Origin of the sequence: Actinosynnema pretiosum (genome assembly GCF_024171695.1) — a bacterium.
Taxonomy (GTDB): domain Bacteria; phylum Actinomycetota; class Actinomycetes; order Mycobacteriales; family Pseudonocardiaceae; genus Actinosynnema; species Actinosynnema pretiosum.
This window is the reverse complement of record NZ_JAMTCF010000030.1, coordinates 1-56653: the sequence shown is the minus strand read 5'-3', so window position 1 is coordinate 56653 and position 56653 is coordinate 1. Positions and strand designations below refer to the sequence as shown.

The following is a 56653-nucleotide window of genomic DNA, read 5'->3' as shown; positions in this document are numbered from 1 at the left end:
ACTGCTCGTACACGTCCTTGTCGTCGCCCCGGAACCCGGTGTCGAGCACCTTGTCCCCGAGCTGCCAGCGCACGACCAGCAGGCCGTCCGCCGTCATCACCTTGTTGGCCAGCCCCCGCGCGGTGCGCGCGCCGCGCACGTCGGCGGCCGGGATCCACAGCGGCGAGGCGCCGTCGCGCTCCACCAGCACGCCCTGGCCGGTCAGCCGCAGCACGGCCTCGGCGCGGTGGCCGATGTCGCCGACCGCGACCCGGTCCTGCCAGTCGTCGCCGATGGTGGTGCCCACGTACACGCCGGTGGTCTCCAGCACCGGCTCGCCCTGCTCGGCGGGCGGGGCCGGAAACCGCGCGAGCACCTGCTCCTGCGCGCGGGCGCGCCTGCGCCAGCCGTGCCACATGCCGTAGGCGATCAGCACGAAGACGGCGAGGCAGAGCAGGGCCAGGAGGGTGCGGGTCATGGCTGGATCCTTCCGCTGAGCGCGGTGACTCGCCCGCGCAGGACCGTCGCCACGACGGCGGCGGGGAGCTCCATCCCCTCGAACGGGGTGTTCGCCGCGATGCTGGCGAAGTCGGCCCCGCGCACGGTCCAGCGGGCGTCCGGGTCGACCAGCACCAGGTTCGCGGGCTCGCCGACCGCGATCGGGCGGCCCTGGTCGGCCAGCCCGCCGATCTCGGCCGGGCGCTCGGACATCACGCGGGCGACGCCGCGCCAGTCGAGCAGGCCGGTGGCGACCATCGCCTCGGCGACCACCGACAGCGCGGTCTGCAGGCCGAGCATCCCCGGCCGGGCGGCGGACCACTCGCTGTCCTTGTCCTGCACGGCGTGCGGGGCGTGGTCGGTGGCGACGCAGTCGATGGAGCCGTCCGCGAGCGCGGCGCGCAGGGCGAGCACGTCGGACTCGGCGCGCAGCGGCGGGTTGACCTTGTTGACCGGGTCGTAGGTGGCCAGCCTGCGGTCGTCGAGCAGCAGGTGGTGCGGGGTGACCTCGGCGGACACCCGCGTGCCCCGCGCCTTGGCCCAGCGCAGCACGTCGGCGGTGCCCGAGGTGGACACGTGGCACACGTGCAGCCGGGCCTCGGCGTGCAGCGCGAGCAGGCAGTCGCGCGCCACGATCGACTCCTCGGCCGAGGCGGGCCAGCCCTGGAGCCCGAGCCGGGCGGCGTTCTCGCCCTCGTGGGCCTGCGCGCCGACGGTGAGCCTCGGCTCCTCGGCGTGCTGCGCGATGACGGCGTCGAGCGCGCGGCTGTACTCCAGCGCGCGGCGCATCAGCAGCGGGTCGTGCACGCAGTGGCCGTCGTCGGAGAAGACGCGCACGCCGACCTTGGCCATGGTGCCGAGCTCGGCGAGCTTCTCGCCCTTGAGGCCGGCGGTGACCGCGCCGACCGGGTGCACGTCGACCAGGCCGACCTCGCGACCGCGCCGGGCCACGTGCTCCACGACGACGGCGTTGTCGGCCACCGGGTCGGTGTTGGCCATGGCGAACACGGCGGTGTAGCCGCCGAGCGCGGCGGCGGCGGACCCGGTCGCGATGGTCTCGGTGTCCTCGCGGCCGGGCTCGCGCAGGTGGGTGTGCAGGTCGACGAAGCCGGGCAGCAGGACGGCGCCGTCGCCGTCGACGACCTGGACGTCGTCGATCGTCGCGGCGTCGATCGTCGCGGCCAGCTCGGCGATCACGCCGTCGCGGACGAGCACGTCGACCGGCTCGCCATCGCCGTAGGGGCGCACGCCCCTGAGCAGCAGCGGGTTCACGGGGTTTCCTCTTCGTGTGCGAGCAGGTGGTAGAGCACCGCCATGCGCACGTGCACGCCGTTGCGCACCTGGTCGGTGATGGCCGCGCGCGGCGAGTCGGCGACCGCCGAGGCGATCTCCATGCCGCGCAGCATCGGGCCGGGGTGCAGCACGACCGCGTGGTCGGGCAGCAGGGCCTCGCGGCGCTCGCTCAGCCCGTAGGCGATCGAGTACTCGCGGGCGGACGGGAAGAAGCCGCCGTGCATCCGCTCGGCCTGCACGCGCAGCAGCATGACCGCGTCCTGGCTGGGCAGCTCGGCGTCCAGGTCGTGCGAGACGGCCACCGGCCAGTTCCGCACGCCCTGCGGCAGCAGCGTCGGCGGGGCCACCAGGGTGACCTCGGCGCCGAGCGCGGTGAGCAGGTGCACGTTGGACCGGGCGACCCGGCTGTGCAGCACGTCGCCGACGATCGCGATCCGGCGGCCGGCGAGGTCCTCGCCGAGGCGCTCGCGCAGGGTCGCCGCGTCGAGCAGGGCCTGGGTGGGGTGCTCGTGGGTGCCATCGCCCGCGTTGACCACGGACGTGCCCGCCGCCTCCAGCCAGCCCGCGAGCCGCTGGGCGGCGCCGGAGGCCGGGTGCCGGACGATCACGCAGTCGGCGCCCGCGGCGGCCAGGGTGAGCGCGGTGTCGCGCAGCGACTCGCCCTTGCCGACGCTGGAACCACCGGCTGAGACGTTCACCACGTCCGCGCTCATCCACTTGCCCGCGATCTCGAACGAGACGCGGGTGCGGGTGGAGTTCTCGTAGAACACCGTGATCACGGTTCGGCCGCGCAGGGTGGGCAGCTTGCGGACCTCGCGGCCCAGCAGGGTCCGCTTGAGGTTGGCCGCCGTGTCCAGGATCGCGATGGCCTGCGCCGGGTCGATGCCCTCGGTGCCGAGCAGGTGCCTCACCGCAGCACCACGCCGTCGCGGCCGTCCGCCTCGTCGAGCAGCACGGCGACGTCCTCGGTGCGCGCGGTGGGCACGTTCTTGCCCACGTAGTCGGCGCGGATCGGCAGCTCGCGGTGGCCCCGGTCGACCAGGACGGCCAGCTGCACGGCCCTGGGACGACCGTGGTCGCGCAGGGCGTCGAGCGCGGCGCGGACCGTGCGGCCGGAGAACAGCACGTCGTCGACCAGCACGACCAGGCGGTCGTCCACGCCGCCGGGCGGCAGCGAGGTCGCCTCCAGGGGGCGCGTGGGGCCCCTGCGCAGGTCGTCGCGGTAGAGCGTGATGTCGAGGATGCCCACGGGCACGTCCACGCCGCTGAACTCGCGGATGCGGGCGGCGAGCCTGCGCGCGAGCGGCGCGCCTCGGCTCGGGATCCCCATCAGGACTACTTCGGGTGCGCTGGGTGCATCCAGCGCGGTCTTCTCGATGATCTGATGGGCCATTCGGGCGACGGTGCGCGCGACGTCGCCGGCCGAGAGCAATTCGCGCTCTTTGGCCGGGTCCGTCGCACCACGTTGACGTGGCGCCACGGCTGGACCTCCTTCCCCGCCTCGCCGGACGGGTCCTTAAAGGACGTCGGACACCCGGTGCAGACCGGGCTGACCAGCACCGTATCAGGCCGCGGAGGTCAATCTTCCGGGTGGTCGGAGTGGTCTCGCCCACCTGTCCCAGTGAGATCAGCTTGACCTGGTGACCACGGAGAGCAATCATTACTCTGCGTATTGATCTAAGCCTCCCCTGGGCAGTCCCCTACCGGCTGACGGGGCGAATGAACGGAGAACCGCCACATGGGCGACTACGCCAAGGCGCTGGGGGCAAAGCTCCGCGCGATCCGCCAGCAGCAGGGCCTCTCGTTGCACGGCGTCGAGCAGAAGTCCGGCGGCCGGTGGAAGGCCGTGGTGGTGGGCTCGTACGAGCGCGGCGACCGTGCCGTGACCGTCCAGAAGCTCGCCGAGCTGGCCGACTTCTACGGCGTCCCGGTTGCCGAGCTGCTCCCGGAGGGCCGCGTGCCGTCGGGCGCGGAGCCCGCGACCAAGATCGTGATCAACCTGGAGCGGTTGCAGCAGCTGCCCGCCGAGAAGGTCGGGCCGCTGGCCCGGTACGCGGCCACCATCCAGAGCCAGCGCGGCGACTACAACGGCAAGGTGCTGTCGATCCGCACCGAGGACCTGCGCTCGCTCGCGATCATCTACGACATGACTCCCGGGGAGCTGACCGAGCAGCTCATCGACTGGGGTGTGCTGCCTCCCGAGGCCCGGCCGTCCAAGGAGGACTAGGGCTCCGGACCGGCACGGCGAGCCCGCCTCCGCGCGACGGGGGCGGGTCCGGTCGGCGCGCGGGTCCCGCCCGCGCCCCGGCTCGCGGGCAGCGCGGTCGCCCGACGTCCTGGGGGTCGTCGGCGGCGTGTCCGGCAGGCGCTGTAGGGAGCGCCCGCGACGGCGTTCGCCGAGGCGCGGGGTGGGTTCCGCAGGGCCCGCGCCCGTCCCCGAGCGCACCGCGCGGCAGCCGCGCCGCCCCGCGCGGGCGTCTCAGATCGTCCGGGAAGCACGAACAGGCGGTCGCCGCTGGGGCGACCGCCTGTCGGTGTTCGTTCGGCTAGAGAACGGCCCTGAGCTGGTCCGCGATGACCGCGATGCGGCCGAGCACGCCGTTCACGAACCGGGGCGAGTCGTCGGTGGACAGGCCCTTGGCCAGCTCCACCGCCTCGTCGATCGCCACGGCGTCGGGCACGTCGGCGGCCCACAGCAGCTCGTACAGGCCGACCCGCAGCACGGCGCGGTCCACGGCGGGCATCCGCTGCAGCGTCCAGCCCTCGGAGTGCTCCGAGATCAGGTCGTCGATGCGCGCGCGGTGCGCGGTGACGCCCTCGACCAGCGAGATCGTGTACTCGTTGATCGGCGGGACGTCCGCCGAGCCCACCCGGTCGGACAGCAGGGTGACGGCGTCCACACCGCGCTGGTCCGCTTCGTAGATGACGTCGACGGCGCGTTTGCGCGCCTTCGTGCGGGCTCCTACGTGGGCTCCCATGTCAGCTGTTCACGCGGCCCAGGTAGCGGCCGTCGCGGGTGTCGACCTTGATCTTCTCGCCGGTCGTCACGAACAGCGGGACCTGGATCTCGGCGCCGGTCTCCAGGGTGGCGGGCTTGGTGCCGCCGGTGGAGCGGTCGCCCTGCAGGCCGGGGTCGGTGTGCTGGATGACCAGCTCGACCGAGGTCGGCAGCTCCACGTAGAGCGCGATGCCCTCGTGGATGGCGACGACCGCCTCCTGGTTCTCCAGCATGTAGTTCGCGGCGTCCGCGACCGTCTCGCCGGGGACGTTGATCTGCTCGTAGGTGTCCCCGTCCATGAAGACGAAGTCCGAGCCGTCCTTGTACAGGTAGGTCATGCCCCGCTTGTCCACGGTGGCGGTCTCGACCTTCGTGCCAGCGTTGAAGGTCTTGTCAACGACCTTGCCGGTCAGCACGTGCTTCAGCGTGGTGCGCACGAAGGCGCCGCCCTTGCCCGGCTTGACGTGCTGGAACGCGGTGACGGTCCAGAGCTGGCCGTCGAGGTTCAGCACCAGGCCGTTCTTCAGGTCGTTGGTGGTGGCCACGGTGGTGGACTCTCCTGTTGGGTGTGGGGGCTTGACTGCCGGTGGGCTGGCGGCGTCAGACGACCACGAGGTCCTTCGTGGTCAGGGTGAGCAGCTCGGGGGCGCCTTCGCGCACCACGAGCGTGTCCTCGATGCGGACCCCACCCCGCCCGGCCAGGTACACGCCGGGTTCGACGGTGACCGCCATGCCGGGCAGAAGTGTACCTTCACTCGCCCTGGCGAACGCTGGAGCCTCGTGGATCTGGAGGCCGACGCCGTGGCCGAGGCCGTGCGTGAAGTGCTCGCCGTGCCCGGCGGCCTCGATCACCGAGCGCGACGCGCGGTCGACGTCGGCCAGCGGGGTGCCGGTGGACAGCGCGGCGCGGCCCGCCGCCTGCGAGGTCGCGACCAGGTCGTGCAGCTCGCGCTGCCAGTCGGCGGGCGGGCCGACGACGACGGTGCGGGTCATGTCGGAGTGGTAGCCGTCGACCAGCGCGCCGAAGTCGAGCTTCACCAGGTCGCCGGTCCTGACGACGGCGTCGGTGGGGCGGTGGTGCGGGATGGCGGAGTTGGCGCCCGCCGCGACGATCGACTCGAACGAGGGCCCCTGGGCGCCGTGGTCGAGCATCCGGCTCTCCAGCTCGCGGGCGATCTCCCGCTCGGTGCGGCCCGCGCGCAGGCCGCCGTGCTCCAGGAGGTCGGCGAGCGCCCGGTCGGCGGCGGCGCAGGCCATGCGCAGCGCCTCGATCTCGGTGTCGTCCTTGACCAGGCGGAACAGTTCGACCATGCCGGGGGCGCGGACCAGCTCGGTGGCGGGGCCGGTGGCGGGGCCCGCGGCGGACGCGGCGGCGGCGAGCGAGTCGAGGCCGTCGACGGTGACGTGGGCGCTCTCGAAGCCGACCTTCCGGAGCCCGGCCTTCGCGGCGCGGGCGGCCAGCGCCTCGCCGCAGGGGCGGTCGGTGAGGCGTTCGAGGTCGGGCACCTGGCGGGCGGACTGGGTGGTGTAGCGGCCGTCGGTGCAGAAGGTGGTGGCCTCGTCGGAGGCGGCCGACACGAGCAGCGCGGCGTTCGACCCGGTGAACCCGGTCAGGTAGCGGATGTTGAGCAGGTTCGTGACGAGCAGCGCGTCGAGACCCCGGTCCCGGAGCGTGGCCCGCAGCGCGGCGCGGCGCGAGGTGTGCGGCATGGCTCGGAGCCTAGGCGGAGCGGGACGGGTCGGCCGGGGGCGGTGGTGGGCGGGTGCGGGTGCGGACGGGCACAGGGCGGGTGTGGCGGTGGCCGGTCGATCGGTCGGTTCGACGGCGAATGCATCGTTGCAATTACCGGTCGCGGTTTCCCGAATTCGCGGGTTCGCCCGCGCCCCCGGTATCCGCTCCCCCGGTATTGCGCCCGTCCGCTCCCGAACCCGGATTTCGCGGCCCCGGATTTCACCGGCGGTGCTCGCCCGCCACGCTCCGGAGCCGCGAATTCCGATTCGGCTCAGCGGCGCAGGTTCCCGGCCTGCGCGTACTCCGCCCACGACTCGGCGGAGACCCAGGTGATCGGGGAGGAGTTCAGCTTGGCAGCGTCGTCGCCGCCGACCAGCCACAGCTTGCCGTCCACCAGCAGCCCGACCTGCCCGCCCGGTCCGCCGACCGCCTCGACGCCCGAGGGCAGCCTGCCGACCACCGGCATCGACTCGACGGCGGCGGGCCTGCGGCCCAGCACGCCCTTCGCCAGGCGCTCGGCGACCGAGCGGCGCTCGACCCTGACCAGCTCGCCCGCCACCACCAGGTCCAGGGTGTTCTCCGGCGAGGGCACGGCGAACCCGTCGAGCACGCCCGCCTCCTCCTCGGTCTCGCAGCCGGGCGCCCCCGCGAGGTCGACGCCGAAGCGGGTCAGGTCGGTGGGGGCGTTGGCCCAGCCGTCGACGGTGGCGCGCACGACGTCCAGCGGGATCCGGCCGCACGGGTCCTGCGGGGACACCGGGGCGTGGCCGTTCGGGGTGCGGACCAGGCCGGGGCCCTCGCGCCAGCGGCCGGGGATCAGCACCGGCTGGAACGGGTGCGCGGTGAAGTCGCGGTCCCAGAAGGTGACCGTGGTGCCCTGCTCGGTCTCGTGGGCGATCGCGAAGGCGCTCAGCGCGTCGATCCACATCAGGTCGGCGCTGAAGGCGTCCACGACGGAGCGGGTGCGCGGCTTGTTCGTGGCGTCCACGTCGGCGAAGCCCCGCTCGCCGAGCGCCTGCACGCCCCGGCGGAACGTCGGGTCCTGGGAGCGCAGCACGAACTGGCCCGCGCCGTTCCAGCCCGCAGCGGCGCCGGTGGTGTCGGTGAACATGAGGTAGAACCAGCCGCCGAGGAACACGGCGGCGGGCTGGCCGGAGCCGTAGGTGTTGTCGCGGACGGCGTCGTAGGCCGGGGTGACGATCGGGGCGCCGTTCGCCATGCGGGACCAGGAGATCCCGTCCTTGCTGCTGGCGACGCCGATGGCGTTGCCGTGCGCGTGGTCCCCGGCGGCCCCGGTGTAGTAGAGGTAGTAGGTGTCACCGGCCTTGACGACGGTGGGGTCGCAGGTGTGCATCCCGTCGAACCCGGTGGTCGTGCCGCTCAGCACGGGGACGGCCCTGCTGCCGTCCGGGGCGGTGAACGGGCCGTCCAGCGAGGTGGCGCGGGAGTAGAGCAGGTCGTCGCCGGGCGGGAGGGCGTAGCCGAGCTGGCTGCACCACCACATCCGCACCTGGCCGTTCTCGACCATGACGGTGGGCCCGTAGTTGTACGGCGAGTCCCCGCCGCCCGCCGCGACGACGCCGGGGCTCTGCCGCCCGCGGTCGGTGGTGAGCAGGACGTTCTCCGGCCGCTGGCGGGGCTGCGGGTCGGGGGACGCCGAGGTCTCGGCCACCGGGTGGTGGTCGGGGGACGGCGCGGCCTCGCTGGGCGCGCACGCCGCGAGGGTGACGAGGACGAGGACGCCTGCGAGCGCGGACGCCGCACGCCTGTGGTGTTTGGCCATGCCGGAACTGATCTCCTGCGTGGTCTGCGGGCACACGGCGACAGGAAAGTGACTACATTCCCGATAGGGGTCGATTATAGGGAACAAACCACCTGTTGGAGTGAAGCATTCGATGACGCGGGACCTCGCCGGGAAATCTGCGGCTGTTCTGCGGGCAGGCTTGGTAGCACTCGGTAACTCCGGTGCACGACCCTGCGTACGGACGCGGGGAAGCAAACCTGAGATCCAGTGGAACCCCCTTTTGAGGTACCCCGGTGGGGGATGATGCCCGCCGGGTGGCGGGGTCGGTGTGAAGTCGGGTGGCACCTGCTCCCGTCCACCCTTCGCCCCACACCTCTCGTCCACCCCGCGTTCAGCCCGCAGGCGCCCCAGGACGCGCGAACCGCCCCGGTCCAGGGGGCGGGCTCCTGGGCCGGGGCGGTTCGGGGTGTGCGCTGTCGTGCGTCCGCGCGGGGCGCGGGGGTCAGGCCGAGGTGGTGGCCTTGTCGACCAGGTAGCGCAGGGCGAGCGCGTAGCCCTGGACGCCCAGGCCGGCGATGACGCCCTCCGCCACCGGTGAGATGTAGCTGTGCGAGCGGAACTCCTCGCGCTTGTGCACGTTCGAGATGTGCACCTCGATCAGCGGCGCGGTGAGCTGGGCGCAGGCGTCGCGGACGGCCACCGAGTAGTGGGTCCAGGCGGCCGGGTTGAGGACGACCGGCCAGGACTCGTCGGCGGCCTCGTGCAGCCAGCCGAGCATCTCGCCCTCGTGGTCGGTCTGCCTGACCTCCACCTCGGCGCCCAGCTCGCGGCCGGTGGACTCGCAGAGCGCGACCAGGTCGGCGTGGGTGGTGCGGCCGTAGACGGCGGGCTCGCGGGTGCCGAGCCTGCCGAGGTTCGGGCCGTTGAGGACGAGCAGCTTCACAGCAGGATGCTCCCGCCGGTCCTCGGCTCGGCCGCGACCGCCGAGTAGGCAGCGGCGATCAGCGACGGGTCCGGGCCCTCCAGCCTGCCGGGCTTGGCCAGGCCGTCGAGCACCACGAAGCGGAGCACGCCGGAGCGGTTCTTCTTGTCCGAGCGCATCCCCTCCAGCAGCTGCGGGAGGGCGTCCGGGTCGTAGGCCACGGGAAGGCCCAGCGAGGTGAGCACGCTGCGGTGGCGGTCGGCGGTGGCGTCGTCCAGCCTGCCCGCCAGGCGGGCCAGCTCGGCGGCGAACACGAGGCCGACGCTGATCGCCGCGCCGTGCCGCCAGCGGTAGCGCTCGCGGCGCTCCAGGGCGTGGCCGAGGGTGTGGCCGTAGTTGAGGATCTCGCGCAGGTCGGACTCGCGCAGGTCGGTGGACACGACGTCGGCCTTGACCTGGATCTTGCGGCGGACCAGCTCGGCGAGCACGTCGCCGGAGGGGTCGAGCGCGGCGGCCGGGTCGGCCTCGATCAGGTCGAGGATCGCCGGGTCGGCGATGAACCCGCCCTTGACCACCTCGGCCATGCCCGCGACGAGCTCGTTGCGCGGCAGGCTCTCCAGGGTGGCGAGGTCGGCCAGGACGGCGGTCGGCTCGTAGAAGGTGCCGACGAGGTTCTTGCCCGCGTCGGTGTTGATGCCGGTCTTGCCGCCCACCGCGGCGTCCACCATGCCGAGCAGCGTGGTCGGCACGTTGACCAGCCGCACCCCGCGCATCCAGGTGGACGCGACGAACCCGGCGAGATCGGTGACCGCCCCGCCGCCGAGCCCGATGACGACGTCCTGCCGCCCGAGCCCGATCTGCCCGAACACGTCCCAGCAGTACCCGGCGACCCGCAGGTCCTTGCCGTCCTCGGCGTCGGGCACCTCGACCCGGTGCGCGTCGATCCCGGCCCCGCGCAACTCCTCGAGCACCGCGTCCGCCGTCTCGGCGAGCACGGCGGTGTGCACGATCGCCGCCTTCGAGGTGCCGCGCAGCAGTTCGACCAGGTCCCCGAGCAGCCCGCGCCCGACGATGACCTCGTACGGCCGCTCCGCGGCCACGCGGATGCGCACCGGCTCGCCCATCACCACTCCCTAGCTAGTCAGTCCGGCCCACATTCGACCACGCCGGGGTGTGGGGGCATTGGCCGCACGCCGGAAACGGGGTGGGTGGGGGTGGGAGGTGGGACGGGTGGGGGCGAGTGAGGCGGGCGGGCGGGGCGCGGCCCTACCGGACGGGACGGGCGAGGCGAGGCCCTGCCGGGCGAACGGGCCGGGCGAGGCAGACCATCCGAGGCCGGGCCGGGCTGGGGGGCCAGGTGGGGCTGAGCTGGGCCAGGTCGGGCTGGGTAGGGCCGGGCCGGGTCTGACCAGGTCAGACCAGGTCGGGTCGGACCGGGTCGGGCAAGGCAGGCCGGGCGAGGCAGGCCGGGCGAGGCAGGCCGGGCGAGGCCAGGCCAGGCCGGACGAGACCAGGCAAGGCCGGGCCAGATCGGGTCGGGCGAGCAAGGTCGGGTCGGGCAAGCCAGGCCGGGTCGGGTCGGGCAAGCCAGGCCGGACGAGGTGAGACGAGGCCGGGCCAGGCAGGCGAGATGGGCGAGGCCAGGCGAGGCGGGCGAGGCGAGGCGGGGGTGGGGTGCCCGATGGGCTTTGCGGGCAGCCGTAGGCGAGGGTGGGGCCCAGGGCGAGCAGGATGGCTGTGCGGTCGGCGAGGCCTGGTCGGTGGGCGAGGCCTGGTGCGGTCGGCGAGGCCTGGTGCGGTCGGCACGATGCGCCGCGCGGTCGGTGTGGTCGCGCGGCGCGGGCGGCAAGGCCGGTGCGGTACGGGCGGTGTGACCGGTGCGGTACGGGCGGTGTGGTCGCGCGGCGCGGGTGGCGAGGCCGAGGCCGTGCAACGTGGTTGGTGCGGGTGCTCTGGCGTGACCAACCCGACCCGGCTGGCCCGGTCGCGCGGCCCAGTGCGGTTGGCGCGGGGCGGCAGACGCGGGGCGGCTGGTCGGGGTTGGGGGCGTGGTGGGGCTGCGCAGGACGTGGTTCTGCGCAGCCGTGCGTGCCGTCGGGTCAGGAGGTCGGAGCAGCCTCGGGAGTGGCGAGGATGGTGGCCACCACTTCCTCCGGGGTCAGGGTGTCCGTGGCCACCTCGATCTTCGCCACCTCGCGGTACAGGGGGAGCCTGGCGTCCAGCAGGGCCTTGTACGTCGCGCGCGGGTTCACGCCTGCCAGCAGTGGGCGGGCGCTGGAGAGGCCCGTTCTGCGGACGCCCTCGGCCATGCCGACGTTCAGGAAGACCACGGTGTGGCCCGCCAGGCGGGTCCTGGTCAGGTCGGACAGGATCGCTCCGCCGCCCAGGGACAGGACGCCCTCGTACTCGGCGAGGGCCTTCGCGACTGCGGCTTCCTCCAGGGCGCGGAACGCCGGTTCGCCGTCGGTGGTGAAGATGTCCGAGATGGGCTTGCCGGTCGACTCGACGATGTCGTCGTCGGTGTCGCGGAAGCCGACGCCCAGGCGTTCGGCGAGCAGGACGCCGACCGTCGTCTTGCCGCCTCCCGGTGGGCCTAGGACGACGAACCTCGGGCTCACTTGCCCTCCCAGCGCGCTTCCAGCTCGCGCAGGTACGCGTCCGCGTTGCGGCGGGTCTCGGTCAGGGAGTCGCCGCCGAACTTCTCCAGGGCGGCCTCCGCGACGACCAGCGCCACGACGGATTCGAGGACGACGCCTGCGCGCGGGACCGCGCAGACGTCCGAGCGCTGGTGGATCGCCACTGCGGGCTCACCGGTGCGGACGTCGATGGTCGACAGGGCCCTCGGCACGGTCGAGATCGGCTTCATCGCCACGCGGACACGCAGCGGCTCGCCGTTGGTGATGCCGCCTTCCAGGCCACCGGCCCGGTTCGAGCGGCGGGTCACGCCCTTCGGGCCGTCGCCTCGGTCGATCTCGTCGTGGGCCTGGCTGCCCCACCTGGTGGCGCTGGTGAAGCCGTCGCCGACCTCGACGCCCTTCATCGCCTGGACGCCCATGAGGGCGCCCGCGAGCCTGGCGTCGAGCCTGCGGTCCCAGTGCACGTGCGAGCCCAGACCGGGCGGGAGGCCGTAGACGATGACCTCGATGACGCCGCCGACGGTGTCACCGGCTTCCTTCACGGCCTCGACCTCGGCGACCATCGCCGCCGTGCCGTCCGGGTGGAACGCGCGGACCGGGCTCTCGTCGATCGCGGCCAGGTCGCCCGGACCGGGGAGGGGGGCGTCGGCCGGGGTGCTCGCGCCGCCGATCGAGACGACGTGGCTGATCACGTCGACGTCGAGGAGTTGCTTGAGGAAGTGGCGGGCCACGGTGCCGAGCGCGGTGCGGGCGGCGGTCTCGCGGGCGCTGGCGCGTTCGAGGACGGGGCGAGCCTCGTCGAAGCCGAACTTCTGCATGCCGGGGAGATCGGCGTGACCGGGACGGGGGCGGGTGAGCGCCTCGTTGCGACCGGTGGGCTTGAGCTCGGACGGGTCCACCGGGTCCGGGGACATGACCTTCTGCCACTTGGGCCACTCGGTGTTGCCGATCCGGACGGCGATCGGACCGCCCTGGGTGAGGCCGTGGCGGACACCGCCCAGGACCTCGACCTCGTCGGCCTCGAACCCCATGCGGGGACTGCGGCCGAAACCGAGCCTGCGGCGCTCGAGTTGAGCGGTCAGGTCGGATGTCGTGACCTCGACCCCGGCGACCATGCCTTCCAGCACGGCGACGAGGGCCGGGCCGTGGGACTCCCCAGCGGTGATCCAGCGCAGCACGTTCGACATCCTCGCATAGGGGGAATGCGCTGGTAGTGGGGGGTGAGTGTCCCGAGGGGTGGACGTGGGACGGGTCACCGTGGGGGTGGGGGCGTGGCGGGTGGGGGTGGGCGTTCCTGGGGCTGAGGGCTCAAGGGGGAAGGACTAAGGGCAAGAGCGAAGATCAAGGGCGAAGAGCTGAAGAGCTCGCCTCGCCGGCGGGGCAGGCCGCCAAAAACGAGGGGGACGGGCTCTGCCGGCCGGTGGCCGTTTTGTTGGTGGTCCGGTTTACGGCGAAGGACTGCGGTGGTTGGGGTCCCTCGTCTCCGTTTGGCCTCCTTTCAGGCAAGCACAGGCGTCAAGACGCCGTTTGACCAGGCAGTCTGCCGCGCAGTGCGGCGGCATCTTGACACCTGCGCTCGGGCTTCGCCAGGCCAAACGGAGACGAGGGACGCGGGAGAGGTGCTCTGTGCGCACGCTGCGCGTGCGCACATCGCCCGCGCTTCGTTGCGGTGGGTGGCGGCTTCGTCTTTCCGCAGTGGTGTGCGGCCAGTTGCGGGCTGCGGCCCCGAGCCCGAGTGCGACTTCTGTCTTGGCGAACCCCCGTCCCAGGTTCAGCCTGGCCTGGCTTGGCCTGACACTGCCAAGCCCAGTCCAGCCACTCCCGACTCCCACTCAGCCCAACCATCCGCCAGTCCGGCCCAACCAGCCCAACAAGTCCGGCCAGCCCGCCCCAGCAAGCCAGCCAGTCCGGCCCAGCCCAGCCCGACCCGGCCCGGCCAGCCTGCCCCAGCCAGTTGGCCCAGCCAGGCTGGACAGTCCGCGCCGCCCCTCCCTTCAGCCGACCAACACCCGCCAGTCCAAGACTCCCCCTCGCCCTGCGGGCGTCGGTTCAGACCGTTCAGACCGCCACCACCGACAGGAGCCAGGTCGAGGCCAGTAGGCCTGGGCCGTGCGGGATTGACCATGGGGGGTGTTTGCGGGGCAGGAGGGCGGTGGTCAGGCTTGCCAGGGCTGTGGCCAGGGGTAGTGCGGACCAGGAGACACAGGCCAGGACTGCGCCCAGTGGGCCGGCGAGTTTCACGTCGCCGCCGCCCAGGGCGTTCGGGCGCAGCAGGTGGACCAGCAGGTGGAGGCCGCCGAACAAGGTGCAGCCCGCCAGTGCGCGCAGCGGGTCCGCGCCTGACAGGAACAGGAGCAGGAGCAGCACGGGGTAGGCGGGGAGGGTCAGGGCGTTCGGGAGTCTGCGGTGGCGCAGGTCGACCACCGTCAGGGCTACGCCCAGCCAGGCCAGGGTCAGTGGGATCGGGAGCCAATTCGGGGGGACGTTCAGGGCTCCCGTCAGGGACCACAGCAATGCTGTTGGCGGAGCGCACCACCACCAGGGAATGGTTGTTCCCCGTCGCAGGCGGCGCAGGGTCGGAGGAATTAGGAGGCCGGCCAGGAGACCCAGGTAGGTCAGGTGGAATGTCATGGGTCCACGGTGCGCCTGGGGTGGTGAGCTGCGCAAGGCGGGGGTTGAGTGAACGGACCGTTCATCCGGAGTTTTTGGGGTGAACGGTCCGTTCAGTCGGCGGAGAAGATGGATAATGTGTGGGGTTAATGCGATTGGGTGGCTATTTGGGAATCAGGGCGGGAGGGTCAGCGGGACCAGGTGAACAACGGGGTTCCCGCCTTCACGTGGTCGCCTAGGGGGGTTGCCGGTGACAGGGCGGACGCCTCCGCCTCCAGGGCCACCACGGGGCAGATCGGCGCGTAACCGGCCGCCTCCACCTCCGCGGGGTCCCAGGTCACCACGCGCTGACCGGCCTCGACCACGTCGCCCTTCGCCACGTGCACCGCGAAGCCCTCGCCCTTGCGCTTCACGGTGTCGATGCCCAGGTGCACCAGGACCGCGCCGCCGTCCGGAGCGGCCACGACGAACGCGTGCGGGTGCAGGGTCACGATCGTCCCGGCGATCGGGGACAGGACGTCGGCGGGGCCGGGGTCCGGTTCCACCGCGAAGCCCGGACCTACCATCGCCTGCGCGAACACCGGGTCCGGCACCCGGTCCAGGGGGACCGGGCGACCGCTCACGGGGGACTCGACGTGGAGCGTCACAGCAGGTCCTCGATGTCGCTGGCGATGGTGTCCGCCTCCGGGCCGACCACGACCTGGACGACCGAGCCCTGCCGCATCACGCCGTGCGCGCCCAGCGCCTTCAGCGCCTTCTCGTCGACCAGCGAACCGTCCTCCAGCTCGCAGCGCAGCCGGGTGATGCAGGGTTCGATCTCCACGATGTTGTCGGCCCCGCCGAGCGCCGCCAGGATTCCCGCAGCCTTCTCGTCAGCCATGTCCGAGTCCTCTCTCGACTTCACCGATGGTGAGCGCCCCCGCTTGGCCACGGTCGCGTAACGGCGGGTTGACACCCGATCAGCGGGCGGAGCATCCTCCCCGCACCAACTGGTCTAGACCGGAAAGTACCAATCCCGGCTGGCAGGCGCGACGACGGGAGGAGGTTGACCGTGCAGCACCGGATCGTCGACGGGCCCAAGCCCAAGCACGCTCAGTTGCGGGACATCCTCCGCGCGGTGGCCGACGAGGCCCCTCCTGGGTCCGCCATCCCGTCCGAGCGCGACCTCGCCACCCGGTACCGGGTCTCCCGCATCACGGTGCGGGCCGCGATCGGCCAGCTGGTCTCCGAGGGCCTGCTCACCAGGGCCAAGGGCAGGGGCACGTTCACCGCCAAGCGCCGGATGGACGTTCAGCTGTACCTGGAGTCCTTCACCGACGACATGCGCAAGCGCGGCTTCACGCCGTCGTCGGAGGTGCTGCGCTGCGCCGAGGAGCCCGCGCCGGTGTCGGCCGCGTCCGCGCTGGGCCTGGCGCCCGGCGAGGACGCCTGCGCCGTGGTCCGCCTGCGCAGGGCGGACGGCGTGCCGCTGACCGTGGAGCGCGGCTGGTACAGCCCGCGCGTCGTGCCGGGGCTGCCCGCGCACGACCTGACCGGCTCCCTGTACGCGATCGTCGCCGACGCCTACGGCGTCCAGCTCGACCACGCGGAGCAGACCGCGTGGGCCGAGGGCGCGGACCGGGCGACGGCCCGGCTGCTCGGCGTGCGCGAGGGCAGTCCGCTGCTGGTGTTCCGCAGGATCGCCAGCAGCGGCGGGAGGCCGGTCGAGGACATGACGTCCTGGTACCGGGGTGATCTCTACCAGGTGACCATGCAACTGGACCGGACCGTCCCGGACTCCGGCCCGCACTCCGCCAAGGGAGGTACCACATGAGCGCCAGCGCCCCACAGGCGACGGGCGGTCGTGAGATCAAGGGACTGGCCGGGTTGCAGAGGTTCGGCCGCAGCTTGATGCTGCCGATCGCCGCGCTCCCCGTCGCCGGCCTGCTGCTCCGGCTCGGCCAGCCCGACCTGCTCGGAGCCGAGGGTCTCGGCTGGATCCAGGTGGCCGCCGTCATCGGCGGCGCGGGCGACGCGCTGTTCACCAACCTGCCGCTGCTGTTCGCGGTGGGCGTGGCGATCGGCTTCGCCCGCCGTGGCGACGGGTCGACCGCGCTGGCCTCGGTGGTCGGCTACGTCGTCATCCAGGCGGTCTTCAAGGCCATGTCGCCGTTCGTGCTGGACCAGCCGAACCCCGACAAGCCAGTCCTGATCAACTACTCGGTGCTGGCGGGCGTGATCGTGGGTCTGATCACAGCCGTGCTGTGGCAGCGGTACCACCGCATCAAGCTCCCCCCGTACCTGGCGTTCTTCGGCGGCAGGCGGTTCGTGCCGATCCTGGTCGCGGGCGTCATGGTGGTCCTGGGCGTGCTGCTCGGCCTGGTCTACCCGCTGTTCAACGCGGGCCTGACCTGGCTCGGCGAGGCCGTGTCCAGCAGCACGATCCTCGGCGCGGGCATCTACGGCACGGTCAACCGGCTGCTGATCCCGCTGGGCCTGCACCACATCCCGAACACCTTCGTCTGGCAGGTCTTCGGGGAGTACGAGGGCAAGACCGGTGACATCCAGCGGTTCTTCGCGGGCGACCCGACGGCGGGCACGTTCCAGACCGGCTTCTTCCCGATCTTCATGTTCGCGCTCCCGGCCGCCGCGCTGGCGATCGTGCACACCGCCCGCCCGGCGCAGAGGAAGGTCGTCGCGGGCATCATGGGCTCGGCCGCGCTGACCGCGTTCATCACCGGCGTCACGGAGCCGCTGGAGTTCGCGTTCATGTTCGTCGCCTGGCCGCTGTACCTGATCCACGCGGTGCTCACCGGCACCTCGATGGCGATCAGCAACGCGCTCGGCATCCGCGACGGCTTCTCGTTCTCGGCGGGCGCGATCGACTACGCGCTGAACTTCAACATCGCCGAGAAGCCGCTGCTGATCATCGTGCTGGGCCTGGTCTACGCGGTGGTGTACTACTTCCTGTTCCGCTTCGTCATCACGAAGTGGAACCTGAGGACGCCGGGCCGGGACGAGGACGAGGACCCGGAGGCCGACCCCAGCGTCGTCGAGGGCGCGGCGCCCGGTGGCAGGACCGAGGAGGGGACCCGCGGGGCCAAGAACCGGCCCGAGCGGTCCTAGCGACGAGAGGTAGGGATCATGCCTGAACGACGGGTGACGGTGGCGAGCAAGGTCGGGCTGCACGCCCGCCCGGCGGCGCTGCTGGCCAAGGCGGCGGCGGAGCGCAAGCCGGTGAAGATCACCATCAGCAGGGGTGACGGGCAGCCGGTGGACGCGGCGAGCGTGCTGGGCCTGATGACCCTGGGCGCGATGCACGGCGACGAGGTCGTGCTGACCGCCGAGGGCGACGGGGCCGAGGAGGCGCTGGCCGCCATCGCGGAGATCATCGCCACCGACCTCGACGAGGGCTGATCCAGCACAGCGGAAAAGCACAGCAAAAGGGCCGCGCCCCCACCCCGGAAGCCGGGGGTGGGGGCGCGGTCTCGTTGGTGCGCGGGGGTTTTCGAGCGAGGTTTCACACCGGCAGCGGCAGCAGGTTCCCGGTCGCGGCGCGCAGGGCGGCGCGCATCGCCTCGCGCGGCGCGGGCAGCCCGGTGAACAGCTCGGCCTGCCCGAAGGCCTGGTGCAGCAGCATGTCCAGGCCCGTCGCCGGTTCCCGGCCGAGCCGCCGCACGGCCAGCGCCAGCGGCGTCGGCCACGGGTGGTAGATCACGTCCAGCACGGCGGGCGTGGACGCGAGCAGGTCGGCGACCGGCTCGGTCGCGTCCGGTGGCACGGTGCTGACCAGCACGTCCGCCTCCGCCGCCAGCGCGCCGAAGTCGGCCGAGTCCCAGGTCACCAGGTCCAGCTCGACCCCGGCCCGCTCGGCGCAGGCCACCGCCTCACCGGCCCGCGCGACGTCCCGCACGACCAGCGCGACGGACCGCACGCCCACCGACGCCAGCCCGACCAGCGCCGCCGTCGCGGTGCCGCCCGCGCCGAGGACCAGCCCGCGCTCGCCGGAGGTGAATCCGGCCGCCGCGCGCAGCGCCCCGGTGACGCCGACGACGTCGGTGCACTCGGCCCGCCAGCCGCCCTCGAACGGCACGAGCGTGTTCGCCGCGCCCACGAGCACGGCGGTGCGCGACGGCGCGGTGGCCACGGCCAGCGCGGCGCGCTTGTCCGGCATGGTCACCGACAACCCGGCCCACTCGGGGCCGAGGCCGCGCACCAGCTCCGCGACCCCGTCCTCCGGGCAGTCGATCCAGCCGTACTCCCAGCCGCGCAGCCCGAGCGCCTCGAAGCACGCGTTGTGCAGCACGGGTGACAGGGAGTGGGAGACGGGCGAGCCGATCACGGCCGCCCGCCTGCCCTCAGTTGCCGAAGACACCTTCCTCCATCGCCTTCTGCGCCAGCGCGTTGTGCTCGTCGATCGTCTTCGAGAAGCAGGACGTGCCGTCCTTCTGGCACTTCACGAAGTACTCCCACTCACCGTTCGCCGGGTTGATCGCCGCCTCGATCGCCTGCTTGCTCGGCGAGCCGATCGGGGTGGGCGGCAGGTTCGGGAACCGGTAGGTGTTGTACGGGCTGTTCGAGCTCCGCGCCTCGTCGGTGGTCTCCAGCACGGGCCGGTCCAGCTCGTAGTTGATCGTGGAGTCCAGGCCGAGCATGTGCGCGGTGGCCAACCGGTTCTGGATCACCCGCGACACCTTGGTGAAGTCCTTCTCCAGGCCTTCCTTCTCCACCAGCGACGCGATCACCAGCACCTCGTACGGCCGGAACCCGGTGTTCTTGGCCCCGCCGGGGATGCCGTAGCTCTGGATGCGCGTGGTCGAGCTGGCGATGACGTCGCGCAGCACCTCCACGGCGGACGCGTTCGGCTTCAGGTGGTACAGGCCGGGCACGATCAGGCCTTCGAGCCTGCGCACCTTGTTGACCTTGGTGAAGTCCGTCATGGCCCACTCGGGGATGCCCAGGGCCGCGGGGTCGGCGTTCTCCGCCGCGTCCCTGACCTCCTCGGGCGTCACGCACTTCTTCTGCCCGTCGATCTCGACGCAGGACGCCTCGGCGATGAGCGTGAAGATGCCCTTGGTCACGGAGTTGTCCGGCTGCGTGATGTCGTGCAGCACGAACCCGCCGCGCACCTCCAGCGGCACGATCTTCGCCTTCGGGTCGACCATCATGGTGACCGCGTTCGCGCCCGACATGTTGGTCTTGAGCAGGTAGAAGCCCGGCTGGATGCCCTCGGCGCGCGCGTCGTTCTTGCTCGCCTCGACGAAGGCGCGGGCGCTGGCGACGACGCCCTGCTCCTTGAGCGTGGTGGCGATGGAGCTGATCAGGTCGCCGTCCTTGACCTCGACGATCGCGTCGGTGTCCCCGGCCCCCGAGTAGTCCTCCCACGACCCGATGCCCGAGAGCGTCCGGTAGCCGTAGTAGGCGCCGACACCGCCGACGCCCAGGACCAGCGCGACCACGGTCCACATGACCACGGCGCGCTTCTGCTTGCCCTTCAAGCGCGCGGCGATCGCGGCCTTGGCGCCTCTGCCGCCGCGCTCTTCCTTCGCTTCAGGGTCGTTGAACAACCCGAGATCGTCGTTCACGAGCCGTCCTTCGCTCCAGGTGGCCGCTCGGCGGCGGCCCTCGCCACGTGTCGCGCTCGTGCGTCGAGCCAGGACTGCAAGATCTCGACAGCGGCAGCCTGGTCAACGACGGCGCGTTGCTTCTTGCCCCGCACCCCCCGCTGAGCCAGCACGCGGCTCGCCGTCACGGTGGTCAGGCGCTCGTCGGTGAGCCGCACCGGGACGGGTGCGACCCGCTCGGCGAGCACCGCCGCGTACGCCGTGGCGGCCTGAGCCGCCGGTCCGTGCTTGCCCGCGAGGGTCCGGGGCAGGCCGACCACGACTTCGACCACGTCGTGCTCGGCTGCCAACCCGGCCAGGTCGTCCAGGTCCCGGCCGTTCTTCTCGTCACGGGACAGGGTAACCAGCGGAGTCGCCAGAAAGGCACCCGGATCGCTCAGCGCGACCCCGACCCTGACCGCCCCGACGTCGACGCCCAGCCTCCGACCGAGGCCGGGATCGTCGACGCCGGGGGTGTCACCGCTGCTCAAGGGCGCGTTCCACCTCGGCGAGCACGGCGGCCACGGCCTGCGGCACGCCCGCCGGGTTGGTGCCACCGCCCTGGGCCAGGTCGGGCTTGCCGCCGCCACGACCGCCGACGGCGGGCGCGAAGGCGGGCACCAGCTTGCCCGCGGCGAGACCCAGGTCACGGGCGCCCGCCGTGGTGGCGACGACGAAGCTGACCTTGTCGCCGTCCGGGGCGAACAGCGCGACCACGCCGGGCCCCTCGGCCATCCGGCCGCGCACCTCGGTGGCGATGGCGCGCACGTCGCCGCCGGAGGTGCCCTCCGGAAGGGCCAGCGCGAGCACGGACACGCCGCGCACGTCCAGCGCCTGCGAGACCAGCGACCCGGCGGAGGCGACGAGCTGGGCGGAGCGGACCTTCTCCAGCTCCTTCTCGGCCACGCGCAGCCGCTCGACCAGCGCCTCGACGCGGGCAGGCACCTCGGCGTCGGGCACCTTCAGCATCGAGGCCACGTTCTGCACCAGCGCCCGCTCCTGGGCCAGGTACTTGAACGCCTCGATGCCGACGTAGGCCTCCAGCCGTCGCACCCCGGAGCCGACCGACGACTCGCCGATGACGGTGATGGGACCGATCTGCGAGGAGTGCTCGACGTGCGTGCCACCGCAGAGCTCGCGCGACCACTGGCCGCCGATCTCGACCACGCGCACGGTCTCGTCGTAGGTCTCGCCGAACAGCGCGACCGCGCCCATCTCCTGGGCGCCGCCCATGTCGGTGTAGACCACGCTCACGGGCAGGTCCTTGCGAACCGCCAGGTTCGAGACCTCCTCGATCTCGCTGCGCGTGGACTCGGACAGGCCGCCGGTCCAGGCGAAGTCGAGCCGCAGGTAGCCGGGCTTGTTGTACGAGCCGGACTGGAGCGCGGACGGGCCGAGCACCTGGCGCAGGGCGGCGTGCACGACGTGCGTGCCCGAGTGGCCCTGGCGGGCCCCGACGCGCCAGTCGGCGTCGACGCGGGCCTCGACCTTCTCGCCCTCGGCGATCTCGCCGGAGACCACGCGGACCTGGTGCACCCACAGCTTGCGGGCGACCTTCTGGACGTCCACGACCTCCAGCTCGGCGCCACCGGAGACGATCACGCCCGCGTCGCTCTCCTGGCCGCCGGACTCGGCGTACAGGGGGGTGCGGTCGAGCACGACCTCGACGATGTCGCCCTCGCGGGCCGACTTGACCCGCTTGCCGCCGGACACGATGCCGCGCAGCACGGCCTCGCTGGCCAGCTCGGTGTAGCCGGTGAACTCGGTGGCGCCCAGCTCCAGCAGCTCGCGGTACACCGTCTGGTCGCCGTGGCCGGTCTTCTTGCCCGCCGCGTCGGCCTTGGCGCGGGCGCGCTGCTCGGCCATCAGCTTGCGGAAGCCGTCCTCGTCCACCGTCAGACCGGCCTCGGAGGCCATCTCCAGGGTGAGGTCGATCGGGAAGCCGTAGGTGTCGTGCAGCTGGAAGGCCTTGTCACCGGGCAGGATCGCGCGGCCCTCGGACTTCACGGTCCCGGCGGCGGTCTCGAAGATCCGGGAGCCCGCGTCCAGCGTGCGCAGGAACGTGTCCTCCTCGGCCTTGAGGACCTGCTCGATGCGGGCGAACCCGCTGACCAGCTCCGGGTAGGAGGGGCCCATGGTGTCGCGCACGACGGCGGCGAACGTCTGGAGCACCGGCTCGGTCACGCCCAGCAGGCGCGAGGAGCGCACGATGCGGCGCAGCAGGCGGCGCAGCACGTAGCCGCGGGCCTCGTTGCCGGGGGTGACGCCGTCGCCGACGAGCAGCACGCCGGAGCGGGCGTGGTCGGCGATGACCCGGAAGCGGACGTCGTCGGTCGGGTTGTCGCCGTACTTGCGGCCGGACAGCTCCTCGGCCTTGGTGATGACGGCCCGCACCAGGTCGGTCTCGTAGACGTTGTCCACGCCCTGCAGCAGGAACGCCACCCGCTCGACGCCCATGCCGGTGTCGATGTTCTTGGACGGCAGCTCGCCCAGGATCGGGTAGTCGCGCTTGGCGCCGCCCGCCCCGCGCTCGTTCTGCATGAAGACCAGGTTCCAGATCTCCAGGTACCGGTCCTCGTCCACGACCGGGCCGCCCTCGGCGCCGAACTCGGGGCCTCGGTCGTAGTAGATCTCCGAGCACGGGCCGCACGGGCCGGGAACGCCCATGGACCAGTAGTTGTCCTCGACGTCCCGGCGCTGGATGCGCTCCGGCGGCAGACCGGCGATCTTCTGCCACAGGTCGGCGGCCTCGTCGTCGTCCAGGTAGACGGTGACCCACAGGCGCTCGGGGTCGAAGCCGTAGCCGCCGTCGTCCTGGGACTTGGTGACCAGGTCCCAGGCGAGCCGGATGGCGTCTTCCTTGAAGTAGTCGCCGAACGAGAAGTTGCCCGCCATCTGGAAGAACGTCAGGTGGCGGGTGGTCTTGCCGACCTCGTCGATGTCCGGCGTGCGCACGCACTTCTGCACGCTGGTGGCGCGCTTGTGCGGCGACGGGGCCTCACCGAGGAAGTAGGGCTTGAAGGGCACCATGCCCGCGTTGACGAACAGCAGGTTCGGGTCGTCCAGCAGCAGGGAGGCGCTGGGGACGACGGCGTGCCCGGCGTTCTCGAAGTGCTCGCGGAAGCGCTTGATGATCTCGTGTGTCTGCACGGTCGGGTCCTTGGCTGTGGTGGCGGTCTTCCTTGCGCGGCGCGGCGAACGACGTCAGTCGTTCGCCCTGCGCGCTCGCCGACCGGGGGTGTGACCCGTCTGCCGCTCGACGGTCTCCTGCAGCTCGTGCTCGCGCTCGACCATGCCCGCGCGCACCTCGGCGCCGAAGGAGCCGATGGCGGTGGCCAGCTCGCGCAGGCCCTCGCCCACGTTCGCGCCGATGCCCGCGGGCGTGGCGGCGTGGGCGGCCTGGTTGGCCTTGCGGGTGGCGAGGACGCCCGCGGCGACCCCGACCCCGAGCCAGAACAGCCTGCTCATCGGTTCCCCCTGCGCGAACGGCGCGCGTTGTGCTTGTTCACCCTGGCTTCGGCGGCCTTGCGGCGCGACCGGACGGCCTTGCTCACGCCGTAGGACAGCGCGGCGGCCTTCACCAGGGGGCCGCCGAGGGTAGCGGTGAACAGGGACGTCAGCGCGGACACGTTGCCGGTCACCGCACGGGCGTTGGCGGTGATGCCGTCCACGCGCTCCAACTGGGTGTTGACGTGCGTGATCGTGGCGTTGGCGCCGCTGAAGATCGGGTCGCTGTTCTGGTGCGCCTTGCGGATGGCGATCGTCGCCTCGTCGAGCGTGCGCCCGAGCTTGAAGAGGGCGATCCCCATGAGCAGCACAAGCAGCACGAACGCGCCGGCGGCGACCAGCGCGGCGATCTGCCCTGGCGACACGAATCCTCCATGGGTTGCTGGTGGGGCGCGGTGGGGAGGCTCAAGGCTACCGCGTGTCGCCCGGTCGGACTCTGGTGGATCTCGCCCGCGCGCCGGGGGTGCACGCGCTCGGCGCAACGAGTGGCCGGAGGACTACGCAGCGGTGATCACGAGAAGTACTCGGATGTCCGATCCCCTGACCTGCGCCGTTGTCGTAGCGTCGGACGGGCAGTGTTTCACGCCAGGTTTCACCGAGGAGGTAGCGCCATGGACGAGAGCACCTACGAGGCCCCGGCGAGCGGTCTGCTGCTCGCGGTCGAGCCGCTGACCGGAGCGGTCGACCGGGGCAAGGCCAACGGCGCCGTCGCGGACAACGACGGCAACGACTGAGTGACCGCTTGGAGCCTGGCCGACCTCGTCGCACCGGACGGGGTCGGCCACTTCTTCGCGGCGGTGCAGGGGCGGACCCACCGCAGGTTCCCCGGCGAGAGGGGCAGGTTCGCGGACCTGCTGCCGTGGTCCGAGGTCAACCGGGTGCTGCGGCAGCACCGGTTGGAGTTCCCCAGGTTGCGGCTGGCCAAGGACGGCGAGGTGGTGCCCGCGCACGTGTACTCGGAGCTGGTGGACACCCGGCGGGCCGGGCAGGTGCCCAGGGTGCTGCCGGGGAAGTTCGCCGAGCAGATGCGCGGCGGGGCGACGCTGGTGCTGGACTCGGTGCAGGAGCTCGTGGGCGCGGTCGGCGACCTGGCCGTGGGGCTGGAGCACGAGCTGCGCGAGCGGGTGCAGGTGAACGCGTACGCGGGCTGGGGCGTCACGCACGGCTTCGACGTCCACTGGGACGACCACGACGCGATCGTCGTGCAGGTGTCCGGGCGCAAGCACTGGCGCGTCCACGGCTTCACCAGGGCCGCGCCGATGGTGCGGGACGTCGAGCTGCCGCCCAGGCCCGAGGGCGGGCCGCTGGACGAGTTCGTCCTGGAGGCCGGGGACGTGCTGTACCTGCCGCGCGGGTGCTGGCACGACGTGTCGGCGATGGGCGAGGAGTCGCTGCACCTGACCATCGGGGTGAACCGGGCGACCGGGATCGACCTGGTGGCGTGGCTGGCCGACCAGCTGCGGGTCGACGAGGCGTTCCGGGGCGACCTGCCGAGGTTCGGCACGGCCGCCGAGCAGGCGGAGCACGCGGCGCTGCTGCGGGCCAGGCTGCTGGAGCGGCTGGACGACGGCGTGGTGGCGCGGTTCCTGGCCGATCGGGACGCGCAGGCGCCCGCGGTGGAGCACGTCGGGCTGCCGTGGACGGCGACGTCGGCGATGATCCCGGAGGACGACGGGGCCGAGGTGCTGCTGCTCGCGCCCAGGGCGGTGCTCTCGCGCGAGGGCGACGCGGTGGTGCTGGCGGCGGTCGGGAAGCGGTTGGTGTTCGCCGGTGCGGCGGAGCCGGTGCTGGCGGCGCTGCTGGGCGGCCGGGCGCGCTCGGTGGCGTCGCTGGCCGAAGCGGGCGGTCCCGGCCTCGATCGGGTGACTGTGCGCGCGCTGCTCGGGGAACTGGCCGCCCAGGGGCTGCTATCACCGAAGTAGGTGAGGTAAGTTTAGGCATACCTAATCGGCGAATGGATACATTCAGGTATGCCTGATCCCCGTTCCGACGCGCTGCCCGGCTGCGCGGTGGTCACCAGACTGCTCGGCGGCAACCCGGCGGGCACCGCGGCGCGCATGACCTCGTGGCTGCTGATCGAGCAGCCGGGGCCGTGGCAGGCCGACGCGCTGGAGCGGGTGCTGGCGGAGGCGTTCCCCCCTGGGCGGTTGGACGTGCTGCGGGCCGGTGGGCTGCGCCCGCTGCTCGTCCGCCGCCCCGGCAGGCACAAGCGCTCCCCCGGCGCGAAGCGCGCGGTGTTCGTGGCCAGCGGGCGGCCGGGCTGGCGGTGGCTGGAGCGGATCGAGGTCTCGGACCTCGCGGAGCTCGCCGCGCTGGACCTGGAGGCCGTCGGCGCCGGGGTGCCCGGTCACGGGGTCCCGGTGGAGGGGCCGATGTTCCTGGTGTGCACGCACGGGTCCAAGGACATGTGCTGCGCGGTGCTCGGCAGGCCGCTGGCCGGGGCGCTCGCGCAGAACCACCCCGACCGGGCGTGGGAGGTCAGCCACCTGGGCGGGGACCGGTGGGCCGGGAACCTGCTGGTGGTGCCGGACGGGTTCCTGCACGGGCAGCTCGGGCCGGACGAGGCGGCGCTGGTCGCGAAGGCGGCGCTGGCCGGGCAGGTCGAGCCGGAGCAGCTGCGGGGGCGCACGTCGGCGACCACGCCGTGGGCGCAGTTCGCGGAGATCTCGGTGCGCAAGGCCATGGGGTACCGGGGGGTGGACTCGGCGCTGGCCGTGGACGAGCGGCCGGTGCCTGGCAGTGACGGGCACGCGCGGGTCGTGACGGTGCTCGGGGTGGAGCGGGAGTACGAGGTCGTGGTGCGGCGCAACGGGGTGGTCGGGTCCGGGGTGAGCCGGTGCTCGGGGCGGATCGAGCCGCCGTCGTTCGTGACCGAGGGCATCCGGCCGCTGGAGCCGGTGGCGCTGCCCGGTTGAGGGCAGGCAGGCCGGTCGGGCACGGGCGCGCGGAGGCTCGGGGGCCGTACCGCCGCCCCGCTCGGCATCCCCGACCGAACGGGACGGCGGCTCACCTTTCGGCTAGCTCCAGATTAGGCGAAAGCCGCTGATCAGGGTGCTTTCCACACCGATCGGGGACTGCTCCGGACGGTGGGTTTCGACGCCGTCGCGGTCAGTCACGGCGATTCGTCACGGCCGGGCGAGCACGAGGTAGGCGAAGCCGAGGCTGTCCCGGTAGCCGCGCAGCCAGCCGTCGCGGTGCTCGTCCACGAGCGCGCGCACGCCGTCCGCCTCGGGGTGGCCGGGGTTGGCCAGCAGCCACAGCTCGCGGCTCGCGCACCAGCGGGACTCGAAGTCGTCCCACTCGTCCCGCGAGGCCACGCTGACCCGCAGCGGGCGGTAGCCGAGCCCGACGGCCAGGTCGACCAGCTCGGCGAGCGTGCCGTAGCCCTCCTCACCGAAGATCCCCAGGGCGACGTCGTTCGGCGGGTGCTCCCAGAACGCGTCCCCGACCACGACCGCGCCACCGGGCCGGACCCGCCCGTGGAGGGCCTCCAGGGTGGCCCGGACGCCGCCCCAGGCGTGCGCGGCGCCGACGCAGACCGCGACGTCGACGGCCGGGCCCTCCCACGCGGTGGCGTCGCCCAGCTCCAGCTCCACCCGTCCGGGGACCCGCTCGGCGACGGCCGCGCGCCCGCGCTCGATCGCCCGCTCGTCGCTGTCCACGCCGACGCCGCGCGCGCCGGGGGTGGCCTCGACGGCGCGCAGCAGCAGCTCGCCCCAGCCGCAGCCGTAGTCGGCGATGAGGGGGTCGGGCAGCGGGGGCAGGCTCCGGATGAGGGCTGCGGCACGCGCGTCGGACAGCGGCGAGTTGAAGTCGAGCAGGGCGTGGCCGTTGACCGGCGCGGGGGAAGTCACCGGGGAACCGTGGCAGAGGGCGACGCGGCGGTCACCCGAATTACCCGCCTCCCGCGCCCGGTCCCGCCCACGCTCAGTCCTGCCCGCGCACCACCCGGCGCAGCTTGGGCAGCCGGTCGGCCAGCACGCGCTCGCCGCCGCGCCCGGTCGGCTCGTAGTAGTTCCGCCCCACCAGCCCGTCCGGCGGGTACTGCTGGGTCAGCACGCCCTCCGGGACGTCGTGCGGGTAGCGGTAGCCCTGGGCGTTGCCGAGCTTCGCCGCGCCCGCGTAGTGCCCGTCGCGCAGGTGCGGCGGGACGGTCCCGATCAGGCCCTTGCGCACGTCCTCCATCGCGGCGCCGATGGCGGTGGTGATCGCGTTGGACTTGGGCGCGGTGGCCAGGTGCACGGTCGCGTGGGCCAGGTGCAGGGCGCACTCGGGCAGGCCGATGAGCTGCACGGCCTGCGCGGCGGCCACGGCGGTCTGCAGGGCGGTCGGGTCGGCCATGCCGATGTCCTCGGTGGCGTGGATGACGAGCCTGCGCGCGATGAACCTGGGGTCCTCGCCCGCCTCGATCATCCTGGCCAGGTAGTGCAGCGCCGCGTCCACGTCCGAGCCCCGGATGGACTTCACGAACGCGCTGGTCACGTCGTAGTGCTGGTCGCCCTGCCGGTCGTAGCGCACGGCGGCCTTGTCGACGGTGGCCTCCAGGGTGGCCAGGTCGAGCACGCCGGACGGGGCGCCGCCCGCCAGCACCGTGTCGGCGGCGGCCTCCAGCGCGGTGAGCGCGCGCCTGCCGTCGCCGCCCGCCAGCCGCACCAGGTGGTCCTCGGCGTCGGGGGCGACGGTGACCTGGCCGTTCAGCCCGCGCTCGTCGGCGACGGCGCGGCGGACCAGCTCGCGCACCGACTCGTCGGTGAGCGGGCGCAGCTGGAGCACCAGCGAGCGGGACAGCAGCGGGGAGACCACGGAGAAGAACGGGTTCTCGGTGGTCGCGGCCACCAGCAGCACGATCCGGTCCTCGACCGCGCCGAGCAGCGCGTCCTGCTGGGTCTTGGAGAAGCGGTGGACCTCGTCGATGAACAGCACGGTCGCCTCGCCGGAGCGCACCAGCCTGCGCTTGGCCTCCTCGATGACCGCGCGGACCTCCTTGACGCCCGCCGACAGCGCGGACAGGGCGGCGAAGCGCCTGCCGGTGGCCTGCGAGACGAGGGTGGCGAGGGTGGTCTTGCCGGTGCCCGGCGGCCCGTAGAGCAGCACGGACGCGGGCGCGGCGCCCTCGACGAGCCTGCGCAGCGGGGCGCCGGGACCGAGCAGGTGGTCCTGGCCGACCACCTCGTCCAGGGTGCGCGGGCGCATCCGCGCGGCCAGCGGCGCGTTCGCGGCGATCCGGGCCGCCTTCTCCTCCGGTGCGACGCCGAACAGGCCCTCGTCGAACATCCCGTCGCTCACGGGGTCGACTCTAACTCCCCAGGGTGACGGTCCCCGACCGGTCGGCTGCGCCGCGTGACCTGGGCTACAGACCGGGTCAAGCGCATTTTTTCACCCGGATGTGCGACACTTGGCCCCCGTGCCGTCACCTGCCGTTCACGCGCGAGTAGTGCTGCTCGCGGGCCCCTCCGGTTCGGGCAAGACCCACCTCGCCGCCCACCTGGGCTGGCCGGTCCTGCGCCTGGACGACTTCTACCGCGAGGGGACCGATCCCCTGCTCCCCCGGCGCTCCGACGGGGTCGCCGACTGGGACTCGCCGCTGTCCTGGGACGTCGACGCCGCGCTCGGCGCGATCGTGGAGCTGGCCACCACCGGCTCGGTGCAGGCCCCGGTGTACGAGTTCGCCTCCGACTCGCGGGTCGGCAGCCAGAAGGTGGCCCTGAACGGGGCGCCCGCGTTCCTGGCCGAGGGGTTGTTCGCGGACCGGCTGGTCGAGCTGTGCCGGGACGCCGGGGTGCTGGGCGACGCGGTCGTGCTGGACCCGAGCGCGCCGCTGACGTTCGTGCGGCGGTTCGCGCGGGACGTGGTGGAGGCGCGCAAGCCGGTCCCGTACCTGGTGCGGCGGGGGCTGCGGCTGCTGCGCGAGCACCCGAGCGTGGTGCGGCGCTGCCGGGACGCCGGGATGCGGCCGACCAAGCCGAAGCGGGCGCGGGCGGAGCTGGAGCTGATCGGTCGGCGGGACGAGCTGGCCGCCGCGTAGGTCCCCTCCAGCGGTTCTCGGGCCGGGGAGCACCCCCTCCAGGGCGTTCCCCGGCCTTTTCACCCCCCGGTCGCGGGGTTCTCCGCCGGTTCGGGCCCCTGCGGCGGCTCGCGGGCGGCGCCCGAGGGCCCGCCGGTCGACGGGCGTCCGACGCGCCAGGGCGGTTCCGACCGTTCCCGCTCCCCCGCTGACGCTGTTTCGGTCGCCCCGAACCCCCGTTCGCGGCCCGACCGGGCGGCACGCCACCCCCGTCCACCGCGCTCAGCCCGCTCCAGCCACCTCCCGCGCCACTCGGAGGTGGCGCCGGGCGGCCCGACGCGCCCGGCCGGACGGGCGCGGGCGAACGGATCTTGTCGGCCGGTTCGCCTACTATCTGCCTGCGATGACACTCACCGAACGGCTCCCCGCCGAACCCGACGCAGACACCCTCTTCGACGCCTTCTCCGACTGGGCGTGGGACCAAGGCCTCCAGCTGTACCCGGCGCAGCAGGAGGCCTTGATCGAGATCGTGTCGGGGGCGAACGTCATCCTGAGCACGCCGACCGGCTCCGGGAAGAGCATGGTCGCGCTCGGCGCGCACTTCGCCGCCGTGGCCCAAGGCAGGCGGACCTTCTACACCGCGCCGATCAAGGCGCTGGTGTCGGAGAAGTTCTTCGCGCTGATCGAGGCCTTTGGCGCGGACAAGGTCGGCATGATGACCGGCGACGCGTCGGTCAACGAGACCGCGCCGATCATCTGCTGCACCGCGGAGATCCTGGCGAACATCGCCCTGCGCGACGGCGCGGACGCGGACGTGGGCATCGTCGTGATGGACGAGTTCCACTTCTACTCCGAGCCCGACCGGGGCTGGGCGTGGCAGGTTCCCCTGATCGAGCTGCCGAAGGCGCAGTTCGTGCTGATGTCGGCGACGCTCGGTGACGTCACCTTCTTCGAGCAGGACCTGACCAGGCGAACCGGTCGGACCACGGCCGTGGTGCGCTCGGCGGAGCGCCCGGTGCCGCTGAACTTCCAGTACGTGACGACGCCGCTGCACGAGACGATCGAGGAGCTGCTGCACGGCAACGAGGCCCCGGTGTACGTCGTGCACTTCACCCAGGCGTCGGCGCTGGAGCGGGCGCAGTCGCTGATGAGCGTGAACGTGGCGACGCGCGCGGAGAAGGACGCCATCGCCACCACGATCGGGCGATTCCGGTTCACGTCCGGGTTCGGCAAGACGCTGTCGCGGCTGGTCAGGCACGGCATCGGCGTGCACCACGCGGGGATGCTGCCCAAGTACCGGCGGCTGGTCGAGCAGCTGGCGCAGGCCGGGCTGCTCAAGGTCATCTGCGGCACGGACACCCTCGGCGTCGGCATCAACGTGCCGATCCGCACGGTGCTGTTCACCGCGCTGTCGAAGTACGACGGGACGCGCACCCGGCACCTGAAGGCGCGCGAGTTCCACCAGATCGCGGGACGGGCCGGGCGCGCCGGGTACGACACGATGGGCACCGTCGTGGTGCAGGCGCCGGACCACGTGGTGGAGAACGAGAAGGCGCTGGCCAAGGCCGGTGACGACCCGAAGAAGCGGCGCAAGGTCGTGCGCAAGAAGGCGCCCGAGGGCTTCGTGTCGTGGAGCGACCAGACGTTCGAGCGCCTGCGCGACGCCGAGCCGGAGCCGCTCACGTCGAGCTTCCAGGTCAGCCACGCGATGCTGCTCAACGTCATCGGCAGGCCGGGCGACGCGTTCGCGGCGATGCGGCACCTGCTGGAGGACAACCACGAGCCGAGGCCCGCGCAGCGCAAGCACATCCTGCGGGCGATCTCGATGTACCGGGGCCTGCGCACGGCGGGCGTGGTCGAGCAGGACGCCGACGGCATCCGGCTGACGGTGGACCTGCAGGTCAACTTCGCGCTGAACCAGCCGCTGTCCCCGTTCGCGCTGGCCGCGATCGAGCTGCTCGCCCCGGCGGCCCCCGGCTACGCGCTGGACGTGCTGTCGGTGATCGAGTCGATCCTGGACGACCCGAGGCAGATCCTCGGCGCGCAGGAGCACAAGGCGCGCGGCGAGGCCATCGGCGCGATGAAGTCCGAGGGCATCGAGTACGACCAGCGGATGGAGCTGCTGGAGGAGGTGACCTGGCCGAAGCCGCTGCAGGAGCTGCTGGAGGCCGCGTTCACCACCTACCGGCGCGGCCACCCGTGGGTCGCGGACCACCACCTGTCGCCGAAGGCGGTGGTGCGGGACATGTTCGAGCGGGCGATGACGTTCGCCGAGTACGTGTCGTACTACCAGCTGGCGCGGTCCGAGGGGCTGGTGCTGCGGTACCTGGCGGACGCGTACAAGGCGCTGCGCCAGACCGTGCCGGAGGACGCGAAGACCGAGGAGCTGAACGACCTGGTCGAGTGGCTGGGCGAACTGGTGCGCCAGGTCGACTCCAGCCTGCTCGACGAGTGGGAGAAGCTGCGCAACCCCGGCGAGGAGCAGGTCCACGACGACGCCCCACCCGCCGTGACCCGCAACCTGCGGGCGTTCCGGGTGCTGGTGCGGAACGCGCTGTTCCGGCGGGTGGAGCTGGCGGCGAGGCGGAACTACTACGAGCTGGGCCAGCTCGACGGCGAGGCGGGCTGGGGCGCGGACGAGTGGCGCGAGGCGCTGGAGCCGTACTTCGAGGAGCACTCGGACATCGGCACCGGCCCGGACGCGCGCGGCCCGCAACTGCTCCTGATCACCGAGGGTGCGGAGCGGTGGGAGGTCCGGCAGGTGTTCGAGGACCCGGCGGGCGACCGGGACTGGGGGTTCACGGCGGAGGTCGACCTGGAGGAGTCGGACGAGGCCGGGAACGCCGTGGTGCGGGTGGTCGAGGTGGGGCGGTTGGAGGCGGTGTAGCCGTCCTTCCAGGGGGTTGGTGTGGCAGACGAGGAGTTAGCCGGGGACCACGTTCACGGGCGGGTCGAGCGCGCGATCCAGGTGGGTCGCGCGCGGGACGTCACCGTGTTCTCGGGGCCTCCGCCTGAGCCGACGCGCTTGGACCGGCTGGCCGATTCGCTGGCCGAGGCGGTCACCGCGCAGTGGGAGACCGCCGCGCGGGAGCGCGGGCTGCTGGAGCCGGAGCACCTGCCGATCCGCTGGCGGCGGTCGGACCTGGTCGCGGGTCCGGTGTCGACGGCGACGGCAACCGACAGGTTGGGCAGGTTCGCCCCACTGCCGGGCATCGAGCCGGTGACCGCCGACCGCTTGGTCGAGGGTGACCACCACGATCTCTTCGCGGTGTACGGCGGCCTGCCCTCCGGGCGGCTGGTGATCACCGGAGAGCCGGGCGCGGGCAAGAGCTCGGCCGCGATCCTGCTGCTGCTGGCCGCGCTGGAGCATCGGCGCGCCTGCGGCGACCCGAGGGTTCCCGTGCCGGTGCTGCTCACCCTCCAGAAGTGGGACCCCGGCACGACCCCGGTGCACGACTGGCTGGCTGCGAAGCTCGCCGAGCTCCAGCCCCTGGCGGGCCGTCGGGGAACTGCTGCGGGACAAGCGGATCGCGGTCTTCCTGGACGGCTTGGACGAGATCCCCGAGTCGCGCAGGGCGACAGCGCTTCGGCAGCTCGGCCGGTACGCGGACTTCCCCCTGGTCCTGCTCACCCGCACCGCCGAGCTGGCGACGACCGGCGAAGTGCTGCTGAGCGCCGCCGCGCTGGAGATCCAACCCCTGACCCCCCCCGCGACGCCGTGGAGTACCTGCGGAGGAACCTCAGAACCGTGCCGCCGGAGGAGTGGCGGGCCTTGCTCGACGCGCTGGCCGACGAGAGCGCCCCGTTGAGCCGGGCCGCGCGCAGCCCGCTGGTCATCAGCCTGCTCCGCGACGCCTACCCGCTGACGGACATCGACGCGCTGGGCGGCCTGCCCACCGTCGACGCGGTCACCACCCGCCTGCTCGATCAGGCCGTGCCCCTCGCCTGCACCGGGGAGCCGGGACGCCCGAGGCCGCCGCACTCCGAGGAGGAAGCCCGTGCCGCGCTCTCGTTCATCGCACGGCGGCTCGGCGCCGAGGGGAGTCGGGACTTCGCCTGGTGGACCGCTCCCACCTGGGTGCCGGGCGCCCGTCACCAGATCCGCGAAGGGCTGATCACGGGCTTGCTGCTGCCGGCCACCTTCTCCCTGCCCTTCCGGTTCCTCACGGGCGGGCTCCCGTCCGGGGACGGGCGACCGGCGGGGGTGACGCTCCTGCGGTGCCTCCCGCGCGGCCTCCTGCGCACCGTCGGCCCCGTCTACCAGTTCCGCCACGCGCTGCTCCGAGACCTGCTCGCCGACGAGGCCTCACCTCAGCGTTGATTGCGCCGTCCAGCCCAATCGGCACGTCCGTTCGGTGTTCACCCCCGCCCCCGATACCAGCGATGATCTTTCGGGACCTACGAGCGCGAAATGGGTTGGGACTTGGGGATCGGGTTTGGTGACGACGAGTTCGGGGTGCTCGGACCGCTGCTCGTCCGGCGGGGCGGGGTGGCCGTCGCCGTCACCGCGCCCAAGCAGCGGATCGTGCTCGCCTCGCTCGTCATGGGCGCCAACCGGGCCGTGTCGTCCGCCGAGCTGGTCCGGGCCGTGTGGGGGGAGCGGGCGCCCGCTCGCGCCGCGCACACGCTCGCCGTCTACGTCATGCGGCTGCGCCGGGCGCTCGGGGAGCCCCAGCTCATCCACACCACGCCCTCCGGCTACCTGATCGACCTCCCGCACGGTTCCGTCGACCTGCACCGGTTCGCCGACCACGCCGCCCACGGGGCGCTCGCCGCCTCCGCCAAGGACTTCGGCTCCGCCGTCGAGCACTACCAGCGGGCGCTCGACTGCTGGCGCGGACCGGCGCTCGCGGACGTGCCGTCCGAGGCGCTGCACGCCGACGAGGCGCCCGCGCTGGTCGAGGAGCAGCTCCGGGTCACGGCCGAGCTGGTGGACGCGCGGCTGCGGCTCGGGCACGGGGCCGAGCTGGTACCGGACCTGCGGCGGCTCACCGCCAGGCACCCGCTGCGCGAGCGGTTCTGGTCGCAGCTCATGGTGGCGCTCCACCGGGCCGACCGGCAGGCCGACGCGCTCGACGCCTACCGGCAGGCCAGCACCGCCCTCGCGCGCGAGCTGGGCGTGGACCCCGGCGAGTCGCTCAGGGCCGTGCACCACTCGGTGCTCACCGGCGATCCCGCGCTCCGGGGGCCGCTGCCCTCCGGGTGGTCGCCGGTGTCGCAGCTGCCCGCGCCGGTGGGGAACTTCGTGGGGCGCGCCGACGAGCTGGACCTGGTGACGTCGCTGCTCGGCGAGCCCACCGCCGTGGTCGCCGTGTGCGGGCCGCCGGGGGTCGGGAAGACCGCGTTCGCGGTGACGGTCGGTCACGCGGTGCGCGAGCGGTACCACCACGGGCAGTTGTACGCGGACCTGCGCGGGCACTCCACGTTACCGCCGCTCGGCACCGCCACCGTGCTCGCCCGGTTCCTGCGGGCGCTCGGGGCCCGACCCGACAGCATCCCGGTCGACGAGGCGGGACTCGTCCGCGCCTACCGCGAACGGTTGCGCGGGCGGCGGGTGCTGATCACGCTCGACAACGCCGCGTCCGCCGCCCAGGTGCTGCCGCTGCTGCCGGACGTCCCCGAGTGCTCCGTGGTGATTACCAGCCGGAACGAGCTCGGCGGGGACGTCGGGGCGGCGGTGGTCCGGCTGGACGTGCTGCGCCACGACGAGGCCTGGACGCTGCTGACCCGCTCGCTCGCCCCCGAGGCCGCCGACGAGCAGGGGGACGCGCTGCGCGAGCTGGCCCGGCTCTGCGGGTACCTGCCGCTGGCGCTGCGCATCGCGCTCGGCAACCTGGTCGGCGCGCACACCACCGACATCCGGTCCTATGTGGACGATCTGCGCGGCGGGGACCGGTTGTCCGCCTTGGCGGTCCCGGACGACGACAGCGCCGCGGTGCGCCGGGCGTTCGACCTCTCGCACGCCGCGCTGCGGCCGGACGCCGCGAAGCTGTTCCGCCTCACCGGTTCGCTGCCCGGCCCGGACTTCAGCGCGTTCGGCGCCGCCGCGCTGCTGGGCGCGGACGAGGCCACCGCCCGCGCGCTCACCGAGGAGCTGGCGGCGGCGAACCTGCTGCAGCGGGTCGGTGACGAGCGGTTCGCCGTGCACGACCTGCTGCACGAGTACGCGGCCGAGCGCGCCCACGCCGCAGGGGACGACCTGGAGGCCGCGCGCGGCAGGCTGTTCGACTGGTACCTGAGCACCGCCTCCGCCGTGGGCGACGTGCTGTTCCCCGAGGTCAGGCCCGCGCGTGCGAACCAGGTGCTGCCGGACGCCGCAGCCGCGCGCGCCTGGTTGGCGGCGGAGCGGCCGAGCCTGCTGGCGGCCACCGAGCAGTGCGCGCGCCGGGGACCGCTGCCGATGGCCTGGTCGCTGGTGGAGGCGGTCGGCGGGTTCCTCGGCTCGCACGGGCACCACGGGGAGTTCCTGAACGCGGTGCGCGCGGCGGGCGACGCGGCGCGCGCGGCCGACGACGCCGAGGCCGAGGGCGTGGTCCTGGCGCACGTCGTCGCCGCGCACCGGAACCTCGGCGACCTGGGGGCGGCCAGGAGCGCCGCGCGCGGGGGGAACCCGGTGGGGCGCGCGGTGTGGCTGCTCGCCGGGGCCGCCGGGGTGGTCGCGCTGGACGTGGGCGAGCTGGCCGAGGCCGAGGCCCGGTTCCGGGAAGTCGTTGGTGTGTCGGGGGAACTGACGCACGCGCGGTGCGCGGGGGTGATCGGGCTCGGCGCGGTCCGGTTGGCGCGCGGGGAGCTCGACGCCGCCGAGGAGCTGCTGCGCGAGGGCCACGGGCTGGCGCTGCGGGTGGGCGCGGTGAACCTGGCCGCGTCGGGCGCGGACCTGCGCGGGCGGTGCCGGGGAGCGCGCGGCGACCACCCCGGCGCGGTCCGGTGGCTGCGGGAGGCGCGGGACGGGTGGGCCCGCACCGGGGCCCGGCCGCCGCACGCGGAGACCACCGCGCACCTGGCCGCCGCGCTGTGCCTGGCCGGTGAGCACGGCGAGGCGCTGCGGACGGCCCAGCGGGCGCTGGCCCTGGTGCAGGGGCTCGGCGGCAGCCCCCGGATCGAGGCGGACGTGCACAACGCGCTGGGCCTGGTGCAGCGGCACCTGGCGAACCCGGAGGCGGCGGTCGCGGCGCACCTGCGGGCGCTGGAGCTGTCCGGCGGGATCGGCTACCGGCACGGGGTCGTGCAGGCCCACGTGCTGCTGGCGCCCGCGCTGCTGGCCGCCGGGCGGCGGGCGGACGCGGTGCGGCACGCCCGGATCGGGCTCGGGCTGGCGGAGGAGACCGGGTACGGCGGGTTGCGGCAGGCCGCCGAGTCGCTGCTGGCCGCGCTGGGCTGAGCCGCCCAGGCGGAGGCGGAAACCCTTGCCGCGCAAGCGGAGCAAGGACGCCGGTCGCGCGGCGGAGGCGGATCTCCTTGCCCCGCTGGGAAAAACACCCTCAGGCCGCGCGAGCGCAACGCGAACCGTTGCCGCACAAGCGAAAGGGGCGACCCGGAGGCCGCCCCGCCATCCGGCCCGATCACCGCGCGGAGGACGGTCGCGCGGTGATCGGGCCGCGCCGGGATGTGGGGTCCCGGCGCACTCCGGTTCGACGGTCCAGGTGGTCCTCCTCGTGGCAGGTGGGCGCCACCGCGCGAACGCGGCGGAACGGGCTTGCGGCGTGCGGGTGATCGGCGGCTCCGCTCTCGGGCGCGTCGTCGCGAAGGCGACCCGCGTCCGTGGGGCGACCTGGAGCGGTCGGAGCTTGGTCACCGGTGAGGCGGGGCCTTCGCGCCACCCCACCGGGAGCCGGTTACCGGAGGGTGATCCGGTGGCCGGGGTAGATCAGGTCGGGATTGGTCAGGAACTCGGGGTTCTTCTCGACCAGCGCTCGCCACCCGCCCGCGATCCCGTGCGCGTCCGCGATGGACGACAGGGTCTCGCCGGGCTGGATGGTGTAGTCGCCGTCCGGGTTGTCGGTCGAACCGGCCACCGCGACGGGCGCGGGAGCGGCTGCGACGGGCGCCGCGGCGGTCTGGACGCCGCCGGAGGGGGCAGCGGGAGCGGCGGCCGGAGCGGCCCCGGTCGCCTTGCCCCGACCGCAGTGCGGCCAGGCGCCGATGCCCTGGGAGCGCAGCACGTTCTCCGCCACGCGGATCTGCTCCTCGCGCGAGGCCTGGTGCGGCATCCCGCTGCCGCCGTTGGCCGCCCACGTGCCGGGGTTGAACTGGAGCCCCCCGTAGTAGCCGTTGCCGGTGTTGATCGACCAGTTGCCCCCGCTTTCGCAGCGCGCGATGGCATCCCAGTCCGCACCCTGGGCCGACGCGCCGGTGGCCGTGACCAGCGCCAGGGCGCCGGAGATGAGCCCCATGACCGCGCAGGCGACCAGCCTGGTGAGGACGCGTGAGCGCCGCTCGTCCCGGAGACCGTCCATTTGATCCACCTCGAACCGCCGCACCGTGGAGCCACGTCGAGAATCCCCTGCCCTGCCGGTTCACGCTCTCGTTCGGCTGCGTCCGAACCGGGAGTTCGGAGGGCAGGGGCGCCGGTGCCCGAGCCTCCCGGTTGTGCGACCACGTGATCTGGACCACGTGATCACTGGCTGGACCGTAAGGACAGGCGAGGTCGATCCGCGCGACGAGCAACCCGAAGTGGTGACCGCGGGTGACGGACGGGGTGGTTCGCGGGCGGTGCTGGTTTAACCGATTGAGACCACTCCCCCGCGCCGTTGACCCCCGTGCAGGTGCGGCGGGACGATCGGTTCCCCGTCACCGGCGTGACACGGGGAGGTGAACCCACTGGCCGACGATCAGCGGGCCGGGGTGACATCGTCACAGCCAGCGACCATCGGGGAGCTGCTGGAGGCGCTGGGCGCGCTGGCCGGTGAGGCGGACCGGCTCGCCGAGTCGGCGCACCGGCTGCGGTGCGCGGCGGGCAGGCTGGCCGGTGCGGCGGCCTCGGGGTCGGTGGGGACGGCGGCGCGGCGGGCCGAGGAGGCGCACCTGGAGCTGGAGGTGGCGCTGCGCGACGTGCGGGACGCGCTGCGACCATTGCCCTGGACGCCCTCCAAGTACGAGGATGGCCGCCCGATGGTCTAATCGCCGACGCCGCCGAGAACACCGCATTGGATGTCGATGACCTCAGGTCTGCCCTGTCCTCTGTGCGAGGGGCCCGAACGCCGGGGGGCGCTCGGGCGACCGCTGCGGGTGCTCGCCGTGGACGACGAGCCGCCTGCGCTGGAGGACCTCGTCTACCTGCTGCGGTCCGATCCGAGGGTCGGGCACGTGGAGGCGGTCGGGGACGCGACCAAGGCGCTGCGCACGCTGCACCGGGCGATGGACGCGGGGCAGGCCGTGGACGCGGTGTTCCTGGACATCCGGATGCCCGGCCTGGACGGGCTGGACCTGGCGCGGGTGCTGTCCCGGTTCGCGCAGCCGCCGCCGATCGTGTTCGTGACCGCGCACCAGGAGCCCGCGGTGGAGGCGTTCGAGCTGAAGGCGCTCGACTACCTGTTGAAACCGGTGCGGCAGGAGCGGCTGGCCGAGTCGGTGCACCGGATCGTGCACGAGGTGCTGGAGAGCAGGCCGGTCGAGCAGCCCGCGCCGCAGGCCGCGCCGGTCGAGCGGGCGCCGGACGTGGGCGACGAGGTCATCCCGGTGGAGCTGGGCGGGATCACCCGGTTCATCCGGCTCGCGGAGATCCGCTACGTGGAGGCGCACGGCGACTACGCGCGGCTGCACACGGCGACCGGCAGCGGGCTGGTGCGGGCGGCGCTGAACGGGCTGGAGGAGCGCTGGCGCAGCGCCGGGTTCGTGCGCATCCACCGCAGCCACCTGGTGTCCCTGGGGCACATCGACGAGCTGCGGCTGGAGGACGGGCACCTGAGCGTGAACATCGGAGGGGCGGTGCTGCCGGTGAGCAGGCGGCACGCCCGGCACCTGCGGCAGCTCCTGGTGCGGCGCAACCGGCAGCCGTCGTGAGCGGCGGGTCCGGGGAGCCGGGCTCGGCGGACGGCTCGGGCGCGGGCTCTGGCTCTGGCTCTGGGCGGTCGGGCATGGGCTCCGGCCGGTTCCGGGGCGGTCGGGCGCTGCCGGTCGGCCGGGAGCACGGTCCGGCCCCGGCGCCCGCCCAGCGCGTCGTGGTGACCAGCCCGCGCACCCGCGCGCCGCGCGCGCCCCGGCCGTACCCGGCGTCCCGCGAGATCGACGAGCAGAGCGAGCTGGGCGCGGTCTACATGCGGTCGCTGATCCGCTCGCAGCGCAGGCTCGGCTTCACGCTGTGCGCGGTGGTGTGCGGGGCGGTCTCCGCGCTGCCGCTGCTGTTCGCGCTGGTCCCCGGCGTCGCCGAGCAGCGGTTGCTCGGGTTGCAGATGCCGTGGCTGGTGCTGGGCGTGCTGGTGTTCCCGGTGCTGGTGGGCGCGGGCTGGTTCTACGTGCGGCAGGCCGAGCGCGGTGAGGCCGAGTTCGCCGAGCTGGTGGAGCGTTCGTGAGCAGCACGTACGGCCTGGTCGCCGTGCTGCTGGTGGTGCTGGGCACGATGCTGGTGGGCGGCTACGGGCTGCGGGTGTCCAGGACGACCTCGGACTTCTTCGTGGCGTCCAGGACCGTGTCGCCGTGGTGGAACGCCTCGGCGATCGGCGGCGAGTACCTGTCGGCGGCCTCGTTCGTGGGCATCGCGGGGCTGGTGTTCGCGCACGGGCCGGACATGCTGTGGTTCCCGGTCGGCTACGCGGCGGGCTACCTGGTGCTGCTGGCCCTGGTCGCGGCCCCGCTGCGGCGCAGCGGCGCGTACACGCTGCCGGACTTCGCGGAGGCCAGGTTCGGCTCGCCGGTGGTGCGGGCGGTGGCGTCGGGGCTGGCCCTGGGCATCGGGTGGCTGTACCTGCTGCCGCAGTTCCAGGGCGCGGGGCTGACCCTGCACACGGTGATCGGCACGCCGAGCTGGGTGGGCGCGGCGCTGGTGGCGGTGGTGGTGACGGCGAACGTGCTGTCCGGCGGGATGCGCAGCGTGACGTTCGTGCAGGCGTTCCAGTACTGGCTCAAGCTGACCGCGATCGCGGTGCCCGCCGTGTTCCTGGTGCTGGCCTGGCAGTCGCAGGGCGCGCGGGGCATGGCGGAGGCGGACTTCCCGGTGTTCCCGCGTGAGACGTCGGTGTCGTTCGAGAAGACGACGGTGGTCGACGTGCGGCGGCCGGTCGGGTTCAGCGGGACCGGCGAGGTCGACGGCGAGCGGGTGGACGGGCTGGTGCTGCTGGAGGGCGGCGAGCACACCGTGGCCGCCGGGTCGCGGCTGGTGTTCCCGCAGGGCGCGGCGGTGCCGCACATGAAGTCGATCCCGCACAACACCGGGCAGAGCTGGTCGCTGCCCAGCAGCGGCGGCGAGCGGTTCGGGCTGTACTCGGTGTACTCGCTGATCATCGCGACGTTCCTGGGCACGATGGGGCTGCCGCACGTGATCGTGCGCTTCTACACCAACCCGAACGGCAGGGCGGCACGGCGGACCACGCTGATCGTGCTGGGGCTGCTGGGCGTGTTCTACCTGATGCCGCCGCTGTACGGGGCGCTCGGGCGGTTGTACACGCCGGAGCTGCTGATGACCGGGGACACCGACGCGGTGGTGCTGGTGCTGCCGAGCCGGGTCGTCGGCGGGCTCGGCGGGCAGCTGCTGGGCGCGCTCGTGGCGGGCGGGGCGGTGGCGGCGTTCCTGTCGACCTCGTCCGGGTTGATCGTGTCGCTGGCCGGGGTGCTGAGCCGGGACGTGCTGCGGTTGCGCGGGGTTCGCGGGTTCCGGCTGGCGACGCTGGTGGCGGTGACCGCGCCGCTGCTGGTGACGCCGCTGCTGGGGCGGGTGCCGGTGGCGGACGTGGTGGGGCTGGCGTTCGCGGTGGCGGCGTCGTCGCTGTGCCCGCTGCTGGTGCTGGGGATCTGGAGCACGCGGATCACGACGGTCGGCGCGGTCGCCGGGATGCTCGCGGGCGGGGTGCCCGCGCTGGCGGCCGGGATGGTGACGATCGCGGCGGGGCCGAGCGACGCCTGGTACCACGCGTTCCTGGCCCGCCCGGCGGCGTGGACGGCGCCGCTGGGGTTCGTGGTGATGTACGCGGTGTCGCTGGCGACGCCGAAGCGGGTGCCACCGGGGGTGAACCACGTGATGGTGCGGTTGCACGCGCCGGAGAACCTGGGACTGCGCAGTCAGGACCGGTTGTGACGGCGCTGGGGACGGCGGGCGCGGTGCTGCTCGCCGGGGTCGCGGTGGTGGTGACGCTGTGGTGGACGTCCAAGCGGCGCAACGACTTCGTCACCCAGGAGCAGCGGATCACGTTCGAGACGCTGCACACGGCGTGGTCGGCGGCCCCGCCGCTGCGGGCCGGGCTGGTGCCGGACGCGGCGCGCAAGTCCGCGCGGCACCTGCGGACCCTGCTGGGGACGCCTGCGCTGGCGCTGACCGACGAGGAGCAGGTGGTCGCCTGGGAGGGCGCCGGTGAGCACCACTCGGCGGAGGCGCTGGGGCTCGCGCGGGAGGTGTTCGCGACCGGGCGGACGCGGGCGTTCGACGTGTCCTGCCCCGAGCCGGACTGCCCGGTGCACACCGCCGTCCTGGCGCCGCTGACCGTGGAGGGGCGGGTCGTCGGGGTGCTGGCGGCGTACAGCCGGGAGGCGTCGGCCGGGCTGGTGCGGGCGACGAACGAGGTGGCGCGGTGGGCGTCGGGGCAGCTGGAGCTGGCCGAGCTGGACCGGTCGCGGACGCGGTTGGTGGAGGCGGAGGTGCGGGCGCTGCGGGCGCAGATCTCGCCGCACTTCATCTACAACTCGCTGTCGGCGATCGCGTCGTACGTGCGGACGAACCCGGAGCGGGCGCGGACGTTGTTGTTGGACTTCGCGGACTTCACCCGGTACTCGTTCCGGCGCGCGGGGGACTTCACGACGCTGTCGGAGGAGCTGAAGTCGATCGACCAGTACCTGGCGCTGGAGCGGGCGCGGTTCGGCGAGCGGTTGCAGGTGACGCTGCAGATCGCGCCGGAGGTCCTGCCGGTGACGGTGCCGTTCCTGTGCTTGCAGCCGCTGGTGGAGAACGCGGTGCGGCACGGGATGGAGGGGAAGGTCGGGCCGGGGCTGATCTCGATCACGGCGGAGGACGCGGGGGACGAGGCGCGGATCACCGTGGAGGACGACGGGATCGGGATGGACCCGGAGGCGCTGCGGCGGACGTTGGCGGGGAAGGTCGGGGCCACGGCGGGGATCGGGCTGGGGAACATCGACGAGCGGCTGCGGCGGTGCTATGGGGACGACTACGGGTTGGTCGTGGAGACGGCGCAGGGGTTGGGGACGAAGGTGAGCGTGCGGGTGCCGAAGTACCGGGCCGGGGTGCACGCGGACTAGGGCGCGGGGCCTGCCGCGCCCCCGACGTCCCCTGCGTCCCCTGCGGCAGCGAGTTCAGCCCGCCAGCAGCAGCGCCCCCGCAAGCGCCACGACCACCGCCGTGCCGCCGTGCATCCCGTACGCCAGGGTGCGGTTCCCCTTGTGGCGCAGGATGGTCAGCATGTCGCCGAGCGGGGTGAGGGCGGCGGCCAGGAGCACGTAGCCGGTCAGATCCGGGTGCCCCAGGATCAGCGGGATCAGGATCACCAGGCCGGAGACCACGTCGCGCACGCCCTTCAGGTTCAGCCAGCCGGTTTCCCCCGGTTCCTCCGGCCAGGCGGGCAGGCCGAACGCGCTCGCGACGCGGTGCGGCACGAGCAGGTACAGGGCGCCGATCACGATGATGCCCAGTGCGGCGGCGACGGTCAGAACCACGGCGAACAACTGCACAGCACTCTCCTAGCGTTGCTAGATTTTTGATCGACGCTAGCACTAGCGCCGATCGGATAGCTAGCACTGCTAGGATCGCCACCGTGCCACCACAGGAGCGCAAGGAGCGGGAACGGGCCGAGCGGCGGCGGGCGATCGTCGGCGCCGCGCGCGGGTTGGCCGAGGCTGAGGGGTGGGAGGCGGTCACCACGCGGCGGCTCGCCGAGCTGATCGAGTACAGCCAACCCGTGCTGTACAGCCACTTCTCCGGCAAGGACGCGATCATCGCGGCGGTCGCCGTCGAGGGGTTCGCGGAACTGGCCGAGCGGCTCGGGGGCGCGGACGGGCTCGTGGGGCTCGCGCGCGCCTACACCGGGTTCGCGGAGGACAACCCGGCTTGCTACGACGCGATGTTCACCCTCTCCGCACCGCTCGCGTTCGACGCGCCGGACACCCCGCAGCCGCTGCGCGACGCGTTCGCCGCGCTGCGGGACGCACTGGAACCCCTGCGCCGCCACCACGATCCGGACGTGTTCACCGAGGTGGTGTGGGGCGCGCTGCACGGGCAGGTGCTGCTGGCCAGGGGCGGCCGGTTGCCCGCAGGGCGCGGGGACGCGCGGTTGGCCGCGCTGGTGGACCTGGCCGGGGCGCGGCCGTAGCACCCCCGAACCTTCGGGAACGCCCGCGCCCCACCGCCTTCCGGGTGATCGCCGCCGACACCCGGTCCGCCCGCCGCTCACCGCCAGGCGCTCACCCCGCCGCCCGAGTCCCCCGCCGCTCCGCCGCCTCCACGATCATCCGCAGCCAGTCCGCGTCCTCGAACCGCCCCTCCTCCGCGATCCGCCGCAGCCTGATCCACAGCCCGGTGTCGGTCCACTCCTGGAACCGCCGGTGCACCGTCGGCACCGTCACCCCGAACGTCGCGGGCAGGTGCCGCCAGGCGCACCCGCTGGTCAGCACGAACGCGATCGCCGTGAACACCGCCCGGTCCGACACCCGGCCGCGCCCACCGCCCTGCCGCCGCACCTTCGCGGGCGGGATCAGCGGTTCCACCGCCGTCCAGAGCGCGGGCGGGACTATCCGGGACGCCAACCGCTCCACCACGTCCGCCTGCGCCGGCCGCGCGGGCGGCTCCTGCGGCCGTCTGCTCCACTGCTGCCCCTCGCCGCTCCGCTGACGCGCGCGGAGCAGCGCCGCGAGCGCCGCGTCCTCCGCCGGGCGGCGCGGGGCCACGGCCGGGTGGGCGTGCTGGCGCGCGTGGCGGACGATCTCCGCGCCCACCGTTCGGCCGAACGGTTGCGGCGCGGTGGCGGAGCTGGGGATCTGCTCGCTCATCAGGCTCCTCCGAGAACGCGATCGTGACGACCATCACGCTAGGAAGTCGGTCGGTCGGCTATAACCGCCCGCGCGCCGAGCGGACGCCTCCAGCGTCGCGCGGACCCCTGACGAGGACGGGCGGCACCCCAGGAGCGACGAGCGGATGAACGGTCTTTGCCGAGCTGGCTACCCTCGGCTTCGTGACACGCCGACCACGCCTGCTCGCGACGAGCGACCTGCACGTGACGTACCAGCAGAACCGGGAGTTCGTCACCGAGCTGACCGCGCCATCGCCGGACGACTGGCTGATCGTCGCCGGTGACGTGGGCGAGAAGTTCCACGATGTCGAGTGGGCGCTGGGCCTGCTGCGCAAGCGGTTCCGCGAGGTCGTCTGGGTTCCGGGCAACCACGAGCTGTGGACCACCAAGGACGACCCGGTGCAGAGCCGGGGCGAGGTGCGCTACCAGCAGCTCGTCGAGATGTGCCGCTCGCTGGGCGTGCACACCCCCGAGGACCCGTTCCCGGTGTTCGAGGGCGAGGGCGGGCCGGTGGCGGTCGCGCCGCTGTTCACCTTGTACGACTACACCTTCCGGCCCGCGGGCACGACGGACAAGGAGTCCGCGCTGGCGAAGGCGGTCGAGGCCGGGGTGGTGTGCACCGACGAGTACTTCCTGCACCCGGACCCGCACCCGAGCCGCGACGGGTGGTGCCGGGCCAGGATCGCGGAGAGCGCGCGCAGGCTGGACGAGGTCGACCACGAGCTGAGGACGGTGCTGATCAGCCACTGGCCGCTGGTGCGCGACCCCACGCTGGTGCTGCGGTACCCGGAGTTCGCGCTGTGGTGCGGCACCGAGCTGACCGCCGACTGGCACCTGAAGTACCGGGCGGCCGTGGCGGTGTACGGGCACCTGCACATCCCGCGCACGATCCGGGTGGACGGGGTGCGCTTCGACGAGGTGTCGCTGGGCTACCCGCGCGAGTGGAAGCCGCGCGGCTGGACGGGTGCTCCGCTGCTGGACGTGCTGCGGGAAGGGGACGCGCGGTGATCGAGGAGCTGCTGCCGGACGGGGTCGCCGCGGTGGAGGCGTTCGGCGACCCGCCGGAGGCCGTGCTGCTGCCCGAGGAGGAGGAGCACGTGGCGCGCGCGGTGGACAAGCGGCGCCGCGAGTTCACCACGGGCAGGCACTGCGCGCGGGGGGCGCTGGCGAAGCTCGGCTTCCCGCCGGTGCCGCTGCTGCCGGGGCCGAAGCGGGAACCGGGGTGGCCGGAGGGCGTGGTCGGGAGCATCACGCACTGCAACGGGTACCGGGCGGCGGTCGCCGCGCGCACCGAGGCCGTGTGGACGCTGGGCATCGACGCGGAGCCGAACCAGCCGACCCCGGAGGGCGTGCTGGCCGCGGTGGCGCTGCCGCGCGAGCAGGACATGGTGGCGCTGCTGGGGGCGCGCGACGCGTCGGTGCACTGGGACCGGTTGCTGTTCAGCGCCAAGGAGTCCGTGTACAAGTCGTGGTTCCCGCTGACCCGGCGGTGGCTGGGCTTCGAGGACGCCGAGCTGGTGCTCGGCCGCGACGGCACGTTCACCGCGCGCGTGCTCGTGGAGCACCCGGTCGTGGACGGGCGGGCGGTGTCCGGGTTCACCGGCAGGTGGCTCGCGCGGGAGGGGTTTGTGGTGACCGCGATCGCGGTACCCGCACGCTGACCCGTGCGCCGCGCTCCGGAAGCGGCCTCGGCAGGGTCCGCGCACCGGGCGCGGTGGTGGAGGGGCGCAGTGGGCGACGACGTCGAGCGGCACGAGTTCAGCCGCGAGGACCGGACGCGCTACCGCACGAAGGTGCGGCGGTGCCTGGACGTGTTCACCCGGATGCTGGAAGAGGAGCGGTTCGCGGTCGACCGGCCCATGACCGGGCTGGAGATCGAGCTGAACCTGGTGGACGAGGCCGGGGACCCGGCGATGCGCAACGCGGAGGCGTTGGAGGCCATCGCCGACCCGGACTTCGTCACCGAGCTGGGCCAGTGGAACGTGGAGATCAACGTGCCGCCGCGCGAGCTGGCCGGTGGCGGGTTCGCCGAGCTGGAGGGCACCGTCCGCACCAGCCTGAACCAGGCGGAGAAGCGGGCGCGCGAGGTCGACGCGCACATGGTGATGGTCGGGACGCTGCCGACGTTGCAGGCCAGGCACATGGCGGTGGACGCGCTGTCCGGGAACCCCCGGTACGCGCTGCTCAACGAGCAGGTGCTGGCGGCGCGCGGCGAGGACCTGGAGATCACCGTGGACGGGGTCGAGCGGTTGCAGATGACCGCGGACTCGATCGTGCCGGAGGCCGCGTGCACGAGCACGCAGTTCCACCTCCAGGTGTCGCCGGAGCGGTTCCCGGCGTACTGGAACGCGGCGCAGGCCATCGCCGGGGTGCAGGTGGCGGTGGGGGCGAACTCGCCGTTCCTGCTGGGCAAGGAGCTGTGGCCGGAGACCAGGATCGCGCTGTTCCAGCAGGCGACGGACACCCGCAGCGACGAGCTGAAGGAGCAGGGCGTCCGGCCTCGGGTGTGGTTCGGGGAGCGGTGGATCACGTCGATCTTCGACCTGTTCGAGGAGAACGTGCGGTACTTCCCGGCGCTGCTGCCGATCTGCGCGGAGGAGGACCCGGAGCGGGTGCTCGCGGACGGGGACGTGCCGTCGCTGGCGGAGCTGCGGCTGCACAACGGGACGATCTACCGGTGGAACCGGCCGGTGTACGACGTGGTGGGGGGCGAGCCGCACCTGCGGGTGGAGAACCGGGTGCTGCCCGCCGGGCCGACGGTCGTGGACACGATGGCGAACGCGGCGTTCTACTACGGGCTGGCGCACGCGCTGGCGCAGGACGAGCGGCCGGCGTGGTCGCAGATGTCGTTCTCGGCGGCGGAGGAGAACTTCCTGGCGGGGGCGCGGCGGGGGATCGACGCGCAGGTGTACTGGCCGGGGCTGGGGACGGTCCCGGTGGTGGAGCTGGTGCTGCGGCGGCTGCTGCCGCTGGCGCACGAGGGCCTGGTCGGGCTCGGCGTGGACGAGCGGGAGCGGGACCGGTTGCTGGGGATCGTGGAGCAGCGGTGCCTGCGCGGGGTGAACGGGGCGACGTGGCAGACGCGGGCGTTCCACCGGGCTTACGACGGGACCTCGCTGGAGCGTCCGGAGGCGCTGCGGCGGGTGCTGCGGGGGTACCGGGACCTGATGCACACGAACGAGCCGGTGCACTCGTGGCCGGTGTCGGGGTGAGGGTGCGGATCGCCACCTGAACGGCGGTACCACACACGAAGCCTAACCAAATCCGCATAATTGCGGTTACTGAGCGTTTTTCAACCCAGCTCATTCACCCATAAGGACGCATAAAGCGATTACTCGGCGTGTCGATTATCAGGTTTTGATCAAGCCGTCTTAGGCTGCTGAAAGCCGCCCTCCACGTGGTGCGGCGTCGGGGTCAGGCCTGTCAGTCAACTCGCCCTGGATGGTTCGCCAGTGCACCTTGGAAGCTTCTCGACTCGTGGTTTTCGCTCGCTGGCCGAGGTGGAGGACATCCCGATCGGGAGTCCGACGATCTTGGCCGGCCCCAACGACGGCGGCAAGTCGTCGGCGCTCGACGCGGTGAAGTTCCTGCTGGGCCGCTACTCCCCCATCGAGGACGACCGCACCTACCTGGAGGGCGAGTCCGGCGGTGGGCGCGCCGCCATCGACGTCAGCGGCCGGTTCCTGCTCGACGAGTGGGAGCAGGAGCAGTTCTCGCTGCCCGCCGAGATCGAGCTGCGCCGGATCATGGAGACCGACCAGGACGCGCGCTACGAGGTCTGGGGTCCGATCCCTGACGACGAGGACCTGCGCGACCTTGCCCAGCTGAAGGTCCCGGACTTGAAGGAGCTGGCGCGGAGGCACAACCTCCGCCCGAAGCACCCCGGCAACAAGCCCGAACTGCTGGTGGCGTTGCAGGAGTACGCGCGAGAGCACTCCAGCGGCGAGGGGTGGACGGGCGCACCGCCGAACCTGACCGACCGCCTGCCGCGCGTCGTGGCGTTCACGGGCAAGACGCTGGACCCCGAAGCCGCCGTCGCGGAGATCCTGGGGCAGCAGCTGAAGGGGTACTTGCAGGAGGAGAGCACCCGCAAGCAGATCGAAGTGCTGGAAGACGACGCGCAGGACTGGCTCGTCGCTCAGGCTCAGCCGCTCGTCGACCACATCACCCGACGCTGCAAGGACATCACCGAGGTCACGGTGAAGCCCGAGATCTCCATGACCCCTCGCCTCCGCTCGGCCTCGCTGGGGTTGAGGCGCTCGTCGGGAGAGCAGGTCCGGCTGGACCGCTCAGGCCAGGGCAGCGCGCGGCGGATCTCGCTGGCGGTCTGGGAGGCGTCCACCGACATCCTGGTCGAGGAGCAGCAGGACGAGGAGATGTTGGCGGAGAACGGCCCGCCTGTGCCGACGATCGTGGTGTACGACGAGCCCGACACCCACCTCGACTACCACTACCAGCGGGACGTCATGGGGCTGATCCGCGAGCAGTGCCAACTGCCCAACACCAACGTGGTGGTGGCCACCCACTCCATGAACCTGATCGACGGCGTGGACCTCAAGGACGTCGTGCGGCTCGAACTGGACGAGAAGAGGCGCACTCGCGTAGAGCGACTGGGCGCGGACACCGGACACGACGAATCCGACCGGCACCTGCAGTCCATCGCCACCGCGGTCGGTCTGCGCAATTCGGTGCTGCTGCACGAGCGGTGCTTCTTGGCGGTGGAGGGGGAAACCGAGCAGAAGGCCATCCCGATCCTGTTCAAGCTGTCCGAGGGCCTGCAACTCCAGTCGGCAGGCATCGCGCTGTGGGCGTGCGGCGGCAACTCCGGCGCGCTGCACTTGGCTGACTACCTGTACAAGCACGGGCGAAGCGTGGTGTTGTTGATCGACGCCGACTGCGAGGTCAAGGACAAGATGTTCCGGCGGGCCAACTTGGAGAAGGTGTTCAGCCCAGAGGACTACGACAACGTCGTCACGTTCCTGGGCAAAGCCCAAGGCTTCATGGAGTTCGAGGAGTTGTTCGACGACAGCACTTGGGCGGACACGGCCAACGAGCAGTGGCCGCGAACGGACAGGGCGCCTTGGGGTTCGGCCGACTTCGCGGCCCACCGGAAAGGCAAGAAGTTCAGCGATCAGGTCATGACCATGCTGAAGTCCGAGAGCAAGACCTCGCCCTCCGGCAAGCCTGCGCTGGTCATGGAGGTCGTCAACCGCCTGAAGAGGCCCGACCAGGTGCCGCAAGGGTTGCGAGACGTCTTCGCCGATCTGCGGAAGTCTGCGAGCTGAGGTCTTCAGCTGAGACGGGACTTCGAGCCTTCCGACGAGCCAGCATTCTTGCTTTGCGCTGTTCGGAGGTGGGCTCGACCCAGCCGTGCCACTTCACCTCGGGCACCCACAGGCGGCCATGGGCCAACCTGTCCGCCCCGCACCAGCGACAGCCGTTCGGGCTGACCACCGTCTCGCGTTCTCTCGCATCACCCATCGCTTCCTCCCGTGGACATTTGTACCCCGGACCCCTGACAAAAACGGGCTCTGAGCAGGCCGAAGACCCACTAAGGGGTTCCCGTGGCGGCGGCGCGGAAACGGGTGCGCCGCCGCCCGAAGGGTGCTAGAAGCCGGTGGCGACCGCGCGTCAGCCCCTCGCCGCCACCCGCGCCCCGACCTCGCGCGCCAGCCCCTCCAGGTCCCGCTCCCCCTCACGGGTCTGCGCGCCGGCCGCCATCATCCCGGCCATCAGCTCCCCCGCCGCGGGCTTCGCGAACAGCCCCGCCCACTCCTCGTGCTCCCGCACCAGCCCCGCCGACAGGTCCTCCGCCGGGATCGCCCGCTTGGTCGCCGCGATCACCCCGTCGGGCAGCGCCGCGATGTTCGCCGCCAAGCGGTCCACGAACGCGTCCAGCTCGTCCTCGGGCAGCGCCCGGTTCACCCAGCCGTAGCGCTCCGCCGTCTCCGCGTCGAACAGGTCCGCGCCCAGCACGATCTCCAGCGCCCGGTTCCGCCCGGTCCGCGCCGTCACGTACTGCGTCCCGCCGCCACCCGGCACGATCCCGCCCGGCGCCTCGACCTGCCCGAGCCCGGCCCGCCCGATCGCCGCGAACACCAGGTCCGCCGCCGCGACGAACTCGGCCCCTCCCCCGCGCGCCTTGCCCGCCAGCTTCACGATGCTCACCTGCGGCTGCCCGCGCAGCAGCTCCCCCAGCGCCTGGAACGCGTTGACGCCGTCGGGCAGGTCCGCCGACAGCTCCGCGACCTGCTCGGGCGTGGTGGTCATGTCGACGTGCGCCAGGAAGAACTCCGGGTCGGCGCTGTCGAACACGACCACCCGCGCCGACCCGTCCGAGCGCAGCTCGACGAGCAGCCGCTTCAAGGCGGTGATCAGCCCGGCGTCGAGGACGTTCACCGGCGGGTTGTCGATGGTGACGCGGACGACGCCGTTCTCGGCGCGCACCCTCAGCGGCGCGTGGGTCATGCGTGTGCTCCCCTCTCCGTGACCGGTGCCCGGAAGGCCCGGCCGTGCCTGTCGGACACCACCCTGGGATAGCCTCTGACCTGCGTCAACAACGCACATCGAGGTGCGCAGGGCACAGCGGTGATACCGATGGAGGTCAGACGTGGGGGACGTTCAGGCGACCGGTTCGCGCGAGGCGCCGGTGTTCAGCGCCGACTGCCCCAGCCGCCCGGTCCTGGACCAGATCGCGGACCGGTGGTCGATGATGGCGCTGGCCGTGCTGGAGGACGGCCCCCGGCGGTTCAACGACATCAAGCGCCTGCTGGAGGGCGTGACGCAGCGCGTGCTCACGCACACCCTGCGCCGCCTGGAGCGCAACGGGATGGTGGTGCGGCGGGTGCTGCCGACGTCACCCGTGGGCGTGGAGTACGCGCTGACGCCGCTGGCCCGCTCGCTGCGGGACCCGTTCTGGCGGCTGCTGGAGTGGACGCTGGAGCACTCCGACGAGATCGAGGAGGCGCGCCGGGCGTACGACGGACGGCGCTAGTGGGTCTTCCACTCCGAGGCCAGCTCGGGCAGCAGGACGCGCCACGGCAGCGCGGCGAGCACGTCCTGGCGCGCGGACAGCACGAGCCGACCGGGTTCGGTCCCGGCGTCGACCCAGACGACGCTGAGCGCCTCGCCGCCGCGCGCCCGCGCCGGGTCGCCCCCGACGACGACCCGGCGCGAGCTCGTCCCGCCGTCCGACAGCTCGGAGTGCCTGGCGGTGAGGGCCTCGACGGCGGCGGCCAGCCGGTCCTCCCCCAGACCCGCCTTGACCCGAACCGTCATCGACTCGTAGGACGCGGCAGGAACGACCGGGGTCGTGGACACCGAACAACCACCTTCTCCGTTTAGGTAAGGCTAACCTAGCCTTAGAGTGGCGTGTTACGGGGGTGTGACGCACGACCCCTGTGCGTGGGTATCGCCGGGAACCCTGGTCGCGATACCCGGAGGCGGTGCAGATCACTCCGGTTGTCCGAAGGGGTGCGTCACACCGGTGGCCTGCCCGGTGCTCCCCGCCTCAGTAGTCGTCGCCCCCGAAGAACTGCTCCTCCAGCGTGTCCGCCGTCCCGGCGAGCAGCGCCAGCGGGTCGGTGAACTCGTGGATGTCGAGCGTCTCCAGCGGCAGCGAGTGGCGCAGCACCACGTGCTCGCCCATGATCGCCGCGCCGCACGCGATCGACGAGTGGCCGATCTCCTCCAGCAGCGCCTTCAGGTCCACCGCCGACGCTAACCCCATCGGGGTCGCGATCTGGACCCACTCGTGCTTCCGGTCGAGCACCTCGCGGACCAGGATGATCACCTGGGTCCGCTCGTCCTCCTCGTCCAGGTGATCGAACGTGAACAGGATGCGGATCTCGTCGCCCTCCTGGGCGATGACGTCGTACTGGTCGCGGACGTAAGCCGCCAGATCACCCCAAGTAGCCATCAGGCCACTCTAGGGCGCTTCTCCACCGCGATGGCCCACAACCCGGCCGCCAGCACGGCCACCACCTCGACCACCACGAGCAGCCGCTCGACGTACCCCAGCGGGAACACCCGCCACCACGCCGTGCCGCCCGAGGCGTCCACCAGCAGCGCGTACACCAGCGGGGTGAGCGCGAGCGCCGACAGCCAGCCGAGCGCGAACACCCGGCGCGCGTGCCGCCCCCACTCGGCGGACCGCAGCCACGGCTTCGCCAGCAGCACCGCCGCCACCGGCAGGCTCAGGAACGCGAGCACGCTCGCCACCCGGTGCACCGTGCCGCTCGCGCTCGGCCCGCCCATCGCCCAGTTGTGCTTGGGGAACAGCACGACCAGCGTCAACCCGACCGACCACAGCGCCATGGCCACCGCCCCCGGCGACCACCACCGCGCCACCCCGGCCCGCACCAGCACGGCCAGGATCGCCGCCGACCCGGCCGCGAGCAGCAGCACGCCGACGTCGAACACCCAGCCCTGCGGCCCCAGCGCGTACTCGCTGATCGTCCGACGCAGGCTGTAGGGGCTGGTCACGGCGCGGTGCACGTCAAGCCCGCCGATCATGGCCACGGTCAGCGCCACGGCCAGGGCGCCCCCGAGTCCGAGGAACCGGGGGCGCGCAGCAGTCTCCGCGTTCAGCACAACGGGCAAAACGGGCGTGCGCGCGGCGCGGTTCCCCGGTTCAGGAAACCGACAGGCGCCGCTCAGGGAGGTCTTGGGTTCAGCGCACCGCGAGCGGCAGGTCGTCCGGGGAGCCGACGGGCCACTCGAGCGGGTCGTCGCCCAGCTCGGCCAGCGCCTCCACCTGGAGCAGGCACCACGGCGAGATCGGCCGCGCGCCCGACAGCACGGCGGGCACGAAGTCGGCCCACGCCACCCACTCCACGTCGTCCACCTCGTCCGGGTTGGGCGCCGGTTCGGCGTCGACGACGCCCCGGTACACCGGGCACATCTCGTTCTCCACCACCCCGTTGTCCATCACCGCGCGGTACCGGAAGCCCGGCAGCGCGAGCGCCAGCTCGACGTCCGCCAGCCCGAGCTCCTCGGCGAGCCGCCGCCGCACCCCGGCCTCCAGGTCCTCCCCCGGCGCGGGGTGACCGCAGCACGAGTTGGTCCACACGCCCGGCCAGGTCTTCTTGTGCAGCGCTCGCCGGGACAGCAGGAGTCTGCCGCCCCGGTCGAAGAGGTAGCTGGAGAACGCCAGGTGCAGCGGCGTCTCCTCGTGGTGCACAGTCGCCTTGTCGGCCTCGCCCACGGCCGCACCGGTCTCGTCCAGCAGCACAACCCGTTCCACGGTTGATCACCCTGCCACAGCGCTCCCCCGAACGGCGACCGCGCGATGGGGTGATCACACCGGGTTGACGGGCAGGACCGAGGCGACGACCCGCCGGACGGCGGCCTCCGTGGCACCGCTGCCGGCGTGCAGGAGGTGGGTGGAGCCGATGAGGGCGGGGCCGAGGGCGTCGGCGGGGAGGGTGTCGGGGAGGCGGCCCGCGGCGCGCTCGGCGTCGAGGTAGGCGGTGACCCGGACGGCCGCGTCGGTGAGGACCGGGACGCCCGCGGGCCAGGTGTCGCGGAGGCGGTCGCGGAGGGCGGTGCGGAAGGCCAGCAGGGGGACGACGGCGACCGCGACCGAGGCGTAGAGGGCGGTGAGGGCGGTGGTGAGGTTGTCGACCACCTGGTGGTGGCCGACCTGGTCGAGGAGGCGGTCGACCTCGGGGGTGGAGCGGGCGGCGCGGTCGAGGATGAACTCGGCGAGGAACGCGTCGAAGTCGGTGAAGTGGCGGTGCAGGACGCCTTTGGCGAAGGACGCCTCGGTGGTGACGGCCCTGCTGGTGAGGCCGCTGGGACCGTCACGGAGCAGGACCCGCTCGGCCGCGTCGAAGAGCTGGTTGCGCGCGTCCTGGATCGCCACGCCTGTGGGCACTCCGGGTCTCCTCTCGGGGGGTTTCAGTCTAGCCGGGGGTAGGCGAGTGGACGGATGCCCGCTTAGAGTGGGCGGATGCCCACTTATGAGTTCCCGCGTGGCGCGCGGGAGATCGCGGAGTCGTTCGGCGTGGACGCCGAGCGTTATGACCGAACCCGTCCCTCTTACCCATCCGCGCTGGTGGATGCGGTGTTAGCTGCACTTTCCGGTGGTTGTGGGGGTGGGGCGTCTGGCGGGGTGAGGGTGGGGGTTGCGGCGGGTGGTCCGGTTGCGCCGGATGTGCTGGTTGCGCCGGATGTGCTGGTTGCGCCGGATGTGCTGGACGTCGGCTGCGGGACCGGGATCGCCGCGAGGCAGTTCCGGGACGCCGGGTGCCAGGTTCTGGGGGTCGAGCCGGACGCCCGGATGGCCGAGTTCACCCGTGCGAGCGGAATCCCGGTGGAGGTGACGCGCTTCGAGGAGTGGGAGGCGCGGGGGCGGGGTTTCGACGCGGTGGTGTGCGGCCAGGCGTGGCACTGGATCGACCAGGACGCGGGAGCGTCACGGGCAGCGGATGCGCTGCGCCCCGGAGGTGCCCTGGCGATCTTCTGGAACGCGGCTCGGGTGCCGGGGGAGGTGGGCGAGCGGTTCGCCGAGGTGTACCGGGGTCTGCTGCCCGGTGACCTGGGGAAGCAGGCGGGCGCTTTCGGCGGGGACTACTCGCCGCTGGGCGACCGGGCGATCGCGGGGATGGAGAAGACCGGCGCTTTCGACAAGGCGATCCGGCTGAGGTTCCCGTGGGAGCGGGTGTACCAGCGGGACGAGTGGCTGGACCTGCTGCCGACGACCGGCTTGTTCACCCGGATGCCGCGCGAGCTGTTGGCGCGGGTGCTCGACGAGGTCGGGGTGGCGATCGACTCGGCGGGCGGGGAGTTGGCGGTGACTTACACGTGTGAGGTGGTCATCGCTCGACGCGTTGCCGGATGAGGGGTGGGGAGGTTGGGGGCGGGAAGGCTGTGGCGACGAGTGAACGGACCGTTTGTCCAGGGTTGAACGGACCGTTCAACTGACCGAGCGAGGGCTTTTGGTTGAACGGACCGTTCAACCGATCACAGACACAGGCCTGAGCCCTGGCACTGGCACTGGCACTGGCACTGGCACTGGCACTGACGATTGAACGGATCATTCACCGGGCACGGCACAGGTACAGGCACGAGCGCTGTCACGAGCACAGACGCAGACGCCGATGCGAGCACAGGAGTCGACACAGCCTGTGGCGTGGGTACGAACGTAGGCACGGACGGTAGCGCGGGCGCGAATGCAGACGCGGGCGCGGGCGCGGATACGAATACGGGCGGTTGAACGGACCGTTCAACCAGGTGTGGGCGCTGACATGGCGGTTGAACGGACCGTTCAACCGGGTGCGAGTGCTGGCATGGCAGTTGAACGGACCGTTCAACTGAAGATTGACGCGGACACGGACACCGGTACAGGTGCAGGCGCTGCGCGCGGATGGGGCGTTCGCACGAAGGTTTGCGAGCGGGCCATTCAACTGGAGGTTGAGGCGGTATAGGGCCTGACAGTGCGGGGGAACGGACCGTTCACCCGGAAGTTGAGGCGGCATGGAGCCTGGCACTGCGTGCGAACGGACCGTTCAACCAGAGGTTGAGGTGGGACGAGCATCGGTGCCGTGAGTGAACGGACCGTTCAACTGCCGGGCGGGGACATGGGCGTCATGTGTTGCGAGTGAACGGGCCGTTCAACCGGATGCGGATGCGGGAACGGGCGCGCGTGCGGATGTGGGCGCGGGATTGAGCGCTAGGGGCTGTTTGGTGTTCGGATCTAGGTCAAGCCGGGTGGTGTGCTGGTCGGGGCTGGTAGAACACGGGTGTGGCGCGCTTTGACCTGACCGATGCCGAGTGGGCGTTGATCGAGCCGCATGTGCCGGTCGCGGCCACCGGGCCGTTGCCTCGGCGGGTGCGGGATCAGTTCAACGGAATCCTGTGGCGGTTTCGCACCGGGTCGGGCTGGCGCGACGTCCCGGAACGGTACGGGCCCTGGTCCACCGTCTACTCCCGGTTCAACGTCTGGGCGAAGGCGGGGGTGTTCCAGACGCTGTTGGAGGCGC

The 56653-nt window shown here is 72.7% G+C and carries 55 protein-coding genes and 1 pseudogene (1 of these 56 cut by a window edge); 24 read left to right on the top strand and 32 right to left on the bottom strand.

The genetic code is table 11. The features are described 5' to 3' along the window. The 4 genes in view from LV78_RS38380 to pyrR are tightly spaced (each overlapping or abutting the next) and all read right to left on the bottom strand, a layout consistent with a single transcriptional unit that may run on beyond the window. Window positions 1-457, bottom strand: the 5' portion of a protein-coding gene (locus tag LV78_RS38380; protein WP_253851106.1) for a PH-like domain-containing protein. The gene continues 35 nt to the left of window position 1, outside the view; the window shows 457 of its 492 coding nt (coding positions 1-457); it begins with the start codon at window positions 455-457; its stop codon lies off the left edge, out of view. Continuing rightward, complete coding sequence (locus LV78_RS38375; RefSeq protein WP_253851105.1) at window positions 454-1749, bottom strand: dihydroorotase; 1296 nt, start codon at window positions 1747-1749, stop codon at window positions 454-456. Before LV78_RS38375 ends, LV78_RS38380 begins: the two co-directional genes overlap by 4 nt. Next, window positions 1746-2681: an aspartate carbamoyltransferase catalytic subunit gene (locus tag LV78_RS38370; protein ID WP_253851104.1), complete on the bottom strand. Its 936-nt coding sequence runs from the start codon at window positions 2679-2681 to the stop codon at window positions 1746-1748. The genes LV78_RS38375 and LV78_RS38370 overlap by 4 nt, the downstream gene beginning before the upstream one ends. Continuing rightward, entirely contained in the window at window positions 2678-3250 is a 573-nt protein-coding gene (gene pyrR / locus LV78_RS38365; RefSeq protein ID WP_308208805.1) for a bifunctional pyr operon transcriptional regulator/uracil phosphoribosyltransferase PyrR, read from the bottom strand. The genes LV78_RS38370 and pyrR overlap by 4 nt, the downstream gene beginning before the upstream one ends. Before the next feature lie 258 nt (window positions 3251-3508). Here pyrR and bldD point away from each other — a divergent pair, with 258 nt between their 5' ends. After that, complete coding sequence (bldD, locus tag LV78_RS38360) at window positions 3509-3997, top strand: transcriptional regulator BldD (protein ID WP_015803953.1); 489 nt, start codon at window positions 3509-3511, stop codon at window positions 3995-3997. Between the two features lie 319 nt (window positions 3998-4316). On the opposite strand, the gene nusB is transcribed toward bldD, so the two are convergent. The 11 genes from nusB to LV78_RS38305 all read right to left on the bottom strand — a co-directional run bounded on the left by nusB (window position 4317) and on the right by LV78_RS38305 (window position 15292). Next, window positions 4317-4748: a transcription antitermination factor NusB gene (gene nusB / locus LV78_RS38355; RefSeq protein ID WP_253851102.1), complete on the bottom strand. Its 432-nt coding sequence runs from the start codon at window positions 4746-4748 to the stop codon at window positions 4317-4319. Between the two features lies 1 nt (window position 4749). Then, window positions 4750-5313 (bottom strand): elongation factor P, encoded by a 564-nt coding sequence (gene efp / locus LV78_RS38350; protein ID WP_253851101.1) that lies wholly within the window; start codon window positions 5311-5313, stop codon window positions 4750-4752. A gap of 55 nt (window positions 5314-5368) precedes the next feature. Further along, window positions 5369-6478: a M24 family metallopeptidase gene (locus tag LV78_RS38345; protein WP_253851100.1), complete on the bottom strand. Its 1110-nt coding sequence runs from the start codon at window positions 6476-6478 to the stop codon at window positions 5369-5371. Between the two features lie 293 nt (window positions 6479-6771). After that, window positions 6772-8283, bottom strand: coding sequence for a glycoside hydrolase family protein (locus tag LV78_RS38340; protein WP_253851099.1), 1512 nt, complete (start codon window positions 8281-8283; stop codon window positions 6772-6774). A 463-nt stretch (window positions 8284-8746) separates the two neighbouring features. Continuing rightward, window positions 8747-9187 (bottom strand): type II 3-dehydroquinate dehydratase, encoded by a 441-nt coding sequence (gene aroQ / locus LV78_RS38335; protein WP_253851098.1) that lies wholly within the window; start codon window positions 9185-9187, stop codon window positions 8747-8749. Continuing rightward, on the bottom strand, window positions 9184-10290 hold the full coding sequence (aroB, locus tag LV78_RS38330; protein ID WP_253851097.1) for a 3-dehydroquinate synthase: 1107 nt from the start codon (window positions 10288-10290) through the stop codon (window positions 9184-9186). The genes aroQ and aroB overlap by 4 nt, the downstream gene beginning before the upstream one ends. Window positions 10291-11265: 975 nt before the next feature. After that, window positions 11266-11784 (bottom strand): shikimate kinase, encoded by a 519-nt coding sequence (locus LV78_RS38325; protein ID WP_253851096.1) that lies wholly within the window; start codon window positions 11782-11784, stop codon window positions 11266-11268. Next, the gene (gene aroC, locus LV78_RS38320) at window positions 11781-12980 is read right to left on the bottom strand and encodes a chorismate synthase (RefSeq protein ID WP_253851115.1); all 1200 of its coding nucleotides are present in this window, start codon (window positions 12978-12980) and stop codon (window positions 11781-11783) included. The genes LV78_RS38325 and aroC overlap by 4 nt, the downstream gene beginning before the upstream one ends. An 880-nt stretch (window positions 12981-13860) precedes the next feature. Further along, window positions 13861-14433, bottom strand: coding sequence for a prepilin peptidase (locus tag LV78_RS38315; protein WP_253851095.1), 573 nt, complete (start codon window positions 14431-14433; stop codon window positions 13861-13863). 167 nt (window positions 14434-14600) lie between these two features. Then, the gene (locus LV78_RS38310; protein ID WP_253851094.1) at window positions 14601-15059 is read right to left on the bottom strand and encodes a PTS sugar transporter subunit IIA; all 459 of its coding nucleotides are present in this window, start codon (window positions 15057-15059) and stop codon (window positions 14601-14603) included. After that, a complete protein-coding gene (locus LV78_RS38305) occupies window positions 15056-15292 on the bottom strand; it encodes a PTS sugar transporter subunit IIB (RefSeq protein ID WP_015803964.1) in 237 nt (78 codons plus the stop codon). Before LV78_RS38305 ends, LV78_RS38310 begins: the two co-directional genes overlap by 4 nt. A 165-nt stretch (window positions 15293-15457) precedes the next feature. Here LV78_RS38305 and LV78_RS38300 point away from each other — a divergent pair, with 165 nt between their 5' ends. Genes LV78_RS38300 through LV78_RS38290 form a run of 3 tightly spaced genes read left to right on the top strand, consistent with a single transcriptional unit; the run spans window position 15458 to window position 17808 of the window. Beyond that, window positions 15458-16225 carry a GntR family transcriptional regulator gene (locus LV78_RS38300; RefSeq protein WP_372495041.1) on the top strand — a complete coding sequence of 256 codons (768 nt, stop codon included), beginning with the start codon at window positions 15458-15460 and terminating at the stop codon, window positions 16223-16225. Further along, window positions 16222-17517: a PTS transporter subunit EIIC gene (locus tag LV78_RS38295; protein ID WP_253851092.1), complete on the top strand. Its 1296-nt coding sequence runs from the start codon at window positions 16222-16224 to the stop codon at window positions 17515-17517. The genes LV78_RS38300 and LV78_RS38295 overlap by 4 nt, the downstream gene beginning before the upstream one ends. Before the next feature lie 18 nt (window positions 17518-17535). Next, entirely contained in the window at window positions 17536-17808 is a 273-nt protein-coding gene (locus tag LV78_RS38290; RefSeq protein ID WP_253851091.1) for an HPr family phosphocarrier protein, read from the top strand. A 103-nt stretch (window positions 17809-17911) separates the two neighbouring features. Here LV78_RS38290 and LV78_RS38285 read toward each other — a convergent pair whose 3' ends face one another. From LV78_RS38285 to LV78_RS38260, 6 genes are read right to left on the bottom strand one after another with little or no spacing between them, the layout of a single operon-like run. Then, complete coding sequence (locus LV78_RS38285; protein ID WP_253851090.1) at window positions 17912-18766, bottom strand: shikimate dehydrogenase; 855 nt, start codon at window positions 18764-18766, stop codon at window positions 17912-17914. Continuing rightward, the gene (gene mltG / locus LV78_RS38280; RefSeq protein WP_253851089.1) at window positions 18750-19976 is read right to left on the bottom strand and encodes an endolytic transglycosylase MltG; all 1227 of its coding nucleotides are present in this window, start codon (window positions 19974-19976) and stop codon (window positions 18750-18752) included. The genes LV78_RS38285 and mltG overlap by 17 nt, the downstream gene beginning before the upstream one ends. Continuing rightward, window positions 19973-20485 carry a Holliday junction resolvase RuvX gene (gene ruvX / locus LV78_RS38275; protein ID WP_253851088.1) on the bottom strand — a complete coding sequence of 171 codons (513 nt, stop codon included), beginning with the start codon at window positions 20483-20485 and terminating at the stop codon, window positions 19973-19975. The genes mltG and ruvX overlap by 4 nt, the downstream gene beginning before the upstream one ends. After that, window positions 20472-23144 carry an alanine--tRNA ligase gene (gene alaS, locus LV78_RS38270; RefSeq protein ID WP_253851087.1) on the bottom strand — a complete coding sequence of 891 codons (2673 nt, stop codon included), beginning with the start codon at window positions 23142-23144 and terminating at the stop codon, window positions 20472-20474. Before alaS ends, ruvX begins: the two co-directional genes overlap by 14 nt. 54 nt (window positions 23145-23198) lie before the next feature. Beyond that, complete coding sequence (locus tag LV78_RS38265) at window positions 23199-23462, bottom strand: hypothetical protein (protein WP_015803972.1); 264 nt, start codon at window positions 23460-23462, stop codon at window positions 23199-23201. Continuing rightward, window positions 23459-23866, bottom strand: a complete 408-nt coding sequence (locus tag LV78_RS38260) for a DUF948 domain-containing protein (RefSeq protein WP_253851086.1) — start codon at window positions 23864-23866, stop codon at window positions 23459-23461. Before LV78_RS38260 ends, LV78_RS38265 begins: the two co-directional genes overlap by 4 nt. A gap of 246 nt (window positions 23867-24112) precedes the next feature. Between LV78_RS38260 and LV78_RS41355 the strand changes: the two genes are divergently transcribed. From LV78_RS41355 to LV78_RS38250, 3 genes are read left to right on the top strand one after another with little or no spacing between them, the layout of a single operon-like run. Next, window positions 24113-24235 carry a hypothetical protein gene (locus LV78_RS41355; RefSeq protein ID WP_015803974.1) on the top strand — a complete coding sequence of 41 codons (123 nt, stop codon included), beginning with the start codon at window positions 24113-24115 and terminating at the stop codon, window positions 24233-24235. Beyond that, complete coding sequence (locus tag LV78_RS38255; protein ID WP_253851085.1) at window positions 24236-25423, top strand: cupin domain-containing protein; 1188 nt, start codon at window positions 24236-24238, stop codon at window positions 25421-25423. A gap of 48 nt (window positions 25424-25471) precedes the next feature. Further along, window positions 25472-26416 (top strand): ferredoxin family protein, encoded by a 945-nt coding sequence (locus LV78_RS38250; protein WP_253851084.1) that lies wholly within the window; start codon window positions 25472-25474, stop codon window positions 26414-26416. Between the two features lie 210 nt (window positions 26417-26626). On the opposite strand, the gene LV78_RS38245 is transcribed toward LV78_RS38250, so the two are convergent. After that, on the bottom strand, window positions 26627-27355 hold the full coding sequence (locus LV78_RS38245) for an SAM-dependent methyltransferase (RefSeq protein ID WP_253851083.1): 729 nt from the start codon (window positions 27353-27355) through the stop codon (window positions 26627-26629). 73 nt (window positions 27356-27428) lie between these two features. Continuing rightward, on the bottom strand, window positions 27429-28775 hold the full coding sequence (locus LV78_RS38240; RefSeq protein WP_253851114.1) for a replication-associated recombination protein A: 1347 nt from the start codon (window positions 28773-28775) through the stop codon (window positions 27429-27431). Between the two features lie 160 nt (window positions 28776-28935). On the opposite strand from LV78_RS38240, the gene LV78_RS38235 reads away from it, so the two are divergent. The 4 genes from LV78_RS38235 (at window position 28936) to LV78_RS38220 (ending at window position 36886) form a co-directional block, all read left to right on the top strand. Continuing rightward, a complete protein-coding gene (locus LV78_RS38235) occupies window positions 28936-29526 on the top strand; it encodes a uridine kinase family protein (RefSeq protein WP_253851082.1) in 591 nt (196 codons plus the stop codon). A 382-nt stretch (window positions 29527-29908) separates the two neighbouring features. After that, window positions 29909-32392 carry a DEAD/DEAH box helicase gene (locus LV78_RS38230; RefSeq protein WP_253851081.1) on the top strand — a complete coding sequence of 828 codons (2484 nt, stop codon included), beginning with the start codon at window positions 29909-29911 and terminating at the stop codon, window positions 32390-32392. A 21-nt stretch (window positions 32393-32413) separates the two neighbouring features. Then, window positions 32414-33826, top strand: coding sequence for a hypothetical protein (locus tag LV78_RS38225; protein WP_253851080.1), 1413 nt, complete (start codon window positions 32414-32416; stop codon window positions 33824-33826). A gap of 90 nt (window positions 33827-33916) precedes the next feature. Further along, window positions 33917-36886 (top strand): AfsR/SARP family transcriptional regulator, encoded by a 2970-nt coding sequence (locus LV78_RS38220; RefSeq protein WP_253851079.1) that lies wholly within the window; start codon window positions 33917-33919, stop codon window positions 36884-36886. Window positions 36887-37340: 454 nt separating this feature from the next. Here LV78_RS38220 and LV78_RS41350 read toward each other — a convergent pair whose 3' ends face one another. Continuing rightward, a complete protein-coding gene (locus tag LV78_RS41350) occupies window positions 37341-37961 on the bottom strand; it encodes a LysM peptidoglycan-binding domain-containing protein (protein WP_301308156.1) in 621 nt (206 codons plus the stop codon). A 388-nt stretch (window positions 37962-38349) separates the two neighbouring features. Between LV78_RS41350 and LV78_RS38205 the strand changes: the two genes are divergently transcribed. From LV78_RS38205 to LV78_RS38185, 5 genes are read left to right on the top strand one after another with little or no spacing between them, the layout of a single operon-like run. Then, window positions 38350-38625, top strand: coding sequence for a hypothetical protein (locus LV78_RS38205; RefSeq protein WP_253851078.1), 276 nt, complete (start codon window positions 38350-38352; stop codon window positions 38623-38625). Between the two features lie 36 nt (window positions 38626-38661). Next, window positions 38662-39507, top strand: a complete 846-nt coding sequence (locus tag LV78_RS38200) for a LytR/AlgR family response regulator transcription factor (protein ID WP_253851077.1) — start codon at window positions 38662-38664, stop codon at window positions 39505-39507. Further along, on the top strand, window positions 39504-40016 hold the full coding sequence (locus LV78_RS38195) for a DUF485 domain-containing protein (protein ID WP_253851076.1): 513 nt from the start codon (window positions 39504-39506) through the stop codon (window positions 40014-40016). The genes LV78_RS38200 and LV78_RS38195 overlap by 4 nt, the downstream gene beginning before the upstream one ends. After that, window positions 40013-41734: a sodium/solute symporter gene (locus LV78_RS38190; protein WP_253851075.1), complete on the top strand. Its 1722-nt coding sequence runs from the start codon at window positions 40013-40015 to the stop codon at window positions 41732-41734. Before LV78_RS38195 ends, LV78_RS38190 begins: the two co-directional genes overlap by 4 nt. Further along, window positions 41731-42906: a histidine kinase gene (locus LV78_RS38185; protein WP_253851074.1), complete on the top strand. Its 1176-nt coding sequence runs from the start codon at window positions 41731-41733 to the stop codon at window positions 42904-42906. The genes LV78_RS38190 and LV78_RS38185 overlap by 4 nt, the downstream gene beginning before the upstream one ends. A 54-nt stretch (window positions 42907-42960) precedes the next feature. On the opposite strand, the gene LV78_RS38180 is transcribed toward LV78_RS38185, so the two are convergent. Beyond that, the gene (locus LV78_RS38180; protein WP_253851073.1) at window positions 42961-43335 is read right to left on the bottom strand and encodes a DUF4267 domain-containing protein; all 375 of its coding nucleotides are present in this window, start codon (window positions 43333-43335) and stop codon (window positions 42961-42963) included. 83 nt (window positions 43336-43418) lie between these two features. Here LV78_RS38180 and LV78_RS38175 point away from each other — a divergent pair, with 83 nt between their 5' ends. Then, entirely contained in the window at window positions 43419-43973 is a 555-nt protein-coding gene (locus tag LV78_RS38175; RefSeq protein ID WP_253851072.1) for a TetR/AcrR family transcriptional regulator, read from the top strand. A 181-nt stretch (window positions 43974-44154) separates the two neighbouring features. Here LV78_RS38175 and LV78_RS38170 read toward each other — a convergent pair. Continuing rightward, window positions 44155-44418, bottom strand: a pseudogene (locus LV78_RS38170) (transposase); the annotation flags it as partial. A gap of 413 nt (window positions 44419-44831) precedes the next feature. Between LV78_RS38170 and LV78_RS38165 the strand changes: the two are divergent. From LV78_RS38165 to LV78_RS38150, 4 genes are all read left to right on the top strand, one after another. After that, window positions 44832-45677 carry a metallophosphoesterase family protein gene (locus LV78_RS38165; RefSeq protein ID WP_253851071.1) on the top strand — a complete coding sequence of 282 codons (846 nt, stop codon included), beginning with the start codon at window positions 44832-44834 and terminating at the stop codon, window positions 45675-45677. Then, window positions 45674-46330 (top strand): 4'-phosphopantetheinyl transferase family protein, encoded by a 657-nt coding sequence (locus tag LV78_RS38160; RefSeq protein WP_308208804.1) that lies wholly within the window; start codon window positions 45674-45676, stop codon window positions 46328-46330. The genes LV78_RS38165 and LV78_RS38160 overlap by 4 nt, the downstream gene beginning before the upstream one ends. A 69-nt stretch (window positions 46331-46399) precedes the next feature. Continuing rightward, on the top strand, window positions 46400-47881 hold the full coding sequence (locus tag LV78_RS38155) for a glutamate-cysteine ligase family protein (protein ID WP_253851070.1): 1482 nt from the start codon (window positions 46400-46402) through the stop codon (window positions 47879-47881). Window positions 47882-48202: 321 nt separating this feature from the next. Beyond that, window positions 48203-49954: an AAA family ATPase gene (locus LV78_RS38150; RefSeq protein ID WP_253851069.1), complete on the top strand. Its 1752-nt coding sequence runs from the start codon at window positions 48203-48205 to the stop codon at window positions 49952-49954. Between the two features lie 346 nt (window positions 49955-50300). Here the strand turns inward: LV78_RS38150 and LV78_RS38145 are convergent, their stop codons facing one another. Further along, window positions 50301-51137 carry an enoyl-CoA hydratase/isomerase family protein gene (locus LV78_RS38145; protein WP_253851068.1) on the bottom strand — a complete coding sequence of 279 codons (837 nt, stop codon included), beginning with the start codon at window positions 51135-51137 and terminating at the stop codon, window positions 50301-50303. Window positions 51138-51279: 142 nt separating this feature from the next. Here LV78_RS38145 and LV78_RS38140 point away from each other — a divergent pair, with 142 nt between their 5' ends. Further along, entirely contained in the window at window positions 51280-51663 is a 384-nt protein-coding gene (locus LV78_RS38140; protein ID WP_253851067.1) for a winged helix-turn-helix transcriptional regulator, read from the top strand. On the opposite strand, the gene LV78_RS38135 is transcribed toward LV78_RS38140, so the two are convergent. The 5 genes from LV78_RS38135 to LV78_RS38115 form a co-directional block, all read right to left on the bottom strand. Further along, the gene (locus LV78_RS38135) at window positions 51660-51989 is read right to left on the bottom strand and encodes a condensation domain-containing protein (RefSeq protein ID WP_253851066.1); all 330 of its coding nucleotides are present in this window, start codon (window positions 51987-51989) and stop codon (window positions 51660-51662) included. The two genes, LV78_RS38140 and LV78_RS38135, sit on opposite strands and share 4 nt — an antisense overlap. Window positions 51990-52179: 190 nt before the next feature. Continuing rightward, window positions 52180-52587 (bottom strand): type III secretion system chaperone family protein, encoded by a 408-nt coding sequence (locus tag LV78_RS38130; protein WP_253851065.1) that lies wholly within the window; start codon window positions 52585-52587, stop codon window positions 52180-52182. Continuing rightward, a complete protein-coding gene (locus tag LV78_RS38125) occupies window positions 52587-53201 on the bottom strand; it encodes a DUF998 domain-containing protein (protein ID WP_253851064.1) in 615 nt (204 codons plus the stop codon). The genes LV78_RS38130 and LV78_RS38125 overlap by 1 nt, the downstream gene beginning before the upstream one ends. 139 nt (window positions 53202-53340) lie before the next feature. Next, window positions 53341-53913: an isopentenyl-diphosphate Delta-isomerase gene (gene idi / locus LV78_RS38120; protein WP_253851063.1), complete on the bottom strand. Its 573-nt coding sequence runs from the start codon at window positions 53911-53913 to the stop codon at window positions 53341-53343. Between the two features lie 54 nt (window positions 53914-53967). Further along, complete coding sequence (locus tag LV78_RS38115) at window positions 53968-54546, bottom strand: TetR/AcrR family transcriptional regulator (protein WP_253851062.1); 579 nt, start codon at window positions 54544-54546, stop codon at window positions 53968-53970. Window positions 54547-54843: 297 nt separating this feature from the next. Between LV78_RS38115 and LV78_RS38110 the strand changes: the two genes are divergently transcribed. After that, window positions 54844-55512, top strand: a complete 669-nt coding sequence (locus LV78_RS38110; protein WP_253851061.1) for a class I SAM-dependent methyltransferase — start codon at window positions 54844-54846, stop codon at window positions 55510-55512. Window positions 55513-56415: 903 nt separating this feature from the next. Continuing rightward, window positions 56416-56653, top strand: a 238-nt coding sequence (locus tag LV78_RS38105) for a transposase (RefSeq protein WP_253851060.1), incomplete at its 3' end; no start/stop codon positions are given.

Excerpts from the sequence above, each read along its gene's own strand:
- LV78_RS41350 (WP_301308156.1), bottom strand. The coding sequence starts at position 37,961 with ATGGACGGTCTCCGGGACGAGCGGCGCTCACGCGTCCTCACCAGGCTG.
- LV78_RS38145 (WP_253851068.1), bottom strand. The coding sequence starts at position 51,137 with ATGACCCACGCGCCGCTGAGGGTGCGCGCCGAGAACGGCGTCGTCCGC.
- LV78_RS38265 (WP_015803972.1), bottom strand. The coding sequence starts at position 23,462 with ATGAGCAGGCTGTTCTGGCTCGGGGTCGGGGTCGCCGCGGGCGTCCTC.
- LV78_RS38305 (WP_015803964.1), bottom strand. The coding sequence starts at position 15,292 with ATGGCTGACGAGAAGGCTGCGGGAATCCTGGCGGCGCTCGGCGGGGCC.
- LV78_RS38200 (WP_253851077.1), top strand. The coding sequence starts at position 38,662 with ATGACCTCAGGTCTGCCCTGTCCTCTGTGCGAGGGGCCCGAACGCCGG.
- LV78_RS38220 (WP_253851079.1), top strand. The coding sequence starts at position 33,917 with ATGGGTTGGGACTTGGGGATCGGGTTTGGTGACGACGAGTTCGGGGTG.
- bldD (WP_015803953.1), top strand. The coding sequence starts at position 3,509 with ATGGGCGACTACGCCAAGGCGCTGGGGGCAAAGCTCCGCGCGATCCGC.
- LV78_RS38250 (WP_253851084.1), top strand. The coding sequence starts at position 25,472 with ATGCCTGATCCCCGTTCCGACGCGCTGCCCGGCTGCGCGGTGGTCACC.
- nusB (WP_253851102.1), bottom strand. The coding sequence starts at position 4,748 with ATGGGAGCCCACGTAGGAGCCCGCACGAAGGCGCGCAAACGCGCCGTC.
- LV78_RS38230 (WP_253851081.1), top strand. The coding sequence starts at position 29,909 with ATGACACTCACCGAACGGCTCCCCGCCGAACCCGACGCAGACACCCTC.
- LV78_RS38340 (WP_253851099.1), bottom strand. The coding sequence starts at position 8,283 with ATGGCCAAACACCACAGGCGTGCGGCGTCCGCGCTCGCAGGCGTCCTC.
- LV78_RS41355 (WP_015803974.1), top strand. The coding sequence starts at position 24,113 with ATGGACGAGAGCACCTACGAGGCCCCGGCGAGCGGTCTGCTGCTCGCG.
- LV78_RS38315 (WP_253851095.1), bottom strand. The coding sequence starts at position 14,433 with ATGACATTCCACCTGACCTACCTGGGTCTCCTGGCCGGCCTCCTAATT.
- LV78_RS38290 (WP_253851091.1), top strand. The coding sequence starts at position 17,536 with ATGCCTGAACGACGGGTGACGGTGGCGAGCAAGGTCGGGCTGCACGCC.
- LV78_RS38130 (WP_253851065.1), bottom strand. The coding sequence starts at position 52,587 with ATGGCTACTTGGGGTGATCTGGCGGCTTACGTCCGCGACCAGTACGAC.
- LV78_RS38295 (WP_253851092.1), top strand. The coding sequence starts at position 16,222 with ATGAGCGCCAGCGCCCCACAGGCGACGGGCGGTCGTGAGATCAAGGGA.
- aroB (WP_253851097.1), bottom strand. The coding sequence starts at position 10,290 with ATGGGCGAGCCGGTGCGCATCCGCGTGGCCGCGGAGCGGCCGTACGAG.
- LV78_RS38345 (WP_253851100.1), bottom strand. The coding sequence starts at position 6,478 with ATGCCGCACACCTCGCGCCGCGCCGCGCTGCGGGCCACGCTCCGGGAC.
- LV78_RS38240 (WP_253851114.1), bottom strand. The coding sequence starts at position 28,775 with ATGTTCGACGAGGGCCTGTTCGGCGTCGCACCGGAGGAGAAGGCGGCC.